The sequence below is a fragment of the uncultured Marivirga sp. genome, assembly GCF_963974845.1.
Taxonomy (GTDB): Bacteria; Bacteroidota; Bacteroidia; order Cytophagales; family Cyclobacteriaceae; genus Marivirga; species Marivirga harenae.
On the sequence record NZ_CAXBEQ010000011.1, the window covers coordinates 1 to 57671 of the forward strand.

The window sequence follows — 57671 nt, forward strand, 5'->3', positions numbered from 1 at the left end:
GAAATACCATCAACTGCTCTTTCTGCTAAATTATAAGTTTTGGACTCACCTGTCAATTCGTTGGAACCAATGTCACCCTGAGCCACAATAGTACCTAATTCATCTGCACTTAAATGAACATTAATGTATCCATCAAAATCTAATAACTCAGTGAATGATATTGGTGCACCATTATCATCTGCTTCTATTAAGGTTTCACTAAGTCCAGTCTCACCGTTGATGGGTTCTAAAGAAACTGCAATGCCTCCACCAATAGCAGCAGAATTAAAATGAATATGAGCTGGATGCTCACCATCTGCCGGTGTTCCTGTTAGTTCTATAGTTAAAAGAGTAGACCCACCGTCTGTTTCCTCTAATGTTGCACTTCCGCTAACTCCAGAATCATTGATCTCACTTAAAGGGTATACTTTAGTTTCACCTGATAATTCTATGGTTTCATCCATTTCATCAGGTTGCATATCATCGTCTTCATTATCACAAGCAATAAATGTAGCTGATAACAACAGCAAGCTTAGTGACAAAAAATTCGGTATTTTTAATAGATTTCTCATAAAAAACTTTCTTTTTGTTTAACTTTTATATTCGTTTTGTTTAACATACTGTAGTTCGAATTGTTTTGACTAGTCACATGTGAACCTACACAGGAAATCTACGAACAAAAGGAATTTTCGGATTGATAGGGTTTGTGCTAAGACTAATATTCTTGCTTAAATCAATTTGGGCTAAGATTAACGCTAAACTTTAAACAACAAACCTTAGACATGATGGGGTTCAATGTTGAACTTAAGATTTTGAGAAAATTATCTGGTATTAGGAGGCAAGACATAAGCTAGGCTTGCTTAGAATATTTGAATTTGCATGAAAACTGGATTCAAACAATTGATGGAAACTCTAATATCGAATTTTTTAACAAGTAATTGTTTCTAAGCAAGCCTGAAGTGATTGTGAAAGGATATTAAACGATATTGCCAAAAGCCTTGATAATTCCAGCTTTCAGCTCAGGATGTTTTAAGTAGTATGCAATTGTCTCTGCTATTTGCTCTGGTTTAACCCAATCATCGAAGTTCATATCAGCCATTGCTTCTCTGTTGGGAGGTGTATCAATGATGCTAGGCACAATGACATGTGCACTTATATGATGTTCAGAGTAATCAGCATTAATAATATCTGCCAAGCTAAAAATTAGCTGCTTGGCTAAACCATAAGAAACTACATTTTTTAAATCAGCAGAAGCTAAGACTGGTTTAGCACCAATTAGGAATATTTGACCTCCTTTAGGCATCCTATCTAATAGTGGTTTCACTAAATTGAAAGCAGTATCAAAATTTAACCTGATCTGCTTATGAATATCTTCAATCGAAACATCTTTTATACTTCCGCCAGCATAACCACCGACAGTCAAAACGGCACCATTGATTTCTCCAAAAAAGTTGTTTCCTTGATCAACTGCTGCTGCTGAGGCTTTTGGATCCATCAAATCAATAGCAACTTTCTGAAAGTTATCATCTGAATTTTTGGCATTTTCTTTCTCTCCGAAAAGACCGAAAATCTGATTTCCTTCAGATTTTAATTTATCAATCACCGCACTTCCCAAATTCCCGTCTGCTCCACTTACTAATATATTCATAATATTGTCTGTTAATTTTTCTATTGATACTTCGAAAATTTTAATCAAATAAACTTGTCAAGTGTTGGACCTCACATGCTTGGTGTTTCACCAACCACAGTTCCTCATGTGGCCGACGGCACACAGACAGTAATCATAAATTCCACAGCACTAAAAATCAAGTTGGCTTGGTGAAATCTCTAAAATTAGGATTAGTTTATTTTTCAAATGTGATTCCATCAGGATTTGCTCCCAGCATTTCTAAATGTTTGCTCACAACTTTTACCATCGCATCAGGACCGCACACATAAAAGTGTTGCGTAAAGTTTTCCAAATGATTTTTTAAGAAATCCATATCTACCATTTTGTTTTCATGACCTTCAATATTTTGATGTGTCAAAGTAGAAATAAAGTTTTCGCCTAAAATATCATTAAAATAGGATTCTAAAATCACATCATCTCCTGTTTTATTAGAGAAGATTAATTTACATTCCCCTATCTCATTCTTCCTTTCCAGGTCTTTAAATATTGCAATGAATGGCGTAATTCCAGCTCCGCCAGCGATGAAAGTTCCAGTCCCTTTATATTCTATTGCACCCCACGCATCATCAACGATTAATTCATCTCCTTCAACAAGGCTGTCTATTTCGTGCGTAACACCTTGGTGGTCATGATATGTCTTTATTACAAATTCTAAATGATTATCTTTTGGGAGGGAAGTAAAAGTGAAGGGTCGTTTTTTGTCCTTCCAGTCTGCCTTATTGATGGCTACTTCTGTGGCTTGCCCTGGTGTGAACTTATAATTTTTTGGCTTCTCGGTTGTAATCTGTTTCACATTGTGTGTCAATGATAACACATCGGTGATTTTTACGGTATATCCCATTTCTATAAACTTTTAGTTCTCTTATAGAAACGAAATCAATGTAAATTGTTTTGATAGCATTGGTGCTAACCTTCCAGTTTTTGGACAATACTCTCTAAATCAATGCTTTCCCAATCTTCTAAAATGTCAGGACGCTGCATCACCTCATCCATAATTGTTTGTTGCTTTTTCCCAATCTCATAAGCCTCGGAATACCTTAAATCACTAAATGTCACCATTGAATAGAGTGGAATCCACTTTTTTGGATATTGTTCATGCAGCTTAGCTTCAATTTTCTTTTGAATCAGAAATTTTTCATCCGCTACTAAATCCCTCATTTCAACAAAGTTGTGCAAGGCTAAATCTGCTATAGCATCTCCATCCTTTTTTCTCAATACTTGATAATCAATTAATGTCTTTTCCCAATCATCCTGATGATTATTCAACAATTGATTAAGTTCATAGCAATCTTCAAATCCGGCATTCATTCCTTGGCCATAAAATGGGACAATAGCATGAGCTGCATCACCGATTAAAACACAATTACCTTTAACCCAAGGCTCACATTTAGCAGTCACTAAAGATGAAGTAGGATTTTGAAAATACTCCCCTTGGATATTTTTTAAATGCGGCAAACTATCAGGAAATGTATTTCTGAAAAAATTTAACACTTGCTGAGGTGTTTGCAAACTTTCAAAAGAAGGTTGGCCCTCAAACGGAAAGAATAAAGTGCAAGTAAAGCTTTTGTCCAAATTAGGTAATGCAATCAACATATATTGTCCCCTTGGCCAAATATGCAGTGCATTTGGCGCAATGGCGAAGTCACCATTTTCGGTTGCTGGGATCGTTAATTCTTTATAGCCGTGCGGAATGTAATACTGCTCATAATTATACCGATCAGTTTTTACCATTGCCTGCCGCATCTTTGAGAAAGCCCCATCGGAACCGAATAACAAGTCAAATTGCATAGTTTTTTCGGTACCTGAAGTTTCAAAAGTAACGCTAGTCCCTTCTAAATCAACTGATTTACAGGCATGCTCAAATTTTATCTCTACGCCCTCAGCCTCTGCTTTACTCAGTAATATTTTATTCAAATTTCCCCTGGAAACCGAATTAATATATTGACCTTCTTTTCCATAAGGTTGAAAAGTGAGTTCCCCGTCTTGGCTATGCATCATTCTGCCCTCCATGGGCAGCATGATCTCCTCGACTTCTTTGATAACGCCAATATCCTCTAATGCTTTTATCCCTCTTCGACTTAGGGCCAAATTGATAGATCGTCCTGAATCTGAAGAAGCTTTTCGCATATCGTCTCTTTTCTCATAAAGGCTCACTTTATAGCCTCTTTTTCTCAAGTAAATGCTTAAAAGTGCACCTACCAAACCTGCGCCAAGAATTCCGATATGTTTAATTTCTCTCTTCAAAATCAGTTTATTTTAGGACATTAACTGCTTCTCTCAACTTTTCTATAAATTGATACTGCTCTTCAAAAGTATTATACAAAGGGACTGGAGCTAAACGTATTACGTCTGGTTCTCGCCAATCTCCTAAAACACCCCTTTTCATCAATTCATCAAATAGTGGTTTTCCATACTTTAATAAATATAAGGATAATTGACATCCTCTGTTATCAGGATCTTTCGGTGTAAGGATTTCAAAAATCTTTTCTTCCTTATTGAATTCATTGATTAAAAATTCTAGATAGCCAGTAAGTAAAATACTTTTCTTTCGCAGGGCTTTCATGCCGACTTCCTTAAATATTTCTAATGATGCATAGTGAGCAGCATGGCCGAGTACATTGGTATTGCTTAATTGCCAACCGTCAGCTCCTTCCATAGGGATAAATCCTTTTTTCATCTTAAAACGCTCCTTTTCATCATGTCCCCACCAACCTGCGAAACGCGGTAATTCCTTATCATTTGCAAATCGCTCATGAACATAGATTCCAGAGACATTTCCCGGACCTGAGTTTAAGTATTTATATGTACACCAAGTTGCAAAATCCACATCCCAATCATGCAGCTTCAATTCTATATTTCCAGCGGCATGCGCTAAGTCAAAACCTGCATAGGCTCCTACCTTATGAGCTGCATTAGTTATTTTTTTTAGGTCAAAAAATTGACCAGTATAGTACTGTAAACCACCCATCATTACTAGAGATAGTTCGTTTTGGTGCTCCTCAATTGTTGAAATTATATCTTCAGTCCTTAAAGTATCCTCTCCCTCTCTAGGGGCAATTTCAACTAAGGCTTCCTTCGGATCAAACAATTTTGTTCCTCCATGATAGGCATGAAAGTTTAGTTGAGATTCAAATACGTATTGATCGGAAGGAAATGCACCTTTTTCTACAATAATCTTATACTTTTGGGCATTTGGGCGATAAAATGAAACCAATAGTAGATGAAGGTTCACCGTTAAATTATTCATCGGAACCACTTCAATTGGTTTGGCTCCAACAATTTCGGCTATAGCTTCTTTTCCGTATTCATGATATTTATACCAAATATTTTCTTTTTTCTTATTGAAATGACCTTCAACTCCAAAAAGCTCCCAATCTTTCATTTCTTTTTCTAGAAATGATCGGGTCCTTTTGGGTTGTAACCCCAATGAATTACCAGTATAGTAAATCACTTGCTGACCATCAATGATTGGTATATGGAATTCATTTCTATATTTTTTCAACGGATCCGCTTGATCCATTTTTTTTGCATATTCAAGAGTATTCTGGTAATTTTCAGTCATTCCGTATATTAATGTGTTATCGTTATTTAATTATATGTTTAAAAAGTAAGGCGTTATGCCTCAATAAAACCTCATCTTAAAATAAGCCCAGCTGCCTGTTCGATTCAAGTTCGATTAAATACTTTTTGTTCGCTAATCCGCCAATATAACCTGTTAAATTGCCATGCACTCCCACCACCCTATGGCAAGGAATTACAATTGGAACAGGGTTTTTACCGACCGCATTAGCCACAGCCCTAATTTTCTTAACATCTCCCATTTGGGCTGCTAATTTACCATAGCTAATCGTTTTTCCGTAAGGGATGTCAAGCAATTTTTGCCAGACTTCTTTTTGAAATTCTGTTCCTATTAAATTATAATCTATTTGAAATGTTTTCCGATGTCCCATGAAGTACTCCAAAAGTTGATTTTCTAAATTATTCACTACTTTCGGTTTTATTCCTTTCAAACTAAAATCAGGCTGATTAAATGAAATTTTGCCAATCTTATTTTTAGAGATACCTACGAGAAGCTTCCCGATTTTAGTGTCAATGAAGAATTCTTGATCAATGCCCTGCATATGCTTCTTGATGTAACCCCAACCATTTCAACGCATTTTGCCCTAATAGCTTTGATTTTAATTCAGCATCAAAACCACTTTCTTCAATAATTTTTCCAGGCTCCAACTCGCCTAAGGGGAACGGGTAATCTGTTCCTAATGCAATAAAATCTTCTCCCATGGTTTTAATCAAATATTCTAAAGTGGAGGGGTCATGAACTAAAGAGTCGACATAGAACTTTTTTAGGTATTTAGTTGGATGATGCGGATTATCAATAGCGCATAAATCAGGACGGACATCAAATCCGTGTCCTATTCTGCCAATTGTGGCAGGAAACGAACCACCTCCATGAGCAAAAGCTACTTTTAAATCGGGAAGTTTTTCAAAAACTCCCCCAAAAATCATCGAACATATCGCTCGAGATGTTTCAGCAGGCATACCCACTAACCATGGCAACCAATATTTGGGCATTTGGTCTTTTCCCATCATATCCCATGGATGCACAAAAATTGATGCTCCTAAGTCCTGAGCAGCTTCAAATACTGCAAAAACTTCAGGTGCTTCTAAATTCCAATCGTTGATATGAGTTCCAATCTGCACTCCCGCTAAACCCAGTTCTTTTATGCATCTTTCTAATTCTTTAATCGCTAAATCAGGCGCTTGCATCGGCAGTGTGCCTAATCCTATAAATCTGTCAGGATATCTGTCTACAATTTCGGCAATATGGTCATTCAGCATCATAGACAAATCAAGTGCATCGTCAGGCTTTGCCCAATAACTGAACATAACTGGAACCGTAGATAAAACTTGTACATCCACATGATGATGATCACATTCATGCATTCGGGTTTTAGGATCCCAGCAGTTGTCTTCTACCTCTCGAAAGAATTTATCATCCATCATCATACGGGCACAACAAGGCTTATGATGCTCTAAACGAATAAAGCCACCATAGCCGTATCGTTCACGCAAATCAGGCCAATTTTTGGGCAAAATATGCGTATGAATATCTACCTTTAAAGGTCTTTTTGATACTATGTCAGCTACTTTTTCCATCCTTGCAGAATCTGATATTAAAAAATATAAATATTAGTAATTTGGTACTCAATAAATATTAGATAAATTAACTCAACTAATTGCCAAATAGGCTCTATCTATACAAATCTTGGATCTGCTTCCATTACATGTCCGCAATTATCGCAAGTACGTTTTTCTTCTGATGTATAAAATTCTTTAAATCTGGGTTGAAAATCTTTTTCTATATCTATTAATGGAAAATAGGTTTCGTGAAGTTTATGGTTGCAATTATCGCAAAACCACAATAGACCATCTTTCATGTCAGTTCCTTTTCTGATTCTCTCCACTACTAGCCCAATGGATCCATCTTTCCGGATTGGGCTGTGTGGAGTTCTTGCTGGACATAGAAACATATCTCCTGGACCCAAATCCATGGTAACTGCCTGGCCATCTTCCTGGATTTTCACAGATATCTCCCCTTCTAATTGGTAAAAAAGTTCTTCTGTTTCATTGTAATGGTAATCTTTACGTGCATTTGGACCGGCTACGATCATTACTATATAGTCTCCAGCCTCGGTATATAAATTTTTATTACCGACTGGTGGTTTAAGTAAATCTCTGTTTTCTTCCACCCATTTTGTCAAGTTAAAAGGTCTTTTTATCGCCATAATTAATCAGTTTTGTATAGCTAAAAACAGTTATATCTGTGAATTGATTTTGTTAATCTTCTAAATTTAGTGAAATTAAGACGGAGTTTAAAATGAGTCAGATAATATTAACAGATGATGATATACATCTATAAAATTAATTAAAAATGGATCTAAATTTATCAGGGAAGAGAGTCATAGTGGGTGGTAGTACGGCAGGAATTGGAAAAGCCATAGCACTTGAATTTGCAAAAGAGGGGGCTCATGTCACCCTAATTGCTAGAGATAAAGGGAAATTAGAAGCTACTCTCAATGAACTCTCCAATACGAATCAAACACATCATTTCTTAGTTGCAGATTACAGTCACCCAGAATCATTACGCGAAGTGGTTTTAGAATACTGCGCTAAAAACCAGGTTGATATATTAATCAATAATACGGGTGGTCCAAGTCCAGGACAGGCCCATGAATCATTGGGAAAAGATTATATGAATGCTTTTCAGCAGCATTTGATTTGCAACCAGTATTTATCACAAGCTGTTATTCCAAATATGAAAAATGCAGAATATGGAAGAATTATAAATATAATTTCCACATCTGTTCGTCAACCCATACCTAATTTAGGAGTATCTAATACGGTTAGAGGAGCTGTAGCAAGCTGGTCTAAAACCATTTCAAATGAATTAGGCCCTTTTGGAATTACAGTAAACAACGTACTTCCTGGGGCTACAATGACAGGAAGGTTGGAAGGAATCATCCAGAACAAAAGTAAATCAACTGGGAAGAGTTTGGATGAAGTAAGTAAAGATATGCAATTGAATATCCCAACCAGAAGATTTGCAGAGCCAGTGGAAGTTGCTAACGCAGTTTTATTTTTATCTTCAGAAAAGGCATCATATATAAATGGAGTGAATTTAGCTGTTGATGGTGGACGATTAGACTGCATTTAAAATGATAAAAATAGCTAATTATATTGATGGTGATTTAGTTCCTCCAAAATCATCCCTATATATGGATGATGTGAACCCAGCTACTGCTGAAGTATTTGCTCAGATTCCGTTATCTAATCAGGATGATTTGAAAGCAGCCATCAATTCTGCAAATAAGGCTTTCCCGATGTGGAGCAAAATGTCTGTAGAAAAAAGAGCTAATTATTTGATGAAAATTTCATCTCTGATCAAAGAAAACCTAGATCAACTAGCCCAAGCGGAATCTCAGGATACAGGCAAGCCTTTACAATTAGCAAGAGTTGTAGATATTCCTAGAGCCAGTGCAAATATGGAGTTTTTTGCACATGCAATCACACAATTTAGCAGTGAATCACATTCAGGTAAAAATTCTATAAATTATACGTTAAGAAGACCAGTGGGGCTAGTAGCATGTATTTCGCCATGGAATTTACCGCTTTACCTATTCACTTGGAAAATTGCACCAGCACTTGCTGCCGGAAACTGTGTAATAGCTAAACCATCGGAAATCACACCATACACAGCATATCTTTTTAGTAGGCTTTGCATAGAAGCGGGATTACCCAAAGGAGTTTTAAATATTCTACACGGGCAAGGTCCGGAAATTGGTAATACTATTGTAGAAAGTGAAAATATCAAGGCAGTTTCTTTTACTGGGGGTACTACAACTGGAAGGAGAATAGCAGAAATTTCAGCCCCATTGTTCAGGAAAGTATCACTAGAATTAGGCGGTAAAAATCCAGCCTTGGTGTTTGCTGACTGTGATTTGGACAAAGCAGTAGAGGGTTTAGTTCGCGCTTCATTTACAAATCAAGGAGAAATCTGTTTGTGTGCTTCTAGAATTTATATAGAGAAGTCTATTTATGAGCAATTCAAAGGGAAGTTTGTCGATAAGGTGAAGGCTTTGAAAGTAGGGGCGCCAGATGAGCAGTCTAGCAATATGGGGGCGTTGGTTTCGGCTCAACATTTAGATAAAGTTAGGAGATATATTGCTATAGCAAAAGAAGAAGGTGGTAGACTATTATGTGGCGAAGAACCGATAGAGTTGGAAGAGAAGTATAAACACGGATATTTTCTTCGGCCTCATGTTTTTGAAAATTTGCCTAATACCTGCACAACAAATCAAGAGGAAATATTTGGTCCTCTAGTTAGTCTAAATGTGTTTCAAGGTGAAGAAGAAGCTCTTTTGTTAGCAAATGACAGTGAATATGGTTTGGCTTCAAGTATATGGACTAAGGATTTATCAAAAGCTAATCGAATAGCAGATCAAATTGAAACAGGGATTGTGTGGATTAATTGCTGGATGAACCGAGACTTAAGAACGCCATTTGGCGGTATGAAGAATAGCGGATTAGGACGAGAAGGAGGATTGGAAGCTTTGAGATTTTTTACTGAGCCTAAAAATGTCTGTATTGAATACTAAAGTGTAGAAATGCAAAAAGCCAATCAAAATTACTTGATTGGCTTTTTTATAAAAATTGTTTTTTGTTTTACGCTGAAGCTGATGAACTGTCAGTAGGCGCTGCCTCTGGACTTGGTTCTTTTAGTTTAGCAATGTGGAAAGTCTTTCTAGCTTTATGTCCACAATATGAGCATTTGAAATATTTCATTAACTCTCCATCTTCAGTTACCGTTGGAGATTTAATAATTTCCTCTTTAACAACTTTTAAAGTCTGGTAATTACACTCAGAGCATTGCAATGCATGCAAGTGACCAGAATACTTTTCAATTTTAGTATATCCCGTTTCTTCATCTACCCAAACGTCATAATCTACAGAGAAAATATCTTCTTCTGCCTGCATACCTTCATCTAAGTAAACATCCTCTTCTTCTTCACTAAGAAGTTTCATAGGCTTGCCTGTTTTAGGTGAAACTCTAGGAGTATAACGTAATTTTTTTAATCTCTTCTCAATGTAAAAAGGATAGTAAAACCTTAGTACATTTTGAATGATTACTCCAATGATAAGAGCCAACATAGCAGATACAAAAACTTTTACGGATAACCATAAAAATTCTGTCTCACCAAATAGGGAATTTACCCAAATAACAGCACCAATTAATATAATTACAGCTGATCGCCATAGTACATCAATTTCGTTTTTGTTAATGTAATCATACTTTTGTTTAAATTCACTTAAAGTACCTAACCTCAAGTAATAAAGTAAAACAAGTAAGACGGCTACCCCAATGATGACCATACCAACATACGGTCCGTATTGGTTTATCATGTCAAAGATGCTTTGGTTATTCTCTGCCATAATTCAGTTTTTTAGTGATGGTAAATTTAGTTTTCAAATGCGAAATTTCAATATATCTCAAGTAAAAATACTATGAAACTTTAAGCAAGTTAAAATTAATTCCTTAAAATTCTATCAATAAAGTTATATAAATTAATTGAAATACCTAAAAAATATTTTTTTTATTCTGTGTAGTTAAGCTAATACTCAAACTGCATATATCTAATATACTAATATATAACAAATTACGTTAAAAATACGTGCACATTAAAATTAATGGAAAATTAATTTTCGCTGGAGTAAATTAGCAAATTGATAAAAAATATTTTGATTTATAACAACCTTATGGTCTTTAATTGGGTCTTTAAATTATTCGGCTAAATCTAACCGGATATAATTTTGTATTTATATTTTATAATTATTAAAAGAGTTAAACTATGATGAAATTTTTGAGAAATGGACTGTTATTTGCTTTAACAGGAGCTTTTGTTTTCACTGCTTGTGATCCGGCAGAAGATGAAACTCCGGTTGGCAGTGCGCCAAACGTAACGGTGTCAGTTGAAAATGAGCAGGATGTATATCTTCCTGGAGATGTAATTGACTTGGTGGTAGATTTTACAGCTGATGATCCTGTGGTAGGTGCAACTATTAATGCTGAAACTGAAGAGTTTATATTGACTTTTGATGCAACTGGAATATCAAGCAATGTAATTGATTTAAATGAATTCGATGTTGCAGGAAGTACAGAAGGTAGTTTCACAATAAACGGTATTGAAATTCCAAATGAGTTTGCGAACCAAACTTTAACTTTTACAATAGAAATGGAAGATGAAGAAGGAAGATCAGGTCAGGGCACTTTGGACGTTGAAGTTGGAGAAAATGAAGAGCCATTGGTTAATTTTAGTGCCATTCTATTAGCAGCTCCATTGCAGAATGCTGAAGGAACAACAGCTAGTAAAACGTCTCAAACTTTCTTCAGTACAAATACTGGTGAAACCTACTCAATGGCTCAAGTTAATGGTAGTTCGCAACCGCTTTCTGCCGATATAGACTTTGGCTATTTTTATGGTTCCGGTAACAATCAAACTGCAGCCACTATAGCCTCACCGGCAAATTATCCTTTTGAATATGGACAAAATGCTTGGGGAACTAGAAATAACACTTTGATTAGAGCAACATCTGTTACAGAATCTCAATTTAACGAAGCTAATTTGACTTTAATTAATGAATCATTTGAGGATGGAACAGCTGGAAATACGGATGGGCGTATCATAAATCTTTCAGAAGGCGATGTACTGGCTTTTGAAACTGATGGGTCTAAATCCACAGGTGCAAAACGTGGCTTATTGTTAATAGAATCAATAACTCCGGGTGATGGTGAAAACGGTCAAATCGAGTTTTCAATAGTAATGGAAGAGTAATTAATATTCTTTCTTAAAAAAAAATAGGCCTAGAATTGTTTCTAGGCCTATTTTTTTATTTCTTTTATCATTAGCTAATTGCCTTCAGTGCCTGTTCATAATCAGGTTCATTACCAATCTCTGGAACTAACTCAGTGTAAATTACTTCTCCTTGCGGATTTACAACCACAACCGCTCTTGCATTTAAGCCCTTAAATCCGCCATCGAGCAATTCAACTCCATAATCCTTGCCGAAGCTCTCATTTCTAAAATTTGAAACTGGAATTGCATTTTCAATTCCTTCTGCACCACAGAATCTTGCCTGAGCAAATGGTAGATCTTTTGAAATACACAGAACTACAGTATTGTTTAAAGAAGCAGCTCTTTCATTAAATTCTCGAACTGAAGTAGCGCAAACACCTGTATCAACACTAGGAAAAATATTTAATATCACATTTTTTCCGTTGTAATCTGCAAGTGAAACTTCAGACATATCGGTTTTAACCAATTTGAAATCAGGTGCCTTTTGACCTTTGGAGGGTAAATCTGCTACTGTATTTGAAGGGTTTCCACCCAATGTTACCTTTGCCATATTATTTTTTTTCATTTAGTTTACCTTTGCTAAACTTGAATTAGTTAGAATAGTTACTGGTTTTTGATAAAGATTATAAAAATGAAGGATTTAAAATTGTATGCTGTCGTTTTAGGTGGAAGGGCAGAAAGATCTAATACTGAATTACATGATGTTGTTTTTGCAATTGGTAGCAAAATAGAAGATTGCTATTTCCAATTATTAGAAAAGTGGTTTGGCCTTCCTGAGAAAATGCATATTGATTCTTATATGGAGTTGGAGGTTGTGGATGGATATGAAATCAGTTTAGACAAGAAGAAAAGTTTAGAACCAGAGAAAAAACTGTTCTTCGTTAATTTGGGAGCGTATAAAGAAGGAGATTTTATGGAGCATCATGCCAATACCTTTTTAGTGGGTAAATTAGCAACAGAAATCAAAAAAAGAGCGAAGGAGAAATTATTAAACGGCTATGATGAAGTGCATAAAGATGATTTATACGAAGTGGATGATATGATTGCTATTGAAGAACTGAATGGATACCATATTCATTTAACTCCAACCGAAAAGAGAGAAAATCTCAAGCCTAATAACGGTTATCACGTATTACCCAAAAAAGTGGTAAAGGAATTTTTAGCTCAGAAATAAGAAAAGGGATTTTCTAATCCCTTTTTCTAATTCTCGTTTATTTACTTTTCCTTTTCTTTATCCATGCTTAAGGCTTTAAACAAAAATATTAAAAATCCTCCGACTGTTATGGTAAGGCATACTACCATTCCTATTATTGCTTCCGTGCTCATTTTTTAACAAATTTTTTGTAAAACCATCCATTAAATACTATTGCTATTAATAATGCAATTCCCCACTGCGTAACAATCGTTGCATTACTATATATATCCATCACATTCCAATTTCCATTTTCGTCAAACCACGGATACTCACTGTAGCCTTGGCTCATCCACCAATAAACAAGGAACAAGCCTGCCACAAAGTTGAAATAAATCATTCCTGTGAAATAGATTGGAGAAACTTTGAAATCTGAATTTTGATCAATGAAATCTCGCTTGAATTTTGCTGGTCCGTATCTAATGATTAGGAAAGAAATAAAAATACCACTCACTAATAAACCGACTCCCCATACCCAATCTTGATTTTCGAAAACGGACAAAAACCAGGCGGATGGAAAACCAATAACAAAACAAGCTGCACCTGCGATAATGGCTGCTTGCTTTTTGGATAAACTATAATCAGTCAAATTCTTTATGATTAATTGCATCATCGGCAGTATCGAACTAAATGCAGCCATAGCAAAGGCTCCAAAGAAAATCCAGGAAAGAAATGGACCACCTGGCATCTGAGCAAACAATTGTGGCAAAATAGTAAAGACTAATGCGGTATTGCCATCATGTAAAAAGGCTACTGCTTCATCTGGAGTTGCAGCCATGGCAAATACTGCAGGTAAAATTGCCATTGCAGCTAATAAAGCAGCTGTATTATTTCCAAATGCCCCTAGAAATGTATTTAAAGTAACGTCTTCTTTCTGTCTAGAAAATGAACCAATTGTGATCATTAAACCCCAGCCAGCACCTGTACTCCAAGCGGAATCGGTGATTGCCTCTATCCAAATAATGGGATCTTTAAATTTCTCTACGTCAATCGTAAATAAATATTCCAAACCTTGCGTTCCACCTGGCATTTGTATTGCGAAAGCGGCCACTACCATTAGTAGAATGAAAAGAGTAGGAATTAAAATCTTGTTTGTTTTCTCTAGTCCCTGCTTAATTCCTTTGCTAAGCACCCAGATTGCGATACTAATGGTAAACATATAGCACAGCACAGCTTGCCAGCTAGAATTAGATAATCCTGCCCAAAATGTTTCCATGAAATTCACATTAGGATCTGCGAATTGCTCATTCATGGCTCCTGAACCAAAAATATAATCGATCAGGTTTTGGGTGTTTAAAATGAAATATCTTAAGGACCATCCTGTTACAACTGAATAGTAGAAAGCGATCCCCATCGTAACTATTGTCACGAAAACACCCATCCAATTGAACTTCTTGCCACCAAGACTACCCAGTGCTCCTAGGGTACCCTTTTTGTAATGCTTACCAATAGCTAATTCTGCCATCAGTAATGGTATGGACCATACTACTAAAAATAACATCCAGAGAATGATAAAAGTACCTCCATGCTCTCCAGCTATTCTAGGAAACCGCCATAAGTTTCCTGCACCAATAGCCATTCCTAATGCAGCAAGAATTATTCCCCACCTATTACTAAACTCTTCTGTTTTTTGCGCCATAAAAGTCTTATTTGCGATTTAAAATAAGCCGAATTTAGCTAAACATCTGACTTTGTCAAAGATATGAAGGGATTCGTTTAGGGCTTATGAAGGAAATAGCCCCTATTTTTAAAATCTTTTGGGATTTAATTATGTGATTCTAATACGGATAGAATGTATGATGGGCTTTAGTCTGCTTTCTGCTTTTTGGCTTTTTGATTGAGGTATTTTACTAATTTCTCGTATTCGGTATTCTCTTTATTAGAAAGTTTAATGACTTTTTTCTTACCATAGGGGATTTTCGTTTCTCTGAATTCACCCTGCTTGGTTTTGACTATGTCTTCTCTCCAACCTCTGATTTCATCCAGTGGTAGTTCCACTCTACTCCGGCTTATGGGAAAAAAAATATTTAATTTATTATTACCTGCTTTTACAATTTTTATTGCTGCTAATAATTTCCCCAAAACCAATAATGCTATAACCAAAGTAATGGGTGTTAATATCAATTTTACGATGAAAAAAGACTCACTTTTTAGCAGACTATCCAATAAAAGAAAAAAGGAGCCAAAAACTAGCACCAAAAATATACTTAGAGCGAAAATGGTATTAAATCGTGGTTTTGATACTATCATAAATCTTCAACATCAAATTCTAAATCAATTACAGAAAGCAATTCTAGTTTTCCTTGCTCGAACATTTGAGGTAATTCAATTAAATCAGTTCCCTTTTCAGCTTTATAATTATTGTAATCTTGAAAAATAACACCTTTTACTTTTTCTTTATTAATCGATTCTCTGAATCTCACGCCTCCGCCCTCAGTTTCATAAGAATATGCAAAATAATCCATCTCATAAGTGCTCGTATTGAACCAAAACATAAAGATATCTTCATAATCTTTACCCCCGCCTTCTTTTTTGAATGTTACTTCGATGGTTTTATAAGGTCGCCCATTTATTAGAACATCCTCTCTATTGTGTGCTATTACAGCCTCGTCCTTCAAATTGTAAGGCAATAGGGCAAAATAATGAACCGAATTTACCGAATTAGAATAGGCGGCAGAATCTTTGCTTGATAACTCAACTTCTTTTCCGTCCCGTAATCTTCTGAATCCATCATTATCTAAAATATCATTAATTTCTCTATTGAGCGAATCTTTAAATATTCTTTCATACTTAAAATTTCCTCCGAAGTGTTGAAGTTTATAGAATTTATCTCGGAATTGAAATTGAGTACTTATATTTTCATAGGCATCTCCGCCATGGTTTTCAATGGCTGTTTGAATTTGTATTTCAACTGACTGCTCACTTGGGTTACAAGCAGCTAGCAAAACTGTAATAATTATTATTCCAATAACATTTCTCATAGAACTGAAATACGCCTTAACATTAAAATAGTTTGGAATGCATGACAATCCACCTTTCTGGCAATTCACCTTTTAAAGCCTGTTGATAATCGGAGTAGCTACAAGGAACTATTGAATTTCTATTAAATCGGTTGTTTCCTGATGGATTTGGAACTTCCATCCACCATTTATCTATAAAATTACTTTTATAGAAAGTTAAGGTTTCTGGTTCCATAGGCATAGAAACCACATATTTCATATAGTCATTTGAACGGAAATCCCTAGATTCTTTTCGATGATAAAACCCTTCAATGAAATACCAAATCATCGTGGATAAAACTGCTGCAGACTTATTGGATTCATCATCTTTGGTAATATCAAATTCATAAAATCCTATGGCGCTTAATTTTTCATTGATCCCTGCATACCAGCATAATTGACAAGCTTCTTCACCAGTCAGGCCAAATGGTTGAGCATTTGCTGTAGCTGGAAAATCAGAGGATTTTAAAGCCGTTAAATCAAAACTGAACATATCGGCCTGCCGAATTACGGGTTCCATTTCTTTTAAATCATGACGTAATGCACCTATTCTATGCGCTTCAAAATAGAGTTTTTCGAGCGTGTTGATTGCCTGAGGGTTTACTAAATAAGTTTGATAAGCTAAATGGCTGTAATTGAATAAATAATTTGGCTGATGCATCAGCAATTTCTGAATATGCTGCTGATTGGCAGGAGCTTCTTTATCCTCCATGTCTAAAAATGCATCTACATTTAAAACACTGATGAGCTTGTCCATTTCTTCGTAAGCCAAATATTGTGCAAATCCCATATCATGTGAACCTCCAATCAGAATGGGTAGCACATTATTTTCGATGCAAGCATGGCAAACTTCTTGAACTCTTCCGAATGTTTGTTCTGTGTCTATGGCTTCAGATATATTACCTAAATCCACAATATTATAGGCCCCAGAGCCTTTTGTCAATCTGTAAAGCTTTTTTCTTAAGGCATCGGCACTTCCCGCTGTACCAGCGTTCTCTTCATTATTGCCTTTGTCGGATATGCCAATTAAAGCAATATCGGCACTTTTATAATCAGGAAATTTCTCCTGGTAAATTTTTATGTTTTTGTAAAAGCTCCCCTGCTTTTTGATGTCGGAAAAAATCTCCTCGGGAACGGGGCTAAAGAAAAGTCTTAAATCCATGGCTTGAATTTAATAACAATAATTTGATGGACATGAATTTTGGAGTAAATGATTTGATAATCTGTAAAAGCTTAACTCCAAAGTATTCTTTTCTGGATATCTTGGTAAATTTTCAAATTCAAATTACCTTAATGTATAGCTGACCAAGCCTTAATTAATCACTTCGTGATTTATTTTAACCACAAAAGAGACTAAAGATAACAAAAGGAAATAATCTTGATTATTTCTACACCAACTCAGTAAAGTACTCATTTACAAAGGTTTTTTGTCCTTCATTGTAGAGGTTATAAACATTAAAATTAAAAAGGATTCCCTTAGGGATTTTTAAGTTTCATATATGAAAGCAGCTGAGCTTCATGCACTGGCAATATTTCTTTTGCAGCTTTTTATACTTACAAATTGCAATCGGTAATTCTACTTTTGTTGACTTTTGAATCTATTGTGGTATAGAAATAATGTCGAAGACATTAACTAAAAGAGTTCAATTCACTTTGGCTCTCACCATTTCCTTCTTTCCGGGAGGACCAGGTAAAGTTTCCACTTCAAAACCAACAGATTTCAAATCTCTTTTTAATTGCCCTTTGGCGCTGTAGGTTGTAAATACACCACCATCTTTCAGTAAATTAAAACATTTCTGCATTAGATCAGCTGTCCACAGTTCTGCCTGCTTACTCGGGGCGAACGCATCAAAAAACAAAACGTCAAACTTTTGATCTATTTGTAAATTTTCGAGCTTTTTTTTGATTTTGTGAATTGAAAAATATGGATTGATTTCTACCTTCTCACCCCAAATGCTTGTATGTATTTGCTCAAAAGTTGCTTTCAAATCATCACCATCAATCGAAGTAGCGTAATTCAATTGACTTATAATCTCCATATCCAAAGGAAAAGGCTCAATAGTAGTGAAATTTATTTTCACCTCATTTTCCATAGCAAAATGTGCAGCCAATAAAGCATTTAAACCCGTACCAAACCCTACTTCAAAAATATCTACCTGCTTAGGTAAACCTGATTTTGTTCTCCAAAATCGCAGGCCTTTTTCAATAAATACATGAACAGATTCCTGTAGTGCACCATGAAAAGAATGATAGGTTTCTTTTAATTCTTCATGGTAAAGTGAATGGGACCCGTCTTCAGTAGTTATAATTTTGATATTGTCCATGACTAATTATCTAAATCACTTTGGTGATTAACTTTATAAATCAAAGCGACCGCATGCGCATCAATCCCTTCTTCTCTTCCCACAAAACCTAACTTCTCAGTGGTCGTGGCTTTCAATGATAAATCGTCCTCACTGATTTTCATAACTTTAGCCAAAACAGTTCTCATTTCAGGAATATGAGGATTGATTTTGGGCTTTTGCAAGCCTACCGTTACATCTAAATTACCAACTTCGTATCCTTTTTCTCGGATCAGGGCAATGGTCCTTTCCAATAAAATCTTACTATCAATTCCTTTGTATTGAGCATCCTGATCTGAAAAGTGATAACCAATATCGCGTAAATTAGCTGCCCCTAATAAGGCATCACAAATTACATGGATTAAAACATCTGCATCTGAATGACCAACTCCGCCTTTGTGATAATCTAGTTTAATGCCGCCTAGCCAAAATTCTTCTCCTTCAGCCAAACGATGCACATCATATCCGTAACCAATTCTGAAATTCATTTTTTTGCTTTATAGTAAATAGTAGAACAATTTTCGTCTTGCAATATTTCATTTGAGACAGTATGGATGTCTTTGGTGCTAACCGCTTTGATCAAATCTGTTTCTTCATTTACCAAATTCGGATTTCCCATAGCAGCACCAAACGCAATAGACATGGCACGGTTTAGAATATCAACCTCCCCGTATACGATGGTGGAAATTGCTTGGTTTTTAACCTTTTCCAATTCTTTATTAGCCACTTCCTCAGCTTGTAATTCCTTTATAATTTGTTGAACGGCAAGGTCGGCATTCTTTAAACTAATTCCTGATGAAACTTGACCACTAATTACGAGTAGTCCAGGATCAACCGAGCCTGTTACGTATGCAGCCAAGCTAGAGAAAATTCCGTCTTCCTTGACTAGTTTTTTGTAAAGTCTGCTTGATTTTCCTCTACCTAAAATATCGCTCATCAAATCAGAAGCATAATATTTTTCATCCGTTTTGGCAGGCATGTGATAAGCTTTATACAAAGCATCAACTGGCACATCCGATTCTATTTCCAGAAATCTTGCTTCTTGCTGTTTGGGCTCTTTTGGTAAATTACGGTTTCTCTTCTCACCGGCAGGGATTTCCCCAAACCATTTTTCAGTTAAGGCCTTAACATGCTCCGTTTCTACATTTCCAGCAATCACCAAATAAGCATTGTTGGGTCTGTAATGAGTAAAGAAAAATTCCTTAACGTCATCCATGGTAGCATTCTTAATATGAGAAATTTCTTTTCCAATTGTAGCCCATTGATAAGGGTGTTTTTCGTAGGCCAAGGGACGCATTTTCAGCCATAAATCACCATATGGCTGGTTTAAGTACCGTTGTTTGAATTCCTCAATCACAACACTTCTTTGTACCTCCAAAACTTTTGGATCGAAGGAGAGTGACATCATCCGATCAGATTCTAGCCAAAAAGCGGTTTCTATGTTTTGGGCAGGGAGTGTTATGTAATAATTGGTTACATCCGGACTTGTGAATGCATTATTTTCACCTCCAACCCTTTGAAGTGGCTCGTCATAGTTAGGGATGTTTTTTGATCCCCCAAACATCAAATGCTCAAATAGATGGGCGAAACCAGTCTTGTCGGCTTTTTCATCTCTAGAACCCACATCATAAAGTAGGTTAATAACGGCCAAAGGTGTATTTTTGTCCTCGTGGACATATACATTTAAACCATTATCAAGCGTAAAAGAATTATATTTTATCATAAGCTAATGAGTGAATCAAAAATAAAAAATATAATGGCTTTTGCAGATAAGACCATTACTTTAAATTTGTCGGACAATAGTTTCCGATTTTTTAAGGAAACCCAAAGATAGAAACACTAATTTAAAAACTAAACTTAAACCTTTAAAGCCTTTCTTTAAGGTATTTTTTCATGCAATTCGATAGAAAAAAATTAACCGACAGTCAGCTCATCAACTTATACAAACAAATTTTGTTACCGCGACTCATTGAAGAAAAAATGTTGATTTTGCTGCGGCAAAATAAAATTAGCAAATGGTTTTCTGGAATTGGACAAGAAGCTATTTCAGTTGGTTCAACTGCCGCTTTTCAAGAAGATGAATACATATTACCAATGCATAGGAATCTAGGGGTATTTACTAGTCGGAATATCCCATTGAGCAGATTATTTTCTCAATTTCAAGGTAAAATGCAAGGCTTTACAAAAGGAAGAGACCGTTCTTTCCATTTTGGAACTAATGAATTTCATATTGTTGGGATGATTTCTCACCTAGGCCCTCAATTAGGTGTGGCTGATGGAATTGCACTTGCCAGCAAATTAAGTGGAGAAAAGAAAGCAACTCTTGTTTTTAGTGGTGATGGAGGTAGTTCAGAAGGAGACTTTCATGAAGCATTAAACGTAGCAGCTGTATGGGACTTACCTGTGATTTTCATGATTGAAAATAATGGTTATGGGCTATCCACACCAAGCAATGAACAATTCAAATTCAAAAACTTTATAGACAAAGGTCCTGGATATGGAATGGAGGCCATTAAAGTGGATGGTAATAATATTTTGGATGTTTATCATGCAGTAGATAAAGCAGCTAAAAAAATTCGTAAAAATCCAAAACCTATTTTAATAGAAGCTATGACTTTCAGAATGAGAGGACATGAAGAAGCTTCAGGCACCAAGTATGTCCCACAGGAATTATTTGATAAATGGGCTAAAAAAGATCCTGTTAATAATTATGAGCAGTTTTTACTTAAGGAAAAAATTATCTCTCAAAGTGAAATAGATGATTTAAGGGCTGAGATAAAAGCAAATATAAATAACGGATTAAAACTAGCAGGAGAAGATATTTATCCTGAAGTGAATACTGAACAACAAGTTGCTGATTTGTTTTTGCAAGTTGAATCAACAGTAATAGAGCCGAAAACGGATAATAAGAGTCCAAAAAGATATGTTGATGCTATTTCGGATGGTCTAAAGCAATCATTTGAAAAATATCCACAGCTAGTGATAATGGGGCAAGATGTGGCCGATTACGGAGGAGTTTTTAAGATCACGGAAGGCTTTATCGATAAATTCGGGAAAGATAGAATCCGAAATACGCCCCTCTGCGAATCAGCTATTATTGGGATTGGTTTGGGAATGAGCATTAAAAAACAAAAATCAGTGATAGAAATGCAGTTTGCTGATTTTGTGACATGTGGGTTTAACCAAATCGTGAACAATCTGGCTAAATCTCATTACCGATGGGGTCAAAACGCTGATGTGGTGGTAAGAATGCCAACAGGAGCGGGAGTGGCCGCCGGTCCATTTCATTCTCAGTCCAATGAAGCATGGTTTTTTCATACTCCTGGGTTGAAAATTGTATTTCCGTCCAATCCTTATGAGGCCAAAGGTTTACTTACTGCGGCAATAGAGGATCCTAATCCTATAATGTACTTTGAACATAAGGCGCTTTACCGGTCGTTGACTGATGATATTCCTGATGATTATTATACCGTGGAAATCGGCAAAGCCAATGTTATTGAGAAAGGGACAGACATTTCTATAATAACTTATGGAATGGGAGTTCATTGGGCAAAAGAGGCAATGAATGATTTAAGCGATATGTCTGTTGAGTTGATTGATTTAAGAACATTGTTACCTTGGGATAAAGAAACGGTGAAAGCCAGTGTACTGAAAACTGGGAAAGTATTGATTTGTAATGAAGATTGTCTTACAGGAAGTATAAGTGGTGAAATAGCCGCATGGATTAGTGAAAACTGCTTTGAAGCCTTAGATGCACCTGTGATGCGAGAAGGAAGTTTGGACACCCCAGTTCCTTTTAATGCAGATTTGGAACAAAACTTTTTGCCAAAAGAAAGAATCAAAAATAAATTGAGAAAATTGGTAGATTATTAGATTTAAGTACATGTCCCGATGAAAAATTTATTATTCTAAAAAATGGGGTTAAATTGAAGGTTTCGTAAATACATTTTGTTAGAGAAAATACTATATCGACCAGTTGGAGTATCATTAGTCATAGTTTTGCTATGTTTTTTTTCTATTCCTCATAAAATTTTCGCACAAGAAACTGGCGGAAAAAAATTGGAGGTATCAGAGAAGAAAAGTCCAGAAAAAATGGACAATAAAAAAGTAAAGACATCCAAAAGAAGGAAAGCGAAAGGTAATCCAAACAGAGGTAGTAATAAGGTAATCGTTATTAATCCTTTTAAGTGGGATTGGGATAAAGTGATGTGGTTTAAGGCGAGAAAAAGTGATTATGAGACTAAAGATTATAATCCAAACAAAAGACCCAAGCGTAAAACGTACGATAATAAACCAAACTATCAATCAGCTGACAGAGAAGCTATTACGAATCCATCCAAATTAAAGACACCTTTAATCCCCTATGATAGTAGAATTGCAGAAGAAGGTCCTGTTCTCCAAAGAAAACAAAAGCATAAAAACGTCAATTTGCAAAATGGCGGGCCTCAAGATACCCCAAAAGCAATCAATTTAAATGATCCTTCCCAGACGTTATCGAAAGCTGCAAAAAAAGATAAACAGAGCAAAGTAGATGGGAAAAAGCTGTATAGCAGAAGAAAAGATAGAGACAAAAAACCGTTTGATAATGATAAACTTGAAACTGCATCAGTTCCGGATCTAGATCCAAAAATGGATGATGATAAAATCATGTTTAGGAAACAAAAGAATGATTATTCAAAAATGGATAATGATAAGCTAATGCTTGTATCGAAACCTGATTACAAATCAAGTAAGCCTGACGGGGATAAATTATTTACCGTAGATGCCTCCAATAAAAAACCGAAGCCCTTCGATAATGATAAGTTGATGACTGAAACAGTTCAGGATAGAAAAAGAAATAAGTTTGACGATTCAAAGTTGATGGTCTCAGAACCGGCAAATAGAGACCGAAAACCATTTGATGATGATAAGTTAATGACGACTAGCGTAAACAAACCCAAAAAACAAGATTTGCATGACGATAGGCTTCTGACGGTTCTAGAAAAGAGAAAACCTACCGATGAGATGAAGCAAACCAGTAAGGACATATCTAACTTAGATGGAAATTACTCAAGACATTTCTATGTTAGTAGCGAATCCCACCCTGGTACAAAAATACTAGCCGCGGAAAATTCTAAATTGCCTTTCTTTGCTAAAACTTTTCAATCTGTTTCTTCGTTTTTCAGCAGTGTTTGGAAGGATGATACGCAGCCTAATTACGTAAATCGTAAGAAACCTAAAGAAAAAAGAGATAAGAAAGAAGGGCAGATTTGGGATAACTCCGTCCATCCCGATACTTGGAAGAAGCAAGAAGCCGAATCAGGAGAAGAACAATAAAATTTGAACTATGAATTGGGAAAGAATAGAAAGTCTAGATACTTTAGATAAAATTGTTGAAGAATCTAAACAGAGTCCTGTTATTATTTTTAAGCATAGCACTAGCTGTTCTATTAGTGCTATGGCTCTAAACAGATTAGAGAGAAGCTGGAATCAAGATGAAATGAGAGAAGTAAGGCCTTATTATTTGGACTTAATTTCTCACAGGGATGTCTCCGATGCTGTAGCAGCTAAATTTGGAATCATGCATCAGTCACCTCAGATTCTGTTAATTAAAAATGGGGATTGTGTTTATGATGAATCACATATGGGTATAAGTTACCAAAATTTGAAATCGGGAGTAGCTGCTTAATCTATAGTAGCGTGAAGTTTATATTTTGTTCAATATCAGGATGTAAGCTTTTTGCTACAGGGCAATTTAGAGCAATTCTCTTTAATCTTTCAATTTCCTTATTAGATAGATTAGTTTTCCAGTCAATATTGACGGTTATGGCTTTGATTCTTCTGGGATTTGAAGCCATTTCTTTTTGTAAATCGCAACTAATATCGCCCAAATCTAGATCGTTTTGGTCAGCATAAATTCCCATGACAGTCATCATGCAACTGGCAAGGGAGGTAGCTGCCAAATCCGTAGGAGAAAAATATGCCCCCTCTCCATTATTATCTACAGGAGCATCGGTCAAAATTGAATTTCCCGAACGATTATGCGTAGCATTTGTTTTTAATGGGTGGATGTATTTAATTGATGAGGTGGCCATAAACTATATTGGGTTTTTATCGTTATTTTCAAACGCAAGTTAGTATAATTCAGGGATTTTAACTTCTTTCGAATATTCTAAAAGTGGTTTTTGGTGAAAGGATTGAAAAATATTTAGATTCTGAAACTAAAGCATTAAATTTGCGATATTACAGCATTGAAATGAAAAAAATATTTATACTTTTTTTACTAATATTTTCTTTCACCTTTGAGGTCAAAAGCCAAAAAGATAATCCATTCGAATATGGGCAAGAATTTTTATTTGGGGTAAGTAAAGCCACAAATGGAGGCCTTTTCTCAGGTGGCTTCTTTCGCTATAGTGCTAAAAAATCAGATAGAGTCTTTCAAACTTATGGAATTGAAATAGCCAATGTAAGGCATCCTCAAGAAAGAAGAGTTCCAAGTCCCACATTTTTCAGCTCATCTAGTTTTTATGAAGGCAAAGAAAAATATTTGATTAGCTCCCGTTTAATGTACGGATATGATCTATTGCTTTTCAAGAAAGCAGAACAAAAAGGTGTGCAAATTAATGGGGTCTTTATGGGTGGACCAACCTTGGGCTTCGTTTCGCCCTATCTTTTAAGAAGTGAGGGTGGAGGTTTGGTTACATACTCGCAGTATTTAAATGGATCCTCAATTATAGGTCCGGCAGGGTATTTTTCAGGAATTGATCAAATGGAAGTTGTTTTGGGAGCTCATATTCGTGCATCGCTACTATTTGAATTTGGTACTTTCAAAAGTAAAGTAACTGGATTTGAGGTTGGATTTTTAGGTGAGATTTTTTCCAGAGAAATTCAATTGGTTCCCTTGGGCACTAAGAATTATAACTTTTACCCGGCTGCTTTTGTAAGTATTTTGTTTGGGTCTAGAAAATAGATTTAGAATAGATTAAAGAATTAATATGATAGATTTACCGGTAGTAAGCCAAGAAGAGAAAAAGAAAAATAAAAAGCCGGATTGGTTAAGGGTGAAATTACCTGTTGGTAAGGAATATGCTAATGTTCGTAAAATTGTGGATGAAAATAAGCTTCACACCATTTGCGAAAGCGGTAATTGCCCAAATATGGGAGAGTGCTGGGGAGCAGGGACTGCTACTTTTATGATTTTGGGAAATGTATGTACGAGAAGTTGTTCGTTTTGTGCGGTAGCAACGGGACGTCCGCCAGAGTATGATGAGCAAGAGCCTCAAAGGGTAGCTGAAGCTATCAAAAAAATGGGGGTTAAGCATGCAGTTTTAACTTCTGTTAATAGAGACGAGTTGAAAGACCGAGGTGCCGAGATTTGGTATCAAACCGTAGTTAAAACAAAGGAACTTTCCCCTGAAACTACCATCGAGACATTAATTCCTGATGTTAAAGGAAAGTGGGATGCTTTATATAGAATGATTGAAGCAGGTCAAGAAGTTGTTTCGCACAATATTGAAACCGTTCCTAGTCTTTACAGAAGAGTGAGACCTCAAGCCAAATACCAAAGAAGTTTGGATCAAATTAAATTGACCAAAGAGTATGGCAAAAGAACAAAAACAGGAATAATGGTTGGCTTGGGTGAAACTCAAGAGGAGATGTTTGCTACAATGGATGATTTGGTTGCTCATGGATGTGATATTTTAACAGTGGGGCAATACTTACAGCCTACAAAACGGCACCATGATGTGATGGAATATGTCCATCCTGAAGTATTTGATATGTATAGGGAAGAAGGTTTAAAAAGAGGATTGAAGTACGTTGAGTCTGGTCCTTTGGTTCGTTCTTCTTACCATGCTGAAAGACACGTAAACGTTCCTATTTAAGGAAGTTAATATTATTTAGAAACCACAGCTTAAGTGAAATCCGCTTATATTGCTGTGGTTTTTTCTTTTAAACGTACTTTTATAGGCTTCATTTGAGAAGCCATTTAATAATAATATGCAAGATAATTTTATTGTAACCCTAGAAAATCTAAAACTGAAGGACTATCGCAGCTTGATCAAGTCCATGAAAAAGGCTTATGCTGGCTGGGATGATTTATGGGAGGTCGAACATATAAAAACCTTAATTGATAAATTTCCTGAAGGGCAGTTATGTGTTTTGGTGAACGGGCAGGTAGCGGGTTGCGCTTTATCGATTATTGTGGAATACTCTGATTTCGGGGATAATCATATCTACCCCGAAATCACAGGAAATGAAACCTTCAACACCCACAATCCAGAAGGGGATGTTTTATATGGGATAGATGTTTTTGTGCATCCTGACTTCAGGGGTATGAGAGTAGGGCGGAGGATGTATGATGCTAGAAAAGATTTAGTAGAACAACTGAATTTAAGGTCAATAGTGGCTGGTGGGAGATTACCTGGGTATTTGAAGTATGCTGAAAAATTTACACCAAAGCAGTATATTCAGAAAGTAATTGCTAAAGAGGTTTACGATAAGACCTTGTCTTTTCAATTATCAAATGATTTCCATGTAAAGAAAGTTTTGAAAGGCTATTTGCCTGGAGACAAACAATCTGCGGAGTTTGCAGCGCTCATCGAATGGAATAATATTTATTATGAACCTTCTGAGGAGTACGTTCATATCCCTAAAACTGTAATTCGTTTAGGATTGGTGCAGTGGCAAATGAGGCCAACCCCATCATTAAAAGCAATGCAGGAGCAAATTGAGTTTTTTATTGATGTGGTGAGTGGCTATCAGTGTGATTTTATTTTATTCCCCGAACTCTTTAATGCACCACTAATGGCAGAATTCAACCATTTGGATGAAGCCACAGCTATTAGAGAACTAGCTAAGTACACAGAACCTTTAAAGGAAATTTTTCAGGAATACGCCATCAACTATAATGTGAACATTATTACCGGAAGTATGCCTGTAATGAACAGAGGGAAACTCTATAACAAAGGGTTTTTATGTAGGCGGGATGGAACCAGCGAAACCTATGAAAAGATTCATATGACTCCTGCTGAAGTCAGTGCTTGGGGTATGACTGGGGGCAAGAAAATTCAAGCTTTTGACACCGATTGTGGTAAGATTGGGATTAACATTTGCTATGATGTAGAATTCCCGGAAATGGGAAGATTATTGGCTGACGAAGGCGTTAAAATCTTATTTGTTCCATTTTTGACGGATACTCAAAATGGTTATATGCGTGTGCGTTTATGCTCTCAAGCTAGAGCGATTGAGAACGAATGTTATGTTGCTATAGCCGGAAGTGTGGGTAACTTGCCTAAAGTAAATAATATGGATATCCAGTTTGCACAGTCAGGAGTTTTCACACCTTCCGATTTTTCTTTCCCGACCAATGGTGTTAAAACGGAAGCTACGCCCAACACGGAGATGACCGTTATTGCAGATGTAGATGTAAATTTGCTAAAAGAATTGCATACTTACGGCAGTGTGCGTAATTTGAAGGACAGAAGAAAAGATTTATATACTATCAAAAAGAAATAAGTCAGTGAAAGTTGAAGAGTTTGTAAGTTTAAGTTTGTTCAAGAAAATAAAGACTTTATATGTTGACGGAGAGTTTGTGACCTCCATCCGTTATTACCGCTATAAAGTCAATTTATTTTTGTTGAATGATTTTTATGTGGAAGCCTTCTATCACCCAAAAACAGACCGTATTGAAAAAATAGTTCCTTTTGATAGTAGTCATAGCCGGAAAAAGTTTTATACGGATCAAGTAAAACTACCTCATTGGTTCGAAAAAGTATCTTAAAATGATTGATTTAAGAAGTGACACGATAACCCGACCAACATCAGGAATGAGGGAGGCCATGATCGAGGCTCAAGTTGGGGATGATGTTTTTGGAGAAGATCCAACCATAAATGCTTTAGAAAAAAAAGCTGCTGCGTATTTTGGAATGGAATCCGCCATTTTTTGCCCCAGTGGCACCATGACTAATCAAATTGCTATTAGAGTTCATACAGCGCCACATACCGAAGTAATCTGTGATGAAAAATCTCACATCTATTTATATGAGGGCGGAGGTATTGCTTACAATTCTTTTGCATCTGTTCGATTATTGCAAGGGGATAGAGGAAGAATTACTGCGGAAATGGTGCAGGATAATATCAACAATCCGGACGATGTACATGCTCCCATTTCTACATTAGTTTCCTTAGAGAACACGATGAACAAAGGTGGGGGCTGTGTTTATGATTTTAAAGAAATTGAAAAAATTAGCGCAGTTTGTAAGGATAAAGATTTAAAGCTGCATTTAGATGGAGCACGCTTATTTAATGCTTTAGTTGCTACTGAAGATAATCCGAAAAGTTATGGTCAACATTTTGATACTATATCAATTTGCCTTTCTAAAGGATTGGGTTGTCCTGTTGGTTCGTTATTATTGGGAAATAAAGAGGATATTAAAAGAGCTAGGAGAGTGCGTAAGGTGTTAGGAGGTGGGATGCGTCAAGCTGGATTTTTAGCTGCAGCGGGAATATATGCTCTGGATCACCATATTGACAGATTGGTGGAAGATCATAATAGAGCAAAATCTGTAGCGGAGGAATTGGAAGGCTTAAGTTTTGTTGAATCCGTATTACCCGTAGAAACCAATATTGTCATATTTAAATTAGCAGATAATGCATTATCAGTGAATTTTGTGGAGAAATTAAAGCAAAATGGCATATTAGCCGTTCCGTTTGGGAAGCATGATGTCCGTTTTGTAACACATCTTGATTTTGACGATGATATGCTCCAAGACCTAATAGTAAAATTAAAAGCGATATAAACCTCCAAGAAATAAACTAGCACTCATGACATTATCAGAGAAAATTACTGCTCAAATAAGGGACATAGCTGACTTTCCGAAGCCTGGCATTATATTTAAAGATATTACTCCAGTTCTATCGCATCCAAAATTGGTAACGGAAATTGTGAGTTGGTTTGTGGAAAAAGCCAAAGATGACGGTATAGATGTGATCGTAGGGGTGGAATCAAGAGGTTTTTTATTTGGAATGATGATTGCTGAAAAATTAGGGGTTCCTTTTGTACCTGTCAGAAAGCAAGGAAAACTGCCCTATGAAACCATTAAATATTCCTATGATTTAGAATATGGCAGTGCGACAATGGAGATTCATAAAGATGCCATTAAGCCAAATCAGAAGGTAATGATTCACGATGATTTACTGGCCACTGGAGGAACGGCTGTAGCCGCAGCGGAATTAGTAAAAGAATTAGGTGGAAATGTGGGTAACTTTAGCTTTTTGATTGAGTTAGGGTTTTTGGAAGGTAAAAAAAGACTAGCTAAAGAAAATGAAGCGGTTTACAGTATCGTTACTTATTAATATATTTGATTTTTGAATGAGCCAAAGAGAAAGCTGGGGACGCAGGCATTTGCCTCGAAATCTAACTGGCTTTATATTTGACTCAAATAAATATTTGTATAAATAATTATCAGTTTAATATTATAGGGAAAAGAAGTTTATAAAGCAATCATGGAAGAAGCACAGGTAGCAAATAAAAGCGAATTGCAGCAAAAGGTAAAAGACGTAATGTCTGAAGTTGCTAAAGTAGTAGTGGGTCAAGAATATATGGTCAATCGTTTGTTGATTGGACTCTTCACTAATGGGCACGTATTGTTGGAAGGAGTTCCCGGTTTGGCAAAGACCTTAACAGTTAATACTTTAGCGAATGTTTTGCATTTAGATTTCCAGCGTATTCAGTTTACTCCGGATTTAATGCCGTCCGACTTGATCGGGACCATGATTTATAATCAGAAGCAAGGGAATTTTGAAGTCAAGAAAGGCCCTATTTTCTCAAATCTTGTTTTAGCAGATGAGGTAAACCGATCCCCTGCCAAAGTACAATCTGCATTATTGGAAGCAATGCAGGAAAAACAAGTGACTATTGGAGAAACAACATTTCAATTAGATAGACCATTTTTGGTTTTGGCGACTCAAAATCCGGTTGATCAGGAAGGAACTTATCCTCTACCGGAGGCACAAGTCGACCGTTTCATGTTGAAAGTAACGGTGAGTTACCCAACCAAATCTCAGGAATTAGAGGTGATGCGAAGAATGTCTAATATGTCTTTTAATAAAGAAGTTAATACAATTCTAACGAAGGAAGAAATTTTCAGCATCAGAGATCAAGTCAATCAGGTTGAGATTTCTGAATCATTGGAACGCTATATTATCGAATTGGTATATGCCACAAGGTCTCCATTAGATTATGGATTGAAACAAGAAGCAGAATACATTCAATATGGTGTTTCGCCTCGGGCTAGTATTAACTTAAATTTGAGTGCTAAAGCTGTAGCTTATATGGAAGGTAGGGATTATGTGTTGCCTGAAGATATTAAAGAAGTGGCTTATGATGTTATGAATCACAGGATTTTGCTCAATTACGAAGCCGAAGCAGATGGTGTTACTACAAAAGACATTATTGAGAAGATCCTTAGACAGATCCCTATTGGATAGTTCGATATAAGTATTGAGTACAGTTCTGAAAGCGTTCCATATGGATCGCTTTTTTTATTTTAACACAAAATTAATAGTAGATAAAATTGGTAACAATTTGCTAAAAAGTTTGACAACTTCAGTTAACAATTAAAACCCACCTTTGTCGCAAAGAAATTTAAACACTATTAAAAATTACTCACGATGAAGAAAATTAATTTATTAGCGATGCTAGCATTGGTGTCAGGATTTATATTCACAGCATGTGATGATGATCCGGAGCCAAACAATCTAGTGACAATTGAAGGGATCCCAGCTACAGCTGAGATAGAAAATTTAGGAACTTTAGGTCCAGTAAATGCAACTATTACTGCAGAAGACGGACTAGCAAGTGTAACGGTTACTAAAGATGGAGAATCATATTTAGAACCAGAATTTGAAGCTAATGCTACTTCTTTGTCATTAGAATTTTCTTACACCGCAGAAGAAGCTGACGCAGATCAGAACATTGTATTTGAATTTACAGCTACCGATGTGGACGGAGATGAAGAAACAGTTACTCACGTTTTATCTGTTGGAGAAGCACCTGAAGTAGAAACCGAAGTTACAGTTACAGAAAATATTTCAGAGGATGTGACTTGGAATAATGAAACTGTTTATCGTTTAGGCGGTAGAATATTCGTTTTAGATGGTGCTACTTTAACTATTGAAGCAGGGACTATCATTAAAGGTGAAGCAGGTACAGGAACAAACGCGACTGCCTTGGTTATTGCAAGAGGTGGTAAATTAATGGCAGAAGGAACGGCTCAAGCCCCAATTATCTTCACATCAGTTGCAGATGAAATTGAGCCAGGTATGATTGCTTCTCCTAATTTAGATCCGGACATTGATGGCTTATGGGGTGGATTAATCGTATTAGGTAGAGCTCCTATTTCAACTCCTGATGGAGTAGCTCAAATTGAAGGAATTCCACCTTCTGACACCAACGGCTTATATGGTGGTGGTGAAAATGCCAACGTTGCTGATAATTCTGGTGTTTTAAAATACATCTCTATTCGTCACGGTGGTGCTAATATAGGTGAAGGTAATGAAATCAATGGTTTGACTCTTGGTGGTGTTGGTACAGGAACTATGATTGAAAATATCGAAATTATTGCAAACCAAGATGATGGTATCGAGCCATTTGGAGGATCTGTAAATGTAACAAATCTTTTAGTTTGGAATTCTTATGATGATAGCTTTGACTGTGATCAAGATTATACAGGAACAATTGATAATTTTATTGGTATCCTAGGTTTTGATTCTGATCATGCTCTTGAATTAGATGGTCCTGAAGGTGCACTTGACGAGGGTGGATATACTCTAAAAAATGGTTCTATTAAAGGTGATTTAGATGCAACTGGTGGAGAATACGCAGATTTGAGAGATGCTGTTTCCGTAAGATTAGAAAACATCTACTTCTTCAACTTTAAAGCTAATTCTGACTTTGAATTGGATGATGATGGTTCTGTTGCTAATTTCAATTCAGGAGCTACCGTTTTAAGCAATTTACAATTCAATATAAGTCATTTAGATGAAGGGAATAGAACGATTGCTGATATTTTTAATGACACGACTGATAGTGGAGCATTTGATAACTTAAGTGCTGATGAAGCTTCAGTTGTTACTACTCCAACAGTAGGTGCTGATAAGTCTGCTTTTGCAGGATGGACTTGGGCCGATGCTGATGGACAGTTAACAGACTTTTAACTAATAGTTTTTCATAAGTTATATACAAAATCCCGATCATCTGATCGGGATTTTTTATTTTCAATACATTGCAATATTACGATAATAACAATCATTTAACATTTCAATAATTTAGTAATAAACCTTTTCTCCTTTTTTAATCGGATTTTTGTAACATCAAATAAAACAAAGAGATGAATAACAAATTTCTGATTTCAATTTTACTCGTTTTGCTTATTCCTGCAATAAGCTTAGCACAAAAAGGTATAATTAGAGGTACCGTGACAGATGCAGCAAATGGTGAGGCACTATTTGGTGTAAATGTTGTAATAGAAGGTACGAGTACTGGTGCAGTTACTGATTTTGATGGTAAATTTCAAATTAATGCCGAGCCTGGCACTTATAATGTTCAAGCCTCATTTGTAACTTACAGAACTGTTACTATTGAGGGTGTAAAAGTGAATGCAGGTGAGGTTAATATTATAGATAATATTTCACTTGCTGAAGATGTAGCTCAATTAGGTGAGGTTGTGGTTACTGCAAAAGCAATTCGATCTACTGAAGCAGCGTTATTGGCTGTTAAAAGAAAATCGCCAAATGTCCTAGATGGAATTTCTTCTGCTAATTTTAGAAAAATTGGGGATAGTGATGCTGCTTCTGCAGTCAAAAGAGTTCCTGGTATCTCTGTAGAAGGCGGAAAATATGTTTATATAAGAGGATTAGGAGATAGATATACTAAATCTATTTTAAATGGAGTTGATATCCCTGGCCTAGATCCTGACAGAAATACCTTGCAAATGGATATTTTTCCTACAGGTATAATTGACAATATCATGGTCACTAAATCTTTTACAGCAGATTTACCGGCAGACTTTACAGGAGGAATTGTAAATATAGACACCAAAGAATTTCCTGAGGAGCCAACATTTGATGTCTCCATTGGTGGAAGTTTTAACCCGACTATGCACTTCAATAATAATTACCTTACATACGAAGGTAGTAATACAGACTTCTTAGGTTTTGACAATGGAACCAGAGCTAATCCAGCAGATAATTTTGCTTCTGAGGATATTCCACTTTATGGAAACGTAATTGGAAGACCAGACAGTAAAGACGGCCAGAAATTTAGTTCAATTCTTCGTGATTTCAACCCAACTTTAGATGCCATGAGACAGAACAGTTTTATGGATTACAGTGCTGGTTTGAGTTTTGGAAATCAAAAAGCATTAAGTGGCATGACTTTAGGCCATAGCTTTTCATTGAATTACAAGAATAATACTCGCTTCTATCAAGATGCAGAATTTGGTAGATATGGATTAGCAAATGATAGATCTACTAATGAATTAGAGGTTAGAGAAACTCAGATAGGAGATTATGGTACTAATGAGGTATTGATCAGTGCAATGGGTGGATTGGCTTTGAAAACTGCTAATTCTAAATACAAATTAAATCTATTGCACCTTCAAAACGGAGAATCAAAAGCTGGTGAATTTGAATATAGAAATCGGGACCAAGGAGCAAATTTTGATGCACGTCAGGAAAACTTAGAGTACACACAAAAGGGATTAACCAATATTCTATTAGCTGGTGAGCACTACATAGACGGCAGAGATTGGCAAGTAGAATGGAAGGTGTCTCCAACAAGATCTAGTATCACCGATCCAGACATTAGGTTTACTAGAATAAGAGATGAAGGCTTTGATGGGCAGAACTTAACCATTGGATCTGAATCAGGATACCCAGAAAGAATCTGGAGATATTTAAATGAAGATAACCTAGCGTCCAAGGCGGATATCACTAGATCCTATAAATTCAATGGAGAAGATGCCAAATTTAAATTTGGTGGAGGAAATACTTACAAGAGAAGAGATTATAAAATTGAGAACTATCAGATTATTCCTAATGGTGTAGAGATCACTTTGAATCCAAATGTGATGTTTGAGGAAGAAAACCTATGGCCAGCTGATGAAAACGGATTTAGTGGAACACGTTACGAACCTCAGTTCGTTCCTAATAATACTAATAAATATGATGCAACAATTAATTCATCAGCAGCTTATGCATCAAATGAATTTGCACCTATTGAAAACCTTAAAGCAATTATTGGTTTAAGAACAGAATACTATACTCAATCTTATACTGGCCTAAATCAACAAGGTTTGCTGCTAGAAAATGAGCAGGTATTGGAAACATTTGATTTATTCCCAACCGCTAATTTGGTTTACTCTTTAGCTGAAAAACAGAATTTTAGAGTTGGGTATTCAAGAACTACTGCTAGACCTTCTTTTAAAGAAGCTTCATTTGCCGAAATTTTGGATCCTGTTTCAGGTCGGTCATTCATTGGTGGATTCTTCCCTGACGAAAATGCAACCGGTGATGTGGTTTGGGATGGAAACTTAAGACCCACTTACATTGACAATTTTGATTTAAGATGGGAACTATTCCAAGAAAGAGGACAAACATTCTCATTAAGTGGGTTCTATAAGAAATTTACAGATCCAATTGAGATGGTTCAATATGTACAAATTGCAGGGTTTTTCCAGCCTAGAAACGTAGGAACTGGGGAAGTTGTGGGTGCAGAAGCCGAATTCAGGAAAAACCTAAGTTTTATAACTCCTGCTTTGGAAAACTTCTCCGTGAATGGAAATATAACTGTTACACAATCCAAAATTGAGATGGCTCCGAACGAGTTTGCTTCAAGAACCAACAATGCAAGGGAGGGTCAAGTTATTGAGAATACTAGAGAAATGGCTGGTCAGTCACCTTATATTCTGAATTTAGGAATGTCATATGCCGATTATGAAAATGGGCTAGACGGAGGTTTATTCTACAATGTTCAAGGTCCTACTTTAATTTTCGTTGGAATTGGAAATAGGTCAGATATTTATTCTGAACCATTCCATAATTTAAATTTCAATATGAATAAAACATTTGGTGCAGACGAAAAAATGAAATTAAGCGTAGGTATCAGCAATATTCTTGGTGATCTTAGGGAAGAGTTCTTTCAGGGATATCAAGCGCAAGAGCAAGTATTTACAAGATACAATCCAGGTCGCTCAGTTAGTGTAGGGTTCTCTTATAAATTCAGATGATAAAGTTCAGGTTGACTTTTATATAATCAAAGCTTCCGAGGATTCTCGGAAGCTTTTTTTATGTTATAAAAAAACCCGCATGAACAGTTCTGTTCATGCGGGTACGATACGTATTTTTTTGGATTTACTTCTCCAATTGATAGGCCACTACCTTATTTTTAAAGAAAGTAGGCACATAAACAATCATTTTATCAGCATCTAAACCGATATCAGCAGTTTGTGATTCTTGAGCTTTGGTGTCCAGCAATAATGTAGCTTTATTTCCTGCTACATGATAAATTTCACCTTGCCATCTGCTGGCAATATAAGTTTCGTCATTTAGCATGGTTAGACCATCTCCCCCAGTTACGGAGTCGTTGACCGTTGAAAATTTGTTTTCAGCAAGATCATATGCCCGCAAGCCCTTTTTATCCAAAGTCATCAATTGATTCCCCTTACTTAATAAGCCATTTAGTCCCTCTACACCTTGGGCAATAGTAGATAATTGTCCACCCTCAATCTTATGAATCAAGCCTAATCCCATATCTGAAATATAAACTGCGCTTGCTGAGGTCGTAATATCATTTAAAAACTCTGCTTTTTCAGGAGTAAATTCCTTAGCGATTTCACCCGTTTCTAAATCAATGGCCACTATTCTATCAATATCTGTCACGTAAAGGTGGCCATCAAAAATACCCATTCCTTTTGGAGCATTGAGACCCGTTGCCCAATTCAATTCCTGAACACTTCCGTCTAGATTTAAGATAGAAATAAAGCCTTCTCCATTTTTGTCTAATGGTTGTCCGTTAATATTAGAAACAAATAGTCGACTTCCCTCTCCATCGAATAGAACGGACTCACAGGTTGTCATCACTGTATCAGTTTCCCATAATTTAACCAATTTAGGATCGGCTGCTGTTTCTACTACTTCCTTGACCTGTGTTTCTTCTTCTTGATTTTCCTTTTTAGTTGGGGTGCATGCAAAAATTAGCAATGCAAAACCCAATACGAATACTGTACTTTTCATAGTCTTTTTTTGTGTTGGTTTACATAAAGATACAAAACTGAAAGCAATCACAAGTGTTTCAGTTTCTTGATAAGATTTGTAAGTCTGAATATTGGATAAGGTGGTCTCTGAGATAATAACCTTTTGTTACTATCGTGGCGGTATTTTGCAGTGGTTAGTAGAAAAAGCGAAATGTTTTTTGATTAAGTGAGAATTTTGGAAAAGTACTACCTTGTTGTAGTTGACCTTATTTTGAACTGGCATCTCCTATATACTTTAATACTTGCCTTAAAGCTGCTTTTCGAATATCCTTCTCGCGAACTTCGGAGTGTCGGTGTAGCACAAATTGAAATTTTAAAGAAGTAAAATTTTCATTGATCTTAATAATTCGCAGCACGTAACTGTCATGTTTGATATATTTATGATATTCCTTCAGCACCTTAATTATATGTGCTTCAACAGCTTCTACATCAGTAGTCAACTCATTTTTCAGATCGAAATCAAAACTGACTTTACGGATAGCTCTTTTAGTGTAATTAAAGATTTGAGAGGTGAGAACCATTGAATTTGGGATGTAAATCAAATCTTCGTCATCATTTACAATATGCATATTGACCAAAGTGATATCAGAAACCTTTCCTTTTACCTCCCCAATTTTGATCTCATCTCCTATCATTACTTCCTCTGAGAACATAATGATCATACCATTGATCATATTCGCAATATAATCTTTGGAAAGAATAGCGATAGCTGCTGCAACAATACTTAATGAAGTTATTAGATTGATAGGGTCTATTTTAAATAGGAATAGAATAGAGCCAATTAGAACAAAAGTGTGCAAAATATTTGCGATATGATCGATCCCTAAAACAAAATTGTTTTTTACACCTTTAGATAATTTGTGCTTTCGCTGATAATAATAAACAACGCCTAATCTTATTAATGAGATCCAAAGGTCAGCATAAAGATAAAATCGCAAAGCTCTTAAATAGTGTTCTGCTATTCCAAATTCGATTAATTGATTTTTAAAATTATCAATAGCAAAAAGACCACCAATAAAAAGTACTGCTTTAGCTAAAAACCAAATTCTCTTTTTTCGCTCCAGATTTATAGTTGGGGTTATGGATTTTTTGTTCATAATGTAAAGTTATAACAATCTAATAACACTATATGTAGGTGCTCTCAGCTACATCTCTTATTTTTGTAAAAATATTTTACAAATTTAAGATGATAGATAAGAAAAGAAACCCTTGGCATGATATCCATTACGGAGATGAGGTGCCTGAGTATGTAAATGCAGTAATAGAAATTTCTAAAGGCAGCAAGGGTAAATTTGAATTGGACAAAGAGACTGGTTATTTAATGCTGGATAGAGTACTTTTTAGTTCTGTGCATTATCCGGCTAATTATGGATTTATCCCTCAAACGTACTGTGACGATAAAGATCCATTGGATATAATGGTGATTACTTCTATTGAGTTGCCACCATTATGTATGGTTAAAGCTAAAGTACTGGGTGTAATGAAAATGATGGATCAAGGCGAAGCAGATGATAAAATCATTGCTGTTGCAGCTAATGATATGTCAGTGAATCATATGAATGATATTGGTGACTTACCTCCTCATACTTCGAAAGAGATGCAAAGATTTTTTGAGGATTATAAGCAATTAGAGAATAAGAAAGTGGTAGTAGAGGATTTCTTTGATAAAAAAGAAGCAATGAATGTAATTAATGAAAGCATTGAGCTTTATGATAAAACATTTAGATAAGCGCGGTCGAATTTTTAAAAGCAAAAAGGCTGTCTAATCTTAATTTAGACAGCCTTTTTTAATGAATACCTTTTTTACATTTTAGATACTTTTCCGCCTGATCCAGAATCTGCATCAACTAAAGCCGGCTTTCCGCCATAGGTAATTTTACCCGATGATGAAGCCTTTGCAATTAATTTTTCTTCTACATTTAGTTCAATCCTTCCTGAGGAGCTTGCAGCTAAATCAGCATTTTGACAAGTGAATTCAGATGCATCAATTCTTCCAGAGCTACTAACTTGTGCTTCAAAATTTTCTGCATTTCCAGATAAAGTGAACCTACAAGAACTGCTGACTTGAGATTCTATATTATTAGCTTCAGCCTCTACTGAAATTCTAGCTGAACTGGATCCTGAGACTTCAATATTTGTAGCTTTAACATTAAGGTCCATCCTGGCTGAACTGGAGCCTCTAATGTCAATATTTGAAGCTTCAATCAAATCTTCGGATGTCATTCTAGATGAGCTGCTTGCTTTTAAGCTTTCTAGTTCTTGGAAATAGACAGTAACTTCTACTTCAATATTTCGGAACATTTTGTTAGATTCCATTTCAATTTTTAGATTACCACCTTTAACTTCGGTAATAACATCTTCTAAGTCACCGGTAGTGCTAACATCCACCTTTGCTTCATCTCCTTTTTTCAAAATAACTCGAATGCTTTGAGACGAAGAGACTGATGTGAAATCAGACAAAGAGCGGGTTTCTGATTCCTGTGATTGTGCTTGACATGCAAACAAAATCATTACAAGGCCTAATACTAAATTCTTCATGTGTTTATGGGTTAGTTTCTTTTTAAAGATGCAAGAAAAAAATGATTGGTTGCATGAATCCTAAAATATTTTGTTTCTTATCCTATATTTCGAATTTTTTCTAACATAAAAAAAGCACAATGAAAAAATTCACTGTGCTTTCTTTAAAATAATCTATATTATTAATTAGAATTTATTCAGAACCTTATTGACTTCGGAGTCAGGATTTGCACATTGCTCGCCAGGTTGCTTACCGCAAAAGCTACAAGCTTCACCATCCTTATTTAAAAATGGACTTTGTGATGCACAAGTTCCTTTAAATTCTCCGTTTTTTATAAATAATAATCTTACCGACATTAAAATAAAAAACGCTCCTATCAATCCAATTGCTAATAAAAAAGTAGTCATAATATTAAGATTTCAGACAATTACTTTGCCTCTTTTTTTCGATTTACAAATTTAACATTCTAATTTGATAACGCCTACTAAGAAAGCAAAGTTTCTTAACTTGTGCTTTTCTCAAAATCATCAGATAAGTCACATGAAAGAAGTACAAATTTACCCAGATAACAGAAGAAATGAGAAATTAGAAGCCTTTGATCGATTACTTACGATAATGGATCAGCTTCGGAATCTATGCCCATGGGATAAGAAGCAAACTATTGAAAGTATTCGTCATTTGACCATTGAAGAAACCTTCGAATTATCTGATGCAATTTTAGATAATGATTTGGAAGAGATAAGGAAAGAGTTGGGTGATCTCATGCTTCATATTGTTTTTTACGCCCGAATGGCAGATGAGCAGAAAGCCTTTGACATGGCAGATGTGCTAAATGGAATATCAGATAAACTGATCAATCGTCATCCACACATTTATTCCGATGTGGAAGCAAATGATGAAAAAGCAGTCAAAGAAAATTGGGAAAAAATCAAGCTTAAGGAAAAAGGAAATAAATCTGTTTTAGGTGGTGTTCCCAAGTCATTACCTGCTCTAATAAAATCCATCCGCATACAGGAAAAAGCAAGAGGAGTAGGTTTTGATTGGGACAAAAAAGAACAGGTTTGGAGCAAGGTAGAAGAGGAAATGCAAGAATTCAAAGTAGAAGAAGAATCGGGCACTCTGGAAAAAGCTACTGAGGAATTCGGTGACTTAATGTTTAGTCTAATTAATTATGCTCGTTTTGCAGGGATAAACCCGGAAGAGGCCCTTGAAAAAACTAACAGGAAATTCATTAAACGATTCAATTATTTAGAGTCAGAAAGTAAAAAAGAAGGTAAACAAATCTCGGAAATGAGCTTGGAGGAAATGGATGTTTATTGGGAGAAAGCCAAAAAGATTTAAACTTAATTCTAATTTCCTTATACTTAATGCAAGTGTCTTGCGTTAGAACCATAGGTGTATGGATAATCATGTTTAACCTTAAATGATTATTCACTATGGAACATTTCAAAAATGCAACTCGAAAATTGTACGCTAAACGTCCCTTATTCTTTAATATAGGATTAGTTGTAGCAATTACCCTTTGTTTTATTGCCTTTGAATTCAAGGTGTTTATAACTGAAGAAGAGAAAGTCGATTTTCCTGTAGAAGAGCCGCTAGTCTTCTTAAATGATGATGTAATTCGTACTTCCCAACCCCCTAAACCCAAGCCACCAAAATTGCCTGAACCTAAAGGGGATGTAAATATAGTGGAGGTAAAGGAGTTGCCTAAGCAAGACCAGCAAAAAGAAAAGATTGAGATCAAAGATTTATTCGATCCTGGTGATGACTTCGAAATTCCAGAAGAAAAAGTAGAAGATAACAGTGTTCATGGTAATTTTGGACTAGAGGTAAAGCCTAAATATTATGGTGGCATGGATGCATTTTATGAATATGTTGGTAATGCAATTGAATATCCTTCATTTGAACAAAGAAGAAATATTGAGGGCAGGGTCGTGTTGTCATTTGTGATCGAGAAAGATGGCTCTTTATCTCAGGTGGAAGTCTTGAAAGGGGTTTCTGAAGGTATTGATAAAGAAGCCATTCGTGTTCTTGAAAATGCCCCGAAATGGGAAGCCGGAAGGCAAAGAGGGCAGGCAGTAAGAGTGAAAATGACTATTCCTATTTACTTTAAATTGAGGTGATTTAAATTAGAAAGAAGGCCTATCAATTAGGCTTTCTTTCTATCCTTCAAACCCAATCTTACTATGGCTGCCATCACAAAAGGGTTTATTACTTGAAGCTCCACATCTGCAAAAGGCTGTTACTTTTTCCTTTGCTTCGCTTTTTCCATCTGCGTGCTTAATTTCAATTTTACCTCTTACCATTAATGGGCCATTTTTGCTGACTTCAACTTGGGCGGAGTTAGGGCTGGCTTGGGATTCATCTTTTTTGTTTTTCCAATAACCAGAAAGGGCTCCCGAAGGACAGGTATCGACCTGTTCTTTGATATTAACATCTGTAGCTCCCTCCAAATAAACCCATGGTTTGTCATTAGGTCGGAATACTTTTGGAAGTCCACGCCAGCATTTTTCGCTATGAATACATAGTGAAGGTTGCCATTCTACTACTAAATCATCTGTTTCATATGCTTTGATGGTCGGTTTTACTTTCATCTCAGTTTTCGTTTTATTCTTCACATAAGTTAATGATTTTTCAAAGAGAAAATAAAATAGCAGTATAAAAGTTTCAATCAGTTACTTTTTTGATTTGATCAATGTGATTTACCTTTTATGGAAGATATTGTGTGTCATTAAACTAGTCCACTAAAAAGCTGTAAGTTTACACTGTAGAAAAATTGGCATTGAAAAAGCAACTTATCCTCATATCGTTACTTTTTTGCCTCATAGCACCTGCTATGGTGACCTATCTTTATCTAAACCACCAAAAGTATCAGATTAAGCGGGAAGTAAAATGGAAAATTATTGACGGGCTAGACAGATCTGAATTGGTATTAATTCAACTCAGTAAATCCGAAGCTAAGGAAAAATTAGAATGGGAGCACTCCAAAGAATTTGAATATTTGGGAGAGATGTATGATGTAGTGGAGTTTGCTGAAACGGCAGATAGCGTAAAATATTGGTGCTGGTGGGATCATGAAGAAACAAGCTTAAATCAAAATTTAGCCGAAGTTGTCAATACTCTCTTAGGAAATCACTCTGATAAGAAAGAGAAAGAAGGAAAACTGATTACATTTTATCAATCACTCTTTTCAGAGAAAGTATTTCAATGGAGTGCATTGCATTTCAATAGAATGTCAAATTCATCTATAGCCTACGAGTTCATTTTTGAAGATTATATCAACTCTATTCCATCCCCACCTCCTCAAATGATAGTTTAAATATTTCTTTTTGTTTTACTGACTAACTTGGGTAGTTGTACCCTCTTATAAGCAGTACATCTTCTATTTTTTAAATTATTTATAAACTAAAAATTTTTAATGAGGAATATAGTATTACTCAGTTTATTGATAGGCAATATTGCTATGGCCTATTCTCAAACTATTACTGTTAAGGATGCACAAACTGCAGAGCCTATTGAAATGGTGAGTATCATCAGTGAGGAAATGAACGAGTTTATCAACACTAATAATAAAGGCCAAGCTGATATTTCTGCTTTAGCAGGAGCGCACAAAATTCAATTTCAAAGGCTGGGCTATCAAATTGTAGTTTTAAGTTTTGAAGAGATTAAATCTTCAGGCTTTAATATCAAGTTAGACCCAAATAATTTCAATTTGAACGAAGTGGTGGTTTCAGCTACCCGTTGGAGACAAAACTCAGGTGATATACCCTCTAAAGTGATTTCTATTTCTCCTAAAGAAGTGGCATTGCAAAATCCGCAAACTGCTGCTGATTTACTGGGAGTTTCAGGAAAAGTCTATATTCAGAAAAGCCAACAAGGAGGAGGAAGTCCTATGATCAGGGGCTTTGCAACTAACCGTTTGCTCTATACTGTTGATGGCGTCAGAATGAACAATGCGATTTTTCGTGGAGGGAACATCCAAAATGTTATTAGTCTTGATCCTTTTGCCACAGAAATTACAGAAGTTCTATTTGGCCCTGGTTCTGTTATTTATGGAAGTGATGCCATTGGCGGTGTCATGAGTTTTCAAACCTTAACTCCTGAGTTATCAGATTCAAATAGTATTCTAATTTCAGGAAAAGTAAATACTAGATATTCTTCTGCTAATAATGAGAAAACCATTCACGCTGATATTAAATATGGCTGGAATAAATGGGCTTTTGTCACCAGTGCCAGTAGATGGGATTATGACCATTTAAAACAGGGGATAACTGGCTCTGATGATTATCTGAAAACTTATTATGTAGATCGGATTGAAGGTGAGGATAGATTGGTAGAACAAGAAGATCCTTTAATCCAAAACCCTACGGCTTATACCCAAAAGAATTTCATGCAAAAAGTCAGGTTCCAGCCCAACGAAAACTGGGATTTTCAATATGGGTTTCATTATTCTGAAACTTCTGATTATGGGCGTTATGATCGTCATAATCGGGTTTTAGACGGGAATCCTCAATATGCAGAATGGAGATATGGCCCACAAAAGTGGATGATGAATAATTTGAATATTACCCATTCCAAACCGTCTAAATTTTTTGATCAGATATCTATTCGCTTGGCACAACAACAATTTGAGGAAAGCAGGATAGATAGAAATTTTCAGGATGAAATCCGAAGAAACAGAGCCGAGGAAGTGGGCGCTTATTCTGCAAATCTAGATTTCATTAAGAAGATCGGAAGTAAAAGTACTGTTTTTTATGGGGCGGAATATATTTTAAACGATGTGCATTCTACTGGGATGGAAGAAAATATTAATTCGGGGGAAATTAATAATTCAGGGGCAAGATATCCTGAATCCACATGGAGTTCCATGGCAGTTTATACCAATTACGAATATAAACCATCCGATAGAATCAGCTTACAAGGAGGTATTCGCTACAATCGATTTGTATTGGATGCAACCTTTGATACTACTTTTTATGCCCTTCCATTTACGGACGCCAAGATCAATAGCGGGGCCTTAACCGGTAGTTTGGGTTTGGTTTATCGCCCAGAAGAATCTTGGGCAATCAATACCAATTTCGGAACGGCTTTCCGATCACCCAATGTGGATGATATAGGGAAGGTTTTCGATTCAGAAGCTGGTGCAGTTACGATACCCAATCCCAATTTGAAGGCTGAATATGCTTATAACTGGGATATAGGAGTGGCTAAAATCTTTAATGATTTTTTGAAATTGGACCTTACGGCTTATTACACTTTGCTCAATGATGCCATGGTTCGAAGAGATTTTCAGTTAAATGGGCGGGATAGTATCGTTTTTGATGGCGTCAAGAGTAGGGTGCAGGCCATTCAAAATGCAGCGGTTGCCAATGTTTATGGACTTCAAGCGGGAATTGAACTGAAATTACCAGCAGGCTTTCAATTTTCTTCTGATTTAAATTATCAAAAGGGTGAAGAAGAACTGGATGACGGCTCTATAAGTCCATCCAGGCATGCAGCTCCTACATTTGGAACCACACGACTGAATTTCAAGTCAAATGATTTCGTATTACAGCTATATGCAAATTATCAAGCTGAACGATCTCATTCGGATTTAGCTGTAGAAGAAAGGACAAAAACTGAAATTTATGCCTTAGATGATAATGGAAATACGTATTCTCCCGCTTGGTACACGCTTAATTTTAAAATGAGCTACCAACTTTGGGATGATTTTAATATCAACGCGGGGCTAGAAAATATTACTGATCAAAGATATAGACCATATAGTTCTGGAATGTCGGCACCAGGAAGAAATTATATAATTTCATTGAATTTTGGATTCTAATAATTTAGAAAATTTCAAGGGATGAGCAATTGCTTTATCTCTTGATTCTTTTCTTTTGATTTGCCTTTTCGATTCTTATTACCAATCATTCTTTGTAATTTTGCATCTTCATTGAGAAATCTATATGAATAAGTTAGAACAAGAGATAAGTAAGCGAAGAACCTTCGGTATTATTGCGCACCCAGATGCTGGGAAAACAACTTTAACTGAAAAACTTTTACTTTTTGGTGGTGCCATAAATAAAGCTGGGGCCGTAAAGTCTAATAAAATAGATACGGCTACCAAATCCGATTGGATGGAAATTGAGAAACAGAGAGGTATTTCTGTAGCCACTTCGGTAATGGGTTTTGAATATAAAGACATAAAAATCAACTTACTAGATACGCCTGGCCACCAAGATTTTGCTGAAGATACGTACAGAACTTTAACTGCCGTGGATAGCGTGGTGATGGTGATAGATTGTGTAAAAGGGGTTGAGCAGCAAACAGAGAAGCTCATGGAAGTTTGCCGGATGCGAAATACTCCTGTGATTTGTTTTATCAATAAACTAGATAGGGAAGGAAGAGATCCTTATGACTTGCTCGATGAAATTGAGGAAAAATTAGACATTCAAGTTAGACCTCTGACATGGCCGATAGGAATGGGGAAATCCTTCAAAGGCGTTTATAATTTGTTCAGTAAAAATTTATTGATTTTCAAAGCTAGCAAGCAGCAATTGACTGCAGAAGGTATTGAAATAAAAGATCTAAGCGATGAGAACCTGAATAAAAATGTTGGGGATTCTTTGGCAGATCAGCTGAGAGAAGATGTAGAATTAATTGAAGGCGTTTATCCTGAATTGAATAAAGAAGAATATCTATCGGGAAAAGTAGCTCCAGTATTTTTCGGCTCTGCCATTAATAGTTTTGGGGTAAAGGAAATGTTGGATACTTTTATTAATATTTCTCCAGCTCCTAAAGAAAGGGCCACAGAGGACAGAATTATTAAACCTAATGAAGATAAGTTCTCTGGCTTTGTATTTAAGATTCACGCCAATATGGATCCTAAACACAGAAATAGAATTGCTTTCGTTCGTATTTGTTCCGGGAAATTCCAAAGGGGTAGTAGCTATTTAAATGTTAGACACGATAAGAAATTCCGATTCTCCAATGCCACTGCTTTTATGGCACAAGATAAAGAAACCGTAGATGAGGCTTTTCCTGGGGATATTGTAGGTTTGTTTGATACTGGAAACCTGAAAATTGGTGATACCTTATCAGAAGGCGAGAAAGGGGTTTACAAAGGAATTCCATCCTTCTCTCCTGAAATCTTCAAAGAAGTAATCAATAAGGATGCAATGAAAACTAAACAATTGGATAAAGGCCTAACTCAGTTGATGGATGAAGGAGTGGCACAATTGTTTACTTTTGAAATGGGAGCGAGAAAAGTAGTAGGTGTTGTAGGTAATCTTCAGTTTGAGGTAATTCAACACCGATTAAAAAATGAATATGGCGCTTCCTGTGAATTTGCTCCTATGAATTTATACAAAGCTTGTTGGTTCAGTAGTACTGATAAGAAGAAATTAGATGAATTTGTAAAGTCTAAATATCGACATATTGCCAAAGACAAAGATGGGAAAATGGTGTTTATGGCGGAAACTAAAGCTTGGCTTCAAATGGTTCAAGATAATTTCCCTGAAATAGAATTTCATTTTCAGTCTGAATTTTAAATTTAAAAAATTAGCGTTTTCACCTATGACTTATCAAGATTTTTTACAGATTGTAATGTATGAAGATAATCACCTATTGGTGGTAAATAAACCTTCAGGGATGTTGGTGCAAGGTGACCAAACTGGTGATACTCCAATTTCAGAACATGCTAAAGAATACATTGCAAAAAAGTATGATAAGCAAGGAAAAGTATTTTGTGGAACTCCTCACCGAATTGATAGGCCAGTAAGCGGAACATTGGTTTTAGCCAGGACTTCCAAAGCATTAGAAAGAGTTTCGAAATTGTTTCATGATGGGAAGGTAGACAAAACTTACTGGGCTATAACAGAAAAAAGACCGCCAAAAACAGAGGATACAATTACACATTGGCTAAAGAAAGATTCCAATAAAAACCTAACTCATGCACACCTGAGCGATAAAAAAGGAGGTCTAAAATCTACCTTATCCTATAGATTAGTTCGTGCCTTAGGGGACAGAAATTTAATTGAAGTAAAACCTCACACAGGTCGTCCACATCAAATCAGAGTGCAATTGGCCAGAATTGGATGTCCAATTATTGGAGATGTTAAGTATGGGTTCCCTAAACCAACCAAGGACGGTTCTATTGCATTGCATGCAAGAGCAATTAGCTTCGAACACCCTGTTAAGAAAGAACCTTTTAATGTGGTAAGTCCTATTCCAAAAGCCTTTGTGTGGTCTTTTTTCGAAGATGTGATCTAGTTCTTAAGAGGGGTGATTTTACCATTGATGTAATTACCATTGTATTCATGTTTGTTTTTTCTGAATTTCAATTAATATAAATTGTAATTATGAAAAACATACTTCTAGTCTGTTTTGCACTGTTCATCTCGTGTAATGCTTTAGCCCAAAATCATCAGAAGGATTCTATCGCCATAGCTGAAATTATTCATAATATTTTTGATGGAATGCGAGAATCAGACACTTCCAAAATGGCTCCATATATGCACCAAAATGTGAAAATGCAGAGCCTAAGCGTAGATGGTAAGGGAAATAAAGTCAGTCCATTAAATGGAGCTTCCGGATGGTTAGATGCAGTAGCAAACAACAAAGGCGAAATGTGGGATGAGCAAATTGAGAATTTAAGTATCCAATCTGATGGCACAGTAGCAAATGCTTGGATGGATTATAAATTTTATTTGGGAGAAAATTTAAGCCATTGCGGCATAAATTCATTTCAGTTCATCAAAATAGATGAAAATTGGAAAATTATTTATATCATTGATTCAAGAAAGAAAAACAATTGTAACTAAATTAAACTATAACCTAAATTTTAAACACATGGAAAATCAAGAAGAAGCAAATACAGGTCAACATTCAATAAAGTGGGGAATCATACTAGGATTAGTGTCCGTCATTATCACTCTGATAATATATTTGATTGATATAACAATGATGGTAGATTCATATATGCCATTTGTTTTGCTTATAATTTTTCTTGGTATTACGATTTATGCAGGTAGAGACTATCGGTCTAAAATCGGAGGCTATATGAGCTTCAAAGAAGCTTTTTTAAATGCTTTTGTGATTTTAGCTGTTGGGATATTTATTGGGACAGTATTTGATTATATCTTATATAATTTCATTGATCCTGAAATTATTCCAATCCTGGTTGAGGTTCAAATGGAAAATACAATGAAAGTAATGGAAGCTGTTGGAGGAGGGTCAAATACTGAAATGATTGATGGTATGGCGGAAGGAGTTGAGAAAGGATTCTCTTTACAAGGCCAAGCATTGGGGTATTTATGGAAATTAGTATTATGTGCCATTGGAGCTTTGATAGTTGGCGGGATCAACAAAAAGAAAAATAAAGAAGAAGAATTTTAATAGTACTGAAAATCTTGTTTTAAAGCCATTCAACAATAATTTGGATGGCTTTTTTGTTTTTTAGACTATCAGCTTTTTAAACCATTTAATTTATTTTCAGTATTTTAGATGGAGATATGATTATCTTAAAAAATATGCAATCAGTCGAAAATGTATGGGCTATTTACCTGCTCATATATTTAATGGCTATATTGTCAACCTTAAAATAAAGATATGATGAAATTTTTCAACAAGTCTTTTTACGTACTGACCATACTACTTATAAGTTTAATAGGAGCTTGTTCCACTAAAACGGACTCACAATCTCAAGATTTTTCTTACGACATTGAACCGGTAGATTTTGATTTTAACAAAATAAAAGAAAGAGGATACATCACTGCGGTAGTTGATAATAGTGCGACTAGTTATTTCATTTATAAAGGGCAACCGATGGGTTATGAATATGAAATGCTCAACTGGTTGGCTGAAGACTTAGGAGTGGAACTTAAAATTATCAAAGATAATAGTATTTCTTCGGCTCTTGAAAAAGTAAATAGAGGGGAGGCAGATATTGTGGCTTTTAATTTAACAGTGACTAAAGAAAGAAAGCGATACGTTGATTTTACGAATCCACTGTATTTTGCAAGACAGGTACTAGTTCAAAAAAAGCCAGAGAATTGGAGAGAAATGAAAATTCATGAAATAGAAAATGAGTTAATTAGAGACCCCATCCAGTTGACAGGAAAAGAAGTTCATGTTCGGAAGAGTTCTGCTTTTTCAGCCCGTTTGGCAAATCTTTCGGATGAGATAGGTGGAGATATAGTGATTATTGAAGATAGTAGCAGTTTGGAAGTAGAAACGTTAATCAAAATGGTGGCAGAAGGCGAGATAGATTATACGGTGGCAGATGAGGATGTAGCCATGTTGAATGCTACTTATTATCCTATAATTGATGTAAAAACACCAATTAGCTTTTCTCAACAGATTGCATGGGCTTTAAGGTCCAATGCGGACTCTCTGGAAAGTAATATTAACAATTGGTTGGAGGCTAGGCAAAAGGAAACGGACTACTATGTTATCTATAACAAGTATTTTAAAAATCTCAAACGCTCAGTTGACAGATCTTTTTCTGAATTTTCCTCTGTACAGGGAGAAAAGCTTTCTCCTTTTGATGAAGAGATAAAAGAGACTGCTGAAAATATTGGTTGGGATTGGAAATTATTGGCGGCTTTGATATATCAAGAAAGCAAATTTGATCCAAATGTAGAATCTTGGGCAGGGGCTAAGGGATTGATGCAGATGATGGTACCGACCGCTCGTGAATTTGGTGCAACTAACTTATTTGATCCAAGTGAAAGTTTATCAGCAGGCGGTAATTATATAAATTGGCTTCAACGCAATTTCAAGAAACATGTAAAAGACAGCGTGGAAAGACAGAAATTTGTAATTGCAGCATATAATGTGGGAATAGGCCATATGCAAGATGCGATCAGGCTTACCAAAAAATATGAAGGTGACCCAACGAAATGGGAGGATAATGTGGAAAAATACCTTCTTTTAAAATCGCAGAAAAAATATTATACGGATCCTGTTGTGAAATATGGGTATTGTAGAGGTGAGGAGCCGGTAAATTATGTCAGAGAAATTTTAGAAAGGTACCAGCAATATGTTTTATTGTTAACTTCACCAGAAGTTATTAAAAAATCGAACGCACCAGTTATCTAAAGCCGTGAACCTTAATAATAAAAATAATGTCAAAAATCGACCAACTATTTAAAGAATATACTCAAGACCGCTATATTAAATTAAATAGAGAGCAATTTGTATATATCGTCAATCTTTTTCCAGCTCTTCGTGTGGTAATGAGTGATGGCATAATGGATCAAGAAGAATGGATTACTGTTAAAAGACTTGCAAAAATTTTAGGAAACGAATTTGCCTCAGAAGACTTAGGAGAAGAAAAAGAAGAAAATTTGATGTTAATATACAGAGCCGAATTTCGGCATCTATTAAAAAACTTAGATAAATGGCAATCTAAATTTTTAACAGCTTTAAAGGATTATTTTAATGAAAATGTAACTTCAAAAGAGTTTGTTGTGGAGACCATGTACTTATTTGCAAGTGCCTCTGATGGTGTTTCTGTTGAAGAAAATGAAGTAATTGAATATTTGACTAAAGAATTGGAATTGGAGGATATTGAACTTTAAAATTGTACGAGCCTTGCTACTAATACGGTTTACTAATTATAATTGAAGAACTTTTTTTTAACGAACATAAAAAAAGCTTCATTGAAGATAAACTCAATGAAGCTTTTTACTTTTAGAATTATATAATGTCAGACAATTTCGTCAATCTATTATTTCCACATCTACAGTATTATCATCCTTTCTTCTATCAATCAGTTTATTAAGCGGATCAATCCCAGCAGTAATAGGCTCTTGCTTTACTGTCAGGGTAATGGTATGCTCACCAGGCTGGATCTTATGCTTTTCAAGATATAATGGATTTGTTCTGGTTCTGCCTTGCTCATCCTTATCTTGAGCTGCAAAAATGCCAATATCCATATAATCACCATCATAATCAGCCGGAGACTCTTGACCGGTGCTATCTGCGTAAAGTTTCTGCGAACTTATATTTAAAGTAACCTCATACAAATTATCATTCAGTTTCTTTGCAGAAGCGGTGATAGCTCGGTTTTCATAAAGTGTGATTTTCTTCCAGGTATCTTCCAAGTAGTATTTCAAGCTATCAGGAGTAACCAATTCAAAATGGCGATATAAATCGTGACTACCGGCAAAAGGAGGAGTTTCTTTATGTGCAAATTCATCTCTAAATCCTCTGATAGCTTTATTCATTGAACTATCACCAATAAAATCTCGCAAGCCATATAAAATTAAGCTTCCTTTTCTATACCATTGGTAAGATCTATTACAGTCAATAAAAACGTTTTCTTTTTTTGACTCAAATGCTCTTCCTCTCAAGTATCCATCTAGTTCGTCCTCAAGAAATGATTTCATGTTAGCCTTTCCATATTTCCTTTCACTCAAAATTAAGGCAGTATATTCTGCTAAAGATTCTGAGATAAGGTTAGCTCCGCGTGTAGAATTTGGTACTACTTGGTGTCCCCACCATTGGTGGGCCAATTCATGTGCTGTTACAAAATAGGCATAATCAAAATCATCAGGATCACTGAAATCAGCTATCCAGCCAAAGCCTTCAGAATAGGGGACAGTATTAGGAAAAGACTGAGCAAAATTCGCATACCTTGGGAATTCTAGAAGCCTCATTTGACGAAATTGATATGGCCCATATACGGTGGAAAAATATTCAATTCCATCTTTAAAAGCAGCTGAAAAGCGATCAAGATTGTAGTCGTGTGAAGCTAAATGGAAAATTTCTATATTAACATCACTTCCATTTGGAACCTTTGCTTTATCACTATAAACAGCATAGTCAGCTGATACAAGATTGTAAAACAAATCGATTTTAGAGTCCTGAACATAATGGAAATACCTTCTGTCTCCTTCGGTCCATTCCTTTTGCAAATAACCAGGAGCAATTGCAATTTGATCCGATGAAGTCCCAACCGTAGCTTCAAAAGTGACAAGATCTGCATCGTCATTGAATAACATAGTTCGCATTCCATATGGATCATCGTGCGGAGGTAAATCATCAATCTTTTCAGGAAGATCGTATTTCTTCCTCTTTTCATCACTGCTTAGTTCTGAGCCGCTGCTGTAGCCTATTGATGGCATGCTTTGACCAATGAATGTTCCATTGTAGACAATTTCTCTGGAATACCCACTATTGGCAAAGCCTTGATTAGTGAGTGCAGAATGTAATTCTAGCTCTAATGTATCACCAGGCATCAATGTTTTTGGCAAAGCATAGATTTTGTACCAAGGTTTTTCTTCCTTCTTTCCAAAAATTTGGAATTTAGGTTTATCGTAAGATAATGGGAAGCGATAGTCCAGCGTATCTTTATTATAGAGAGCATGAAAAAAAGTGGCCCCGGAAAAATTTAGATGCAAGGAGTCTATCGGTTCAGTGGTTTTATTCACCATTTCAACTAAGACTTTTGAGAAAGCATCTCGCTTTTTGGGGAAGATTTCCGCATCTACTTTCACGCTTACAATTTTGGGTTGTGCTATAAACTCATATTTCTTTAATTGTTTTTCGTAGTCCGCTTGTCGCTTTTCAGCTTCAGTAGATGTTATATATCCATTAGTGTACACCACCGTCTTAAAAATATAGCCGCCCAAAGCAATGGAAGTAAATAGTAGCACATAGGAAAGGATGGCTGTAGAATTTTTCAAACGGCCTTTACCTTGCTGCAATCGCTTTCGGAAATTGATATCTGAACCTCTTGCATAAAAGAGCGAGAAGAATAGAATAAGAAAAACACCGAAAGCAGTCCAGTATAAATTAAACCAAAGTAGCGGTGCACCAAAATGGCCTAAGCCATTCAAATCTGACCACAAATAACCGGGTTTATAAGAGAAAAAGAATAAGTTGAAATTGAAATCAGCGAAATCCCTGAGAACGATCATAACTAACCAAATTCCAATACTTACTGCATGCCCGGCAAATTTATTGTTGACTATTAAATGCACGGCAAAAACTAACATCAACATTTGCAGGTAATCAGGAAAGGAAATTAAGAAACTATCAACCAAATACACTCCAATGTCATAATTGTAGTAGCCTTTCAAAGTTTGTACTACCAAGCCTACAATTATAGGTAAAGAGGCTAATAGTAGGCAAATAGTAGCCATCCCTAAGAATTTGGAAGCAATCACTACGCCATCTTTTATTGGAAAGGTATCGCTGATTGATGAGTAGCCCGAGCTTTTGTCTCGGTGCAAAGTTTCTCCTCCAAAGAAGACTAATATGATAAATACAAAAACCACATAATCATAGCCTTTAAATTGCATCAAAAATGAAGTTGAGGGCTGGTTGGGTACACTATAGATAGTGGACCCAATCCAAAAATCAATTACCAGAAATACCAAACCCCCTAGAAGTATCGCTCTGAAGTAGCTATCCTTCAATACATTTTTAATCTCCAATTTGGACAGAGTAATTAAACTTCTTCTTTGATATATATTTGAAAATGAAGTGCTTACCTTTTTAAGGAGAGTTGTCGAAGTGAAATTCTCAACTGTTTCTGCTTTTGGCTTCTTGCTTGTTGCTTGAAAGAAGTATTTAAAACTGAATCGCAAGTAGGAAGCTATAAACAGAAAGAAACCAATTGAAATCCACAGTATTCTATTAATTAGTAAGTTTCCTGATATATCTACTCGATAAGAGTTTTGTTCGAACGGAGTCAAATACTCAACTTGAATAATAAATGAGTTAAGCCCTATTGGATCTAAAATTTGAACCAATTGTTTATTATCCAAATCATTTGATAAGAAATTGGTAAGCAGATAAATAATGAATACAATGATTCCTCCTGAATAAATGGCTTTAATATTTTTTGTAAAAATAATCAGCGCGAAAAAAAGAGTTGAGAAGAACCATAAGTTTGGCACCACTAAAGTAATCCAGGGATGGAAATAATTCATAAATAAATTGGGTCCATACCTTTCAGCAGGTGTCCATCCTGTAGCAGCTCCTATTATTGTCCCTAAATAAATCCCTATTACCACTCCCAATGATATAAATAGCAATGTCACAAATGAACCCCAAAAGCGACCCATGAAGTAGGCGTTTTTACTAATAGGTAAACTAAAAAGAAATGTCCCAGTCTTATGTTCAATATCCCTGTACATGGGAACACCCATTACTGCTGAGGCTATTAAAATACCAAAAAGAGACACAACGAGCATGAGATTTGCAATCGTGATTGGTGCATTATGAAATACTTTTTCTGTTGCCGGGGTGCTACCAGAGGCAAAAAGTAAGAGCGAAACAAGTAGCAATATTCCAAAGTACATATAGGTAGCAGGTCTGGAGAATCTGTACCTTAATTCAAATATGAATATGTTAAGCATAGCTGTGGATTTATAGTGTTATAGGATCAACTTTTTTAGAGATATGACTGAAATACACATCTTCAAGATTGGGTTCAACCTGTTCAAATCCATTACCAGGATTACTGTCAGCTTCTACTCTTAAGGCTAAATTACCTTCTTTCAATTTAGTGGAGATCACCTTATATTTAAGCTTATGCGCTTCTAGCTCATCTTTTTTAATGATCTTCGCAAAAATATTATGCTGTAACAGCTGTAAACCATCTGTTGGCTTTCCTTGCATTAAGACTTCTCCGTTACATATGATTGCCATATTGGAACAAAGCGTACTTACATCTTCCACTATGTGAGTTGATAGGATTATGATTGTGTTTTCGCCTATTTCACTAAGCAAATTATAGAAACGATTTCTTTCGGTCGGATCCAAACCAGCCGTTGGTTCATCTACAATAATCAAATTTGGATTTCCAGCAAGTGCCTGAGCAATTCCAAACCGTTGGCGCATTCCTCCAGAATAAGTGCCTAATGCTTTTTTTCTATGATCATAGAGGTTCACCTTTTCTAAAAGGCTATTTACTAGTTCTTTTCGCTCTGCTCTGTTTCCTACCCCTTTCATTTGCGCGATGTGATCCAGCATTACTTCTGCACTGATTTTTGGGTATAGACCAAAATCTTGAGGTAAATAACCCAATCGTTCTCTGATTGCCTGAGGATTTTCCATCACATTTAATTCATCGAGCATTATACTTCCTGAATCAGCATCCTGTAATGTTGCTATGGTTCGCATCAGCGTAGATTTTCCGGCTCCATTGGGACCCAATAAACCAAACATACCGGTTGGAATATTGAGTGAAACATCATTAAGAGCCTTAACTCCATTGGAGTAAGTTTTTGATAAATTTTGGATTGATAGTTGCATAATTTTTTATTGGATTATTTTAAAAATAAAACAATATAATTATTTTTTAATTAAGATAGTTGCACCTATGAAAGAGGAGTAGAACCTGATTAGAATGTAATTGGATCAAGGAATGAGTTTACAAGAGAAAGAGTAAGGAAGAAGGATTGTCGGGTCACTATCAACAGGACTAAGATATCGTTCTTATATTTTGGGGAAATTGATATGGTATTTGACTGCTAAGAGGCGTATAGTTACAATAAATGAAGCTGTGAAAATAAAGTTCAAATCTCTGTCAAGATGGAAGTAATTTAGTAGTAGATAAAGCATTCCTCCCAGCAAGCATGCACTGGCATAAATTTCTTTTCTAAAGATCACAGGAGTCTCGTTAACCAATGTATCACGAATAACCCCACCGAATACAGCGGAAAACATACCCATTATGGCAGCAATTTCCCATCTCACCCCCATCGATAGAGCTTTTTCTACTCCAGCAACGGTGAAAAGGGCAATCCCCATGGAGTCAAATAGACTTAGCGTTCTCCGCAGGTTTTGAAGAAACTTATTAAAAAAGCTGGTTAGTAGTACTCCAAATAAAATGGTATAAATAATATTCATGTCCCCCACCCATGAAAGTGGGTAACTTCCTAGCATTATATCTCGCAATGTTCCGCCACCAATAGCAGTGACAAAACCAGTAAATCCGGCACCAAACCAGTCTTCAGATTTGTCTTTTACTGCCAACGCACCTGAAATTGCAAAAACTAAAGTTCCAAGAAGTTCAAGTGCGTATTGTATTTGCATAATTCCTTATTAAAGAAAGCTACGGTCTGATTTTTTCTATTTTTGAGTGGGTCTCCAAATATACTGGAAGTGCGGCAGATCCGTACCAGTTATAAATATCATAGGCTAATAGGTTTGCCTTAATTGCGGGATCAGTTTGGAGAAGTTCTGCTACTTTAGCTTTGTCTTGCTCATCAAAAATAAAAATCCCTCGGTAATTTTTGTCATTTTTACCTAATGGGCCAGCTGCAATTATTTTTCCTGCTTCAGCTAGTCTGCTAATATTATCCAAATGACCTCTGAATAAGCTGTCAACTTCTGCCTTATCGTCAATATTTCCACCTCCGGTTTTTAACATCACTAAACTGTAAGATTTCATTCCATAATCATCAGCCCCTAATGAATCTGCTAATGCTTGATCGTAGGTTGAATTTTGTGAGTTTGCAAAAAAGGGGATACTCACCATCAATAAAACAAATATATTAATCTTCATGGCCTAAAATTTATGATGCTTTTATCGTAAAAAATTTTCAATCAAAGATAAAAATTCTTCTGGTTTTTCAGCATGAATCCAATGACCTGCCCCTTCTACCATTTCTATCTTTGCATTCGGGAAGAAATTATTGATCGCAATATGGTCTTCTGATTTAATATAATTAGAGTTTTTTCCACCGATAAAAAGTACTTCTTTTTCAGTAGTTAATCTTTTTTCCAATCCTTTACCCACCACTTCTATATTCTTTTCTAGAATCGGCAAATTTATTTTCCACTCGAATTCCTTTTTCTCATTCCTAGTAAGGTTTTTCAATAAAAATTGTCTCACACCCTTCTCAGGAACATATTCAGATAATTTTTTATCCGCATCACCTCTGGATTCAAGTTCGTCTAAATTCAAGCTGCAGAGTCCCTCTAATATGGAGTCATGGTGGACAGGATATGCCTTTGGAGCAATATCGACAACAACCAATTTATCAAATAGATCAGGATTTTGAACAGCGAAATACATGGCTGTCTTCCCACCCATTGAATGTCCTATAATATGTGGATGTTCAATATGATTTGATTCAATAAAGCCTTTCAAATCAGAAGCCATTGCTTCGTAATTGTGAACCTCATCATGTGGTGAGTCACCATGATTTCTTTGATCAACCAGGTACACCTTGAATTTTTCAGATAATTTTCTACCGATCGTCATCCAGTTGTCAGATGAACCAAATAATCCATGTAAAATAATCAGTGACTGATTACCATCAC

Annotated in this window: 55 protein-coding genes (1 of these 55 running past the window's edge); 27 read left to right on the forward strand and 28 right to left on the reverse strand. The window is 35.8% G+C overall.

Translation table 11 applies throughout. The features are described 5' to 3' along the window. The 8 genes from AAC601_RS17830 to AAC601_RS17865 form a co-directional block, all read right to left on the reverse strand. The coding region (locus AAC601_RS17830; RefSeq protein WP_340154011.1) for a CHRD domain-containing protein at nucleotides 1-551 on the reverse strand (551 nt) is incomplete at its 3' end. Between the two features lie 404 nt (nucleotides 552-955). After that, the gene (locus tag AAC601_RS17835) at nucleotides 956-1627 is read right to left on the reverse strand and encodes an SDR family NAD(P)-dependent oxidoreductase (protein WP_303271643.1); all 672 of its coding nucleotides are present in this window, start codon (nucleotides 1625-1627) and stop codon (nucleotides 956-958) included. A gap of 196 nt (nucleotides 1628-1823) precedes the next feature. Continuing rightward, nucleotides 1824-2489, reverse strand: coding sequence for an FAD-binding oxidoreductase (locus AAC601_RS17840; RefSeq protein ID WP_340154012.1), 666 nt, complete (start codon nucleotides 2487-2489; stop codon nucleotides 1824-1826). Between the two features lie 65 nt (nucleotides 2490-2554). Then, nucleotides 2555-3892, reverse strand: coding sequence for an NAD(P)/FAD-dependent oxidoreductase (locus AAC601_RS17845; RefSeq protein WP_340154013.1), 1338 nt, complete (start codon nucleotides 3890-3892; stop codon nucleotides 2555-2557). Between the two features lie 7 nt (nucleotides 3893-3899). Next, the gene (gene kynU, locus AAC601_RS17850; protein WP_303271646.1) at nucleotides 3900-5210 is read right to left on the reverse strand and encodes a kynureninase; all 1311 of its coding nucleotides are present in this window, start codon (nucleotides 5208-5210) and stop codon (nucleotides 3900-3902) included. A 76-nt stretch (nucleotides 5211-5286) separates the two neighbouring features. Beyond that, nucleotides 5287-5769, reverse strand: coding sequence for a methylated-DNA--[protein]-cysteine S-methyltransferase (locus AAC601_RS17855; protein WP_303271647.1), 483 nt, complete (start codon nucleotides 5767-5769; stop codon nucleotides 5287-5289). Beyond that, nucleotides 5756-6805, reverse strand: a complete 1050-nt coding sequence (locus tag AAC601_RS17860) for an amidohydrolase family protein (RefSeq protein ID WP_303271648.1) — start codon at nucleotides 6803-6805, stop codon at nucleotides 5756-5758. Before AAC601_RS17860 ends, AAC601_RS17855 begins: the two co-directional genes overlap by 14 nt. Before the next feature lie 98 nt (nucleotides 6806-6903). After that, entirely contained in the window at nucleotides 6904-7434 is a 531-nt protein-coding gene (locus AAC601_RS17865) for a 3-hydroxyanthranilate 3,4-dioxygenase (protein ID WP_340154014.1), read from the reverse strand. Nucleotides 7435-7580: 146 nt separating this feature from the next. Here AAC601_RS17865 and AAC601_RS17870 point away from each other — a divergent pair, with 146 nt between their 5' ends. Next, nucleotides 7581-8363: an SDR family oxidoreductase gene (locus AAC601_RS17870; protein ID WP_303271650.1), complete on the forward strand. Its 783-nt coding sequence runs from the start codon at nucleotides 7581-7583 to the stop codon at nucleotides 8361-8363. Nucleotide 8364: 1 nt separating this feature from the next. Beyond that, on the forward strand, nucleotides 8365-9804 hold the full coding sequence (locus AAC601_RS17875) for an aldehyde dehydrogenase (protein WP_340154015.1): 1440 nt from the start codon (nucleotides 8365-8367) through the stop codon (nucleotides 9802-9804). A 67-nt stretch (nucleotides 9805-9871) separates the two neighbouring features. Here AAC601_RS17875 and AAC601_RS17880 read toward each other — a convergent pair whose 3' ends face one another. Further along, the gene (locus AAC601_RS17880; RefSeq protein WP_303271652.1) at nucleotides 9872-10639 is read right to left on the reverse strand and encodes a hypothetical protein; all 768 of its coding nucleotides are present in this window, start codon (nucleotides 10637-10639) and stop codon (nucleotides 9872-9874) included. A gap of 416 nt (nucleotides 10640-11055) precedes the next feature. Between AAC601_RS17880 and AAC601_RS17885 the strand changes: the two genes are divergently transcribed. Continuing rightward, nucleotides 11056-12039 carry a hypothetical protein gene (locus tag AAC601_RS17885; RefSeq protein ID WP_340154016.1) on the forward strand — a complete coding sequence of 328 codons (984 nt, stop codon included), beginning with the start codon at nucleotides 11056-11058 and terminating at the stop codon, nucleotides 12037-12039. Between the two features lie 70 nt (nucleotides 12040-12109). Here the strand turns inward: AAC601_RS17885 and tpx are convergent, their stop codons facing one another. Further along, entirely contained in the window at nucleotides 12110-12625 is a 516-nt protein-coding gene (gene tpx, locus AAC601_RS17890; protein ID WP_340154017.1) for a thiol peroxidase, read from the reverse strand. 66 nt (nucleotides 12626-12691) lie between these two features. Here tpx and AAC601_RS17895 point away from each other — a divergent pair, with 66 nt between their 5' ends. Next, entirely contained in the window at nucleotides 12692-13234 is a 543-nt protein-coding gene (locus AAC601_RS17895; RefSeq protein WP_340154018.1) for a DUF1543 domain-containing protein, read from the forward strand. A 148-nt stretch (nucleotides 13235-13382) separates the two neighbouring features. On the opposite strand, the gene AAC601_RS17900 is transcribed toward AAC601_RS17895, so the two are convergent. From AAC601_RS17900 to AAC601_RS17930, 7 genes are all read right to left on the reverse strand, one after another. Beyond that, on the reverse strand, nucleotides 13383-14891 hold the full coding sequence (locus AAC601_RS17900) for a sodium-dependent transporter (protein ID WP_303271656.1): 1509 nt from the start codon (nucleotides 14889-14891) through the stop codon (nucleotides 13383-13385). Nucleotides 14892-15058: 167 nt separating this feature from the next. Then, nucleotides 15059-15502 (reverse strand): hypothetical protein, encoded by a 444-nt coding sequence (locus AAC601_RS17905; protein ID WP_340154019.1) that lies wholly within the window; start codon nucleotides 15500-15502, stop codon nucleotides 15059-15061. Next, nucleotides 15499-16233 (reverse strand): DUF6503 family protein, encoded by a 735-nt coding sequence (locus tag AAC601_RS17910; protein WP_340154020.1) that lies wholly within the window; start codon nucleotides 16231-16233, stop codon nucleotides 15499-15501. The genes AAC601_RS17905 and AAC601_RS17910 overlap by 4 nt, the downstream gene beginning before the upstream one ends. Before the next feature lie 22 nt (nucleotides 16234-16255). Then, a complete protein-coding gene (locus AAC601_RS17915; protein WP_303271659.1) occupies nucleotides 16256-17413 on the reverse strand; it encodes a formimidoylglutamase in 1158 nt (385 codons plus the stop codon). 481 nt (nucleotides 17414-17894) lie between these two features. Then, on the reverse strand, nucleotides 17895-18575 hold the full coding sequence (gene mnmD / locus AAC601_RS17920; RefSeq protein WP_340154021.1) for a tRNA (5-methylaminomethyl-2-thiouridine)(34)-methyltransferase MnmD: 681 nt from the start codon (nucleotides 18573-18575) through the stop codon (nucleotides 17895-17897). Between the two features lie 2 nt (nucleotides 18576-18577). Further along, complete coding sequence (ispF, locus tag AAC601_RS17925) at nucleotides 18578-19081, reverse strand: 2-C-methyl-D-erythritol 2,4-cyclodiphosphate synthase (protein ID WP_303271661.1); 504 nt, start codon at nucleotides 19079-19081, stop codon at nucleotides 18578-18580. After that, nucleotides 19078-20316: a pitrilysin family protein gene (locus AAC601_RS17930; protein ID WP_340154022.1), complete on the reverse strand. Its 1239-nt coding sequence runs from the start codon at nucleotides 20314-20316 to the stop codon at nucleotides 19078-19080. Before AAC601_RS17930 ends, ispF begins: the two co-directional genes overlap by 4 nt. Before the next feature lie 170 nt (nucleotides 20317-20486). On the opposite strand from AAC601_RS17930, the gene AAC601_RS17935 reads away from it, so the two are divergent. From AAC601_RS17935 to ytxJ, 3 genes are all read left to right on the forward strand, one after another. Then, on the forward strand, nucleotides 20487-22466 hold the full coding sequence (locus tag AAC601_RS17935) for a dehydrogenase E1 component subunit alpha/beta (protein ID WP_340154023.1): 1980 nt from the start codon (nucleotides 20487-20489) through the stop codon (nucleotides 22464-22466). Nucleotides 22467-22685: 219 nt separating this feature from the next. After that, nucleotides 22686-23909: a hypothetical protein gene (locus AAC601_RS17940; protein WP_340154024.1), complete on the forward strand. Its 1224-nt coding sequence runs from the start codon at nucleotides 22686-22688 to the stop codon at nucleotides 23907-23909. A gap of 10 nt (nucleotides 23910-23919) precedes the next feature. After that, nucleotides 23920-24261 carry a bacillithiol system redox-active protein YtxJ gene (gene ytxJ, locus AAC601_RS17945; RefSeq protein WP_303271665.1) on the forward strand — a complete coding sequence of 114 codons (342 nt, stop codon included), beginning with the start codon at nucleotides 23920-23922 and terminating at the stop codon, nucleotides 24259-24261. Nucleotide 24262: 1 nt separating this feature from the next. On the opposite strand, the gene AAC601_RS17950 is transcribed toward ytxJ, so the two are convergent. Next, nucleotides 24263-24667: an OsmC family protein gene (locus tag AAC601_RS17950; RefSeq protein ID WP_303271666.1), complete on the reverse strand. Its 405-nt coding sequence runs from the start codon at nucleotides 24665-24667 to the stop codon at nucleotides 24263-24265. 161 nt (nucleotides 24668-24828) lie between these two features. On the opposite strand from AAC601_RS17950, the gene AAC601_RS17955 reads away from it, so the two are divergent. The 9 genes from AAC601_RS17955 (at nucleotide 24829) to AAC601_RS17995 (ending at nucleotide 35860) form a co-directional block, all read left to right on the forward strand. Beyond that, nucleotides 24829-25542, forward strand: coding sequence for a hypothetical protein (locus AAC601_RS17955; protein WP_340154025.1), 714 nt, complete (start codon nucleotides 24829-24831; stop codon nucleotides 25540-25542). 25 nt (nucleotides 25543-25567) lie between these two features. Beyond that, complete coding sequence (gene lipA / locus AAC601_RS17960) at nucleotides 25568-26455, forward strand: lipoyl synthase (RefSeq protein ID WP_303271669.1); 888 nt, start codon at nucleotides 25568-25570, stop codon at nucleotides 26453-26455. A gap of 115 nt (nucleotides 26456-26570) precedes the next feature. Further along, nucleotides 26571-28088 (forward strand): bifunctional GNAT family N-acetyltransferase/carbon-nitrogen hydrolase family protein, encoded by a 1518-nt coding sequence (locus tag AAC601_RS17965; RefSeq protein ID WP_303271670.1) that lies wholly within the window; start codon nucleotides 26571-26573, stop codon nucleotides 28086-28088. Nucleotides 28089-28092: 4 nt separating this feature from the next. Next, nucleotides 28093-28353 (forward strand): hypothetical protein, encoded by a 261-nt coding sequence (locus tag AAC601_RS17970; protein ID WP_303271671.1) that lies wholly within the window; start codon nucleotides 28093-28095, stop codon nucleotides 28351-28353. Nucleotide 28354: 1 nt separating this feature from the next. Beyond that, entirely contained in the window at nucleotides 28355-29371 is a 1017-nt protein-coding gene (locus AAC601_RS17975) for a GntG family PLP-dependent aldolase (RefSeq protein ID WP_340154026.1), read from the forward strand. A 25-nt stretch (nucleotides 29372-29396) separates the two neighbouring features. Continuing rightward, nucleotides 29397-29927, forward strand: coding sequence for an adenine phosphoribosyltransferase (locus AAC601_RS17980; RefSeq protein WP_340154027.1), 531 nt, complete (start codon nucleotides 29397-29399; stop codon nucleotides 29925-29927). 150 nt (nucleotides 29928-30077) lie between these two features. After that, complete coding sequence (locus AAC601_RS17985; RefSeq protein ID WP_340154028.1) at nucleotides 30078-31061, forward strand: MoxR family ATPase; 984 nt, start codon at nucleotides 30078-30080, stop codon at nucleotides 31059-31061. A 183-nt stretch (nucleotides 31062-31244) separates the two neighbouring features. Then, nucleotides 31245-32789: a hypothetical protein gene (locus AAC601_RS17990; RefSeq protein WP_340154029.1), complete on the forward strand. Its 1545-nt coding sequence runs from the start codon at nucleotides 31245-31247 to the stop codon at nucleotides 32787-32789. A 173-nt stretch (nucleotides 32790-32962) separates the two neighbouring features. Next, the gene (locus AAC601_RS17995) at nucleotides 32963-35860 is read left to right on the forward strand and encodes a TonB-dependent receptor (RefSeq protein ID WP_340154030.1); all 2898 of its coding nucleotides are present in this window, start codon (nucleotides 32963-32965) and stop codon (nucleotides 35858-35860) included. A gap of 124 nt (nucleotides 35861-35984) precedes the next feature. On the opposite strand, the gene AAC601_RS18000 is transcribed toward AAC601_RS17995, so the two are convergent. Together AAC601_RS18000 and AAC601_RS18005 are read right to left on the reverse strand one after the other, a co-directional pair. Continuing rightward, a complete protein-coding gene (locus AAC601_RS18000) occupies nucleotides 35985-36866 on the reverse strand; it encodes an ATP-binding protein (RefSeq protein ID WP_340154031.1) in 882 nt (293 codons plus the stop codon). A 226-nt stretch (nucleotides 36867-37092) separates the two neighbouring features. After that, nucleotides 37093-37983 (reverse strand): mechanosensitive ion channel domain-containing protein, encoded by an 891-nt coding sequence (locus tag AAC601_RS18005; RefSeq protein ID WP_340154032.1) that lies wholly within the window; start codon nucleotides 37981-37983, stop codon nucleotides 37093-37095. Nucleotides 37984-38072: 89 nt separating this feature from the next. On the opposite strand from AAC601_RS18005, the gene AAC601_RS18010 reads away from it, so the two are divergent. Further along, on the forward strand, nucleotides 38073-38615 hold the full coding sequence (locus tag AAC601_RS18010) for an inorganic diphosphatase (protein ID WP_303271679.1): 543 nt from the start codon (nucleotides 38073-38075) through the stop codon (nucleotides 38613-38615). A 74-nt stretch (nucleotides 38616-38689) separates the two neighbouring features. On the opposite strand, the gene AAC601_RS18015 is transcribed toward AAC601_RS18010, so the two are convergent. Both AAC601_RS18015 and AAC601_RS18020 read right to left on the reverse strand, forming a co-directional pair. Further along, nucleotides 38690-39424 carry a head GIN domain-containing protein gene (locus tag AAC601_RS18015; protein WP_340154033.1) on the reverse strand — a complete coding sequence of 245 codons (735 nt, stop codon included), beginning with the start codon at nucleotides 39422-39424 and terminating at the stop codon, nucleotides 38690-38692. 165 nt (nucleotides 39425-39589) lie between these two features. Further along, on the reverse strand, nucleotides 39590-39811 hold the full coding sequence (locus AAC601_RS18020) for a hypothetical protein (protein ID WP_013454918.1): 222 nt from the start codon (nucleotides 39809-39811) through the stop codon (nucleotides 39590-39592). A gap of 133 nt (nucleotides 39812-39944) precedes the next feature. Here AAC601_RS18020 and mazG point away from each other — a divergent pair, with 133 nt between their 5' ends. Together mazG and AAC601_RS18030 are read left to right on the forward strand one after the other, a co-directional pair. After that, nucleotides 39945-40745 carry a nucleoside triphosphate pyrophosphohydrolase gene (mazG, locus tag AAC601_RS18025; protein WP_340154034.1) on the forward strand — a complete coding sequence of 267 codons (801 nt, stop codon included), beginning with the start codon at nucleotides 39945-39947 and terminating at the stop codon, nucleotides 40743-40745. A gap of 95 nt (nucleotides 40746-40840) precedes the next feature. Then, nucleotides 40841-41527, forward strand: coding sequence for an energy transducer TonB (locus AAC601_RS18030; RefSeq protein ID WP_303271682.1), 687 nt, complete (start codon nucleotides 40841-40843; stop codon nucleotides 41525-41527). Between the two features lie 39 nt (nucleotides 41528-41566). On the opposite strand, the gene AAC601_RS18035 is transcribed toward AAC601_RS18030, so the two are convergent. Next, nucleotides 41567-41998 carry a (4Fe-4S)-binding protein gene (locus tag AAC601_RS18035; RefSeq protein ID WP_340154035.1) on the reverse strand — a complete coding sequence of 144 codons (432 nt, stop codon included), beginning with the start codon at nucleotides 41996-41998 and terminating at the stop codon, nucleotides 41567-41569. A gap of 188 nt (nucleotides 41999-42186) precedes the next feature. Between AAC601_RS18035 and AAC601_RS18040 the strand changes: the two genes are divergently transcribed. The 8 genes from AAC601_RS18040 (at nucleotide 42187) to AAC601_RS18075 (ending at nucleotide 50968) form a co-directional block, all read left to right on the forward strand. Then, nucleotides 42187-42723, forward strand: coding sequence for a hypothetical protein (locus AAC601_RS18040; RefSeq protein WP_303271684.1), 537 nt, complete (start codon nucleotides 42187-42189; stop codon nucleotides 42721-42723). Nucleotides 42724-42822: 99 nt separating this feature from the next. Continuing rightward, nucleotides 42823-45228, forward strand: a complete 2406-nt coding sequence (locus tag AAC601_RS18045; protein ID WP_340154036.1) for a TonB-dependent receptor — start codon at nucleotides 42823-42825, stop codon at nucleotides 45226-45228. Between the two features lie 124 nt (nucleotides 45229-45352). Continuing rightward, nucleotides 45353-46936, forward strand: coding sequence for a peptide chain release factor 3 (locus AAC601_RS18050; protein WP_340154037.1), 1584 nt, complete (start codon nucleotides 45353-45355; stop codon nucleotides 46934-46936). 25 nt (nucleotides 46937-46961) lie between these two features. Further along, nucleotides 46962-47657, forward strand: a complete 696-nt coding sequence (locus AAC601_RS18055) for an RNA pseudouridine synthase (protein ID WP_303271686.1) — start codon at nucleotides 46962-46964, stop codon at nucleotides 47655-47657. Nucleotides 47658-47746: 89 nt separating this feature from the next. After that, nucleotides 47747-48208: a nuclear transport factor 2 family protein gene (locus AAC601_RS18060; protein WP_303271687.1), complete on the forward strand. Its 462-nt coding sequence runs from the start codon at nucleotides 47747-47749 to the stop codon at nucleotides 48206-48208. Nucleotides 48209-48236: 28 nt separating this feature from the next. Continuing rightward, nucleotides 48237-48782: a DUF4199 domain-containing protein gene (locus AAC601_RS18065; protein WP_340154038.1), complete on the forward strand. Its 546-nt coding sequence runs from the start codon at nucleotides 48237-48239 to the stop codon at nucleotides 48780-48782. Between the two features lie 213 nt (nucleotides 48783-48995). Beyond that, nucleotides 48996-50486, forward strand: coding sequence for a transporter substrate-binding domain-containing protein (locus AAC601_RS18070; RefSeq protein ID WP_340154039.1), 1491 nt, complete (start codon nucleotides 48996-48998; stop codon nucleotides 50484-50486). Nucleotides 50487-50512: 26 nt separating this feature from the next. Next, nucleotides 50513-50968 (forward strand): hypothetical protein, encoded by a 456-nt coding sequence (locus AAC601_RS18075; protein WP_340154040.1) that lies wholly within the window; start codon nucleotides 50513-50515, stop codon nucleotides 50966-50968. 141 nt (nucleotides 50969-51109) lie between these two features. On the opposite strand, the gene AAC601_RS18080 is transcribed toward AAC601_RS18075, so the two are convergent. The 5 genes from AAC601_RS18080 to AAC601_RS18100 all read right to left on the reverse strand — a co-directional run. After that, entirely contained in the window at nucleotides 51110-54757 is a 3648-nt protein-coding gene (locus AAC601_RS18080; protein ID WP_340154041.1) for a M1 family aminopeptidase, read from the reverse strand. Between the two features lie 10 nt (nucleotides 54758-54767). After that, a complete protein-coding gene (locus AAC601_RS18085; RefSeq protein ID WP_340154042.1) occupies nucleotides 54768-55655 on the reverse strand; it encodes an ABC transporter ATP-binding protein in 888 nt (295 codons plus the stop codon). Nucleotides 55656-55838: 183 nt separating this feature from the next. Next, nucleotides 55839-56438, reverse strand: coding sequence for a trimeric intracellular cation channel family protein (locus tag AAC601_RS18090; protein ID WP_303271694.1), 600 nt, complete (start codon nucleotides 56436-56438; stop codon nucleotides 55839-55841). 19 nt (nucleotides 56439-56457) lie between these two features. Next, complete coding sequence (locus AAC601_RS18095) at nucleotides 56458-56910, reverse strand: YciI family protein (protein ID WP_340154043.1); 453 nt, start codon at nucleotides 56908-56910, stop codon at nucleotides 56458-56460. 21 nt (nucleotides 56911-56931) lie between these two features. Then, nucleotides 56932-57671: the 3' portion of an alpha/beta fold hydrolase gene (locus tag AAC601_RS18100; RefSeq protein WP_303271696.1), read on the reverse strand. 25 nt of this gene lie beyond the right edge of the window; the window shows 740 of its 765 coding nt (coding positions 26-765); its start codon lies beyond the right edge, outside the window; it ends in the stop codon at nucleotides 56932-56934.

Excerpts from the sequence above, each read along its gene's own strand:
- AAC601_RS18030 (WP_303271682.1), top strand. The coding sequence starts at position 40,841 with ATGGAACATTTCAAAAATGCAACTCGAAAATTGTACGCTAAACGTCCC.
- AAC601_RS17865 (WP_340154014.1), bottom strand. The coding sequence starts at position 7,434 with ATGGCGATAAAAAGACCTTTTAACTTGACAAAATGGGTGGAAGAAAAC.
- AAC601_RS18045 (WP_340154036.1), top strand. The coding sequence starts at position 42,823 with ATGAGGAATATAGTATTACTCAGTTTATTGATAGGCAATATTGCTATG.
- AAC601_RS17860 (WP_303271648.1), bottom strand. The coding sequence starts at position 6,805 with ATGGAAAAAGTAGCTGACATAGTATCAAAAAGACCTTTAAAGGTAGAT.
- AAC601_RS17885 (WP_340154016.1), top strand. The coding sequence starts at position 11,056 with ATGATGAAATTTTTGAGAAATGGACTGTTATTTGCTTTAACAGGAGCT.
- AAC601_RS18080 (WP_340154041.1), bottom strand. The coding sequence starts at position 54,757 with ATGCTTAACATATTCATATTTGAATTAAGGTACAGATTCTCCAGACCT.
- AAC601_RS17940 (WP_340154024.1), top strand. The coding sequence starts at position 22,686 with ATGGACAATAAAAAAGTAAAGACATCCAAAAGAAGGAAAGCGAAAGGT.
- AAC601_RS17975 (WP_340154026.1), top strand. The coding sequence starts at position 28,355 with ATGATTGATTTAAGAAGTGACACGATAACCCGACCAACATCAGGAATG.
- AAC601_RS18090 (WP_303271694.1), bottom strand. The coding sequence starts at position 56,438 with ATGCAAATACAATACGCACTTGAACTTCTTGGAACTTTAGTTTTTGCA.
- AAC601_RS17995 (WP_340154030.1), top strand. The coding sequence starts at position 32,963 with ATGAATAACAAATTTCTGATTTCAATTTTACTCGTTTTGCTTATTCCT.
- tpx (WP_340154017.1), bottom strand. The coding sequence starts at position 12,625 with ATGAAAAAAAATAATATGGCAAAGGTAACATTGGGTGGAAACCCTTCA.
- AAC601_RS17985 (WP_340154028.1), top strand. The coding sequence starts at position 30,078 with ATGGAAGAAGCACAGGTAGCAAATAAAAGCGAATTGCAGCAAAAGGTA.
- mnmD (WP_340154021.1), bottom strand. The coding sequence starts at position 18,575 with ATGGACAATATCAAAATTATAACTACTGAAGACGGGTCCCATTCACTT.
- AAC601_RS17955 (WP_340154025.1), top strand. The coding sequence starts at position 24,829 with ATGAAAAAAATATTTATACTTTTTTTACTAATATTTTCTTTCACCTTT.
- AAC601_RS17900 (WP_303271656.1), bottom strand. The coding sequence starts at position 14,891 with ATGGCGCAAAAAACAGAAGAGTTTAGTAATAGGTGGGGAATAATTCTT.
- lipA (WP_303271669.1), top strand. The coding sequence starts at position 25,568 with ATGATAGATTTACCGGTAGTAAGCCAAGAAGAGAAAAAGAAAAATAAA.
- AAC601_RS17875 (WP_340154015.1), top strand. The coding sequence starts at position 8,365 with ATGATAAAAATAGCTAATTATATTGATGGTGATTTAGTTCCTCCAAAA.
- AAC601_RS17980 (WP_340154027.1), top strand. The coding sequence starts at position 29,397 with ATGACATTATCAGAGAAAATTACTGCTCAAATAAGGGACATAGCTGAC.
- AAC601_RS17915 (WP_303271659.1), bottom strand. The coding sequence starts at position 17,413 with ATGGATTTAAGACTTTTCTTTAGCCCCGTTCCCGAGGAGATTTTTTCC.
- AAC601_RS18050 (WP_340154037.1), top strand. The coding sequence starts at position 45,353 with ATGAATAAGTTAGAACAAGAGATAAGTAAGCGAAGAACCTTCGGTATT.
- AAC601_RS17840 (WP_340154012.1), bottom strand. The coding sequence starts at position 2,489 with ATGGGATATACCGTAAAAATCACCGATGTGTTATCATTGACACACAAT.
- mazG (WP_340154034.1), top strand. The coding sequence starts at position 39,945 with ATGAAAGAAGTACAAATTTACCCAGATAACAGAAGAAATGAGAAATTA.
- AAC601_RS18085 (WP_340154042.1), bottom strand. The coding sequence starts at position 55,655 with ATGCAACTATCAATCCAAAATTTATCAAAAACTTACTCCAATGGAGTT.
- AAC601_RS17910 (WP_340154020.1), bottom strand. The coding sequence starts at position 16,233 with ATGAGAAATGTTATTGGAATAATAATTATTACAGTTTTGCTAGCTGCT.
- AAC601_RS17895 (WP_340154018.1), top strand. The coding sequence starts at position 12,692 with ATGAAGGATTTAAAATTGTATGCTGTCGTTTTAGGTGGAAGGGCAGAA.
- AAC601_RS17905 (WP_340154019.1), bottom strand. The coding sequence starts at position 15,502 with ATGATAGTATCAAAACCACGATTTAATACCATTTTCGCTCTAAGTATA.
- AAC601_RS17870 (WP_303271650.1), top strand. The coding sequence starts at position 7,581 with ATGGATCTAAATTTATCAGGGAAGAGAGTCATAGTGGGTGGTAGTACG.
- AAC601_RS17930 (WP_340154022.1), bottom strand. The coding sequence starts at position 20,316 with ATGATAAAATATAATTCTTTTACGCTTGATAATGGTTTAAATGTATAT.
- AAC601_RS18075 (WP_340154040.1), top strand. The coding sequence starts at position 50,513 with ATGTCAAAAATCGACCAACTATTTAAAGAATATACTCAAGACCGCTAT.
- kynU (WP_303271646.1), bottom strand. The coding sequence starts at position 5,210 with ATGACTGAAAATTACCAGAATACTCTTGAATATGCAAAAAAAATGGAT.
- AAC601_RS17835 (WP_303271643.1), bottom strand. The coding sequence starts at position 1,627 with ATGAATATATTAGTAAGTGGAGCAGACGGGAATTTGGGAAGTGCGGTG.
- AAC601_RS18015 (WP_340154033.1), bottom strand. The coding sequence starts at position 39,424 with ATGAAGAATTTAGTATTAGGCCTTGTAATGATTTTGTTTGCATGTCAA.
- AAC601_RS18060 (WP_303271687.1), top strand. The coding sequence starts at position 47,747 with ATGAAAAACATACTTCTAGTCTGTTTTGCACTGTTCATCTCGTGTAAT.
- AAC601_RS18020 (WP_013454918.1), bottom strand. The coding sequence starts at position 39,811 with ATGACTACTTTTTTATTAGCAATTGGATTGATAGGAGCGTTTTTTATT.
- AAC601_RS18055 (WP_303271686.1), top strand. The coding sequence starts at position 46,962 with ATGACTTATCAAGATTTTTTACAGATTGTAATGTATGAAGATAATCAC.
- AAC601_RS18000 (WP_340154031.1), bottom strand. The coding sequence starts at position 36,866 with ATGAAAAGTACAGTATTCGTATTGGGTTTTGCATTGCTAATTTTTGCA.
- AAC601_RS18005 (WP_340154032.1), bottom strand. The coding sequence starts at position 37,983 with ATGAACAAAAAATCCATAACCCCAACTATAAATCTGGAGCGAAAAAAG.
- AAC601_RS17935 (WP_340154023.1), top strand. The coding sequence starts at position 20,487 with ATGCAATTCGATAGAAAAAAATTAACCGACAGTCAGCTCATCAACTTA.
- AAC601_RS17990 (WP_340154029.1), top strand. The coding sequence starts at position 31,245 with ATGAAGAAAATTAATTTATTAGCGATGCTAGCATTGGTGTCAGGATTT.
- ytxJ (WP_303271665.1), top strand. The coding sequence starts at position 23,920 with ATGAATTGGGAAAGAATAGAAAGTCTAGATACTTTAGATAAAATTGTT.
- AAC601_RS18035 (WP_340154035.1), bottom strand. The coding sequence starts at position 41,998 with ATGAAAGTAAAACCGACCATCAAAGCATATGAAACAGATGATTTAGTA.
- ispF (WP_303271661.1), bottom strand. The coding sequence starts at position 19,081 with ATGAATTTCAGAATTGGTTACGGATATGATGTGCATCGTTTGGCTGAA.
- AAC601_RS18010 (WP_303271679.1), top strand. The coding sequence starts at position 38,073 with ATGATAGATAAGAAAAGAAACCCTTGGCATGATATCCATTACGGAGAT.
- AAC601_RS18065 (WP_340154038.1), top strand. The coding sequence starts at position 48,237 with ATGGAAAATCAAGAAGAAGCAAATACAGGTCAACATTCAATAAAGTGG.
- AAC601_RS17950 (WP_303271666.1), bottom strand. The coding sequence starts at position 24,667 with ATGGCCACCTCATCAATTAAATACATCCACCCATTAAAAACAAATGCT.
- AAC601_RS17855 (WP_303271647.1), bottom strand. The coding sequence starts at position 5,769 with ATGCAGGGCATTGATCAAGAATTCTTCATTGACACTAAAATCGGGAAG.
- AAC601_RS18070 (WP_340154039.1), top strand. The coding sequence starts at position 48,996 with ATGATGAAATTTTTCAACAAGTCTTTTTACGTACTGACCATACTACTT.
- AAC601_RS18095 (WP_340154043.1), bottom strand. The coding sequence starts at position 56,910 with ATGAAGATTAATATATTTGTTTTATTGATGGTGAGTATCCCCTTTTTT.
- AAC601_RS17880 (WP_303271652.1), bottom strand. The coding sequence starts at position 10,639 with ATGGCAGAGAATAACCAAAGCATCTTTGACATGATAAACCAATACGGA.
- AAC601_RS17965 (WP_303271670.1), top strand. The coding sequence starts at position 26,571 with ATGCAAGATAATTTTATTGTAACCCTAGAAAATCTAAAACTGAAGGAC.